Consider the following 57671-nt stretch of genomic DNA (forward strand, 5'->3'; position numbering starts at 1 on the left):
CCACTTCTTTTGTTGATGGCAAAACAGGTAAGTTTTGACGACTTAGTACTAAGATCGTCGGTGTATCTGTTGATTCCATAGCTACTTTCCATGCGGCACGTGTTTCGTTGCCGTCTGCTGGACGTAGGACATGAACCCCTGGCATACTTCGAACAGAAGCCAATTGTTCTACTGGCTCATGCGTTGGACCATCTTCACCGACCGCTACCGAGTCATGGGTCAACACATAAATGACTGGTGTATTTTGGATCGCTGCTAAACGGACAGCTGGTCGCAAGTAATCGACAAAGACAAAGAATGTCCCGCCATAGATGCGTGTACCGCCATGTAATTGAATTCCATTCATCGCAGATGCCATTGCGAACTCACGAACACCAAACCAAATGTTGCGGCCTTCATAATGTTCAGGAGTGAAGTCTTTATCCGCTGTCACCATGGTATTATTTGAGCCGGATAAATCAGCTGAACCACCCCAGAAACTTGGGATCGCTTTTGATAATTCTTGGATGACTTCTTTACTAGACACACGACTTGCTTGGCTTTCGCCTTCTTCGTATGTTGGCAGTTCTGCATCCCAATTTTCAGGTAATTTGCCTGCAAACGCATCTTCAAATTGTTGCGCTAATTCTGGATAAGCTTCTTTGTACGCAGCGAACATGTCATGCCAAGCATTTTCAGCTTTTTCGCCTTCTTCGACCATTGTTTGATGGAAACGTTCCGCTACTTCTTCTGGTACGGCAAAGTCTGGATATTCCCAGCCGTAGATTTCTTTGGCTTTTTGAATCCCTTCTATACCGATCGGCGCGCCGTGGACCGCAGAAGTTCCTTGGTTAGGTGCGCCAAAGCCGATCACTGTTTTCACTTCGATCAATGTCGGTTTGTCTGTTTCTGCTTTCGCTTCTTCGATCGCTTTTGAGATCGCTTCTAGGTCTGTCCCATCTTTGACTAAAAGATGTTGCCAGCCATATGCTTCATAACGTGCGCCAACATTTTCAGTGAACGCTTTTGAGGTTGGTCCGTCTAAAGAAATATCATTTGAATCGTACAACACGATCAATTTGCCAAGTTTCATATGGCCAGCCATTGAACTTGCTTCTTGAGAAACGCCTTCCATCAAGTCGCCATCGCCACATAACGCATACGTGTAATGATTCACGACATCAAAGTTGTCCTTATTGTACGTCGCTGCCAAATGTGCTTCTGCCATCGCCATACCAACTGCCATTGCGATTCCTTGACCGAGTGGGCCAGTTGTCGCTTCCACACCGTCTGTATGGTTGACTTCAGGGTGTCCTGGTGTTTTTGATTCCCATTGACGGAATTGTTTCAAGTCATCGATCGTCACTTGGTACCCTGCTAAGTGTAACAAGCTGTAGAGCATCGCTGAACCGTGTCCTGCAGACAAGACAAAGCGGTCGCGGTCGACCCAATTTTTAGATGTTTTAGGATTTACTTTCAAATGTTTCGTCCACAGTGCATAAGCCATTGGTGCGGCACCCATTGGCAACCCCGGATGTCCTGAATTTGCTTTTTGTACTGCGTCGATACTCAATGTACGGATCGTATTCACACCGAGTTGATCTACTTTATCAAACAAAATAATTCCTCCTTGTTCGTTCATATAAAATAATGTTTGTTTCGCAATTTGAAAATAAGACAAGAGAATCAAAAATGAAGCGAGCATTTTCGATTTTCCTGTCTTATTACTTGGAACTGACCGCTCCTCTCACAACCTCTGATAAACGGTGTTCAAGGAGCAACCTCTTTTTACCCGATCGTTTTCCCAGTCATTTCTTCGTAATCGGTTTTCATGATCTCCCATGATTTCTCGATTTTTTCGTCTAAGCCGAACAGGCCACTGCGGCCGACGATGTAGATGTCTGGTCCTGCTGCATCAATTCGTTTGAATGATTTGCGATTGGAAGAGCCGTCCATTTCAATGACGTAGTGATAGCCTTTTTCTTCACGTAGTTCGCGTAAAGCAACGATTTTATCAAGTGTGCTTTCAATAAACCGTTGTCCAGCAAAGCCTGGATCAATCGTCATGATCGTGATTTTATCGACCAATTCGATGTATGGGAAGATCGCTTCGATCGGTGTTTCTGGATTCAATACGACGCCTGCTTTTAACCCTGCATCATGGATTTGATCGATCAAGCGAAAGGCTAGACCGTCTAATAATTCAGCGTGCATACAGATCCATTCACACTTTTGTTCGATTAATTGATTCACCCAAAAGCTTTGATCTTTGACCATTAAGTGAGCAGACATCGGCAAGTTACTGATTTTACGTACCTCGTCAATGAACCATGGAGATAACGTGATATTTGGTACGTAATGACCGTCCATGATGTCGATATGGTAAGAATCGACATGCTCATTTAAAAATTCGATTTGTTCTTTGAACTTATCCAAGTCCATTGTCATCAATGAAGGTGAAAATTCAACTTTTCCCATTATTTGTTCCCTCCTTGAAAGCTTTCCCAGTCTGCCATGAATTGAGCAATCCCTTTATCTGTCAATGGATGACTCCACAATGTTTGGTACAATGACGGCGGTACAGTGGCGATGTGTGCGCCGACTAAACTCGCTTTTTCCACGTGTTCCGAATTGCGAACACTTGCTGCGATGATTTCTGTAGAAAATCCGTAAGTATCAAGTACTTCCCGAAGTTTTGCGACAAGTTCGATCCCGCTCGTGCCTGTATCGTCTAAGCGACCTAAAAATGGTGAAATAAACGTCGCACCTGCTTTTGCCGCTAGCAATCCTTGCGCCACAGAGAAAATCAATGTGACATTGGTTTTGATCCCCAATTTTGATAACTCATTCGTCGCTTTCAATCCTTCTTCTGTCATCGGGATCTTGATCACGATATTTTCCGCCCATTGTACGATCTCTTTCGCTTCAGCGACCATCCCATCTGCTTCCAAGCTAGTCACTTCTGCTGAAACAGGTCCGTCAACGATCGAACAGATTTCTTTGATGACTTCCTCAAATACGCGTCCTTCTTTTGCAATGATCGTCGGATTGGTTGTCACCCCATCGACTAAGCCTAATGCATTGATTTTTTTGATTGCTGTTACATCTGCTGTATCTAGAAAAAATTTCATCGATTTTGCCCCTCTTGTTTACTCACTTATTTTAAAAAATTTGGATATCTTCTAAACTGATATCTTCTTCCTCTTTTTCAACTACTAAGTCCATCTCTTCTTCTGGCACGTTCTTTTTGATCACAGCTAAAACAACTGCTGTTACTAGCACGTTGACTAAGATCGCGATCACACCTGCCCATGGTCGAGACATCGTTGGGATCATCAAGACACCACCGAAAGGAACTGTTGCATCTGCACCTAAGATCATCGTTGTCGCTCCACCAGCAAAGCCTCCGATTGCTGTTGCTACTACGCCACGTACGATATCATTCATCACTAAAGGAATGACACCTTCAACGATATTGATGACACCCATTGGCACTGCTGATTTCAATGTTTCTACTTCCACTTTAGTATAGATATTCTTGCGGAACATTTTTGCGATAAAATAAGCTAAGCCAAAGCCGATCGGTGTTGCTGTATTGACTAATTGCAATGCGGTGATTGGGCCGTTCAACCCTTCCGCTTGCATCGTCAACACAAAAGCAAATACAGTTTTGTTGATTGGTCCACCGTAGTCGATCCCACTTAACAAACCGATCACACCACCAAAGATCAATAAAGAAGAATTGCCTAATCCATCTAAGAAATTCGTTAATAATAGCGTTAATGCTGCAATTGGTGCGCCAATGATATACACCATGATCAAGCCACCAACGATTGATGCGATAAACGGAATAATCAATGTCGGCATCAATCCTTTTGCCCATTTTGGAACTTTGACATGTTTTAAAATACCTAAAACAAGATACCCGGCTAAATAACCACCTAAAATCCCACCAATAAATCCAGCGCCAATAGCATTCGCTGTTAAACCAATGATAAAACCTGGTGCGATCCCTGGTTTAGCTGCAATAGAATAAGAAATCCCCGTAGCGATCACAACTGGCAATAAGCCTAGTCCTGCGCCACCCATCGTTGCTAGTGCATCCCAAATCGAAAACTCGCCTTGTACAAGCGTTCCTTGGCTCGTTCCACCAAAGGCCATACCGATCGCAATCAAGAATCCGGCACCACATACGATTGGAATCAAATATGAAATCGCTGTCAATAAATGTCCTTTTAAATTTAACCTTTTAATTGCCTCCATTTTTTGTCTCCCCCATTCTGGTAATTATTGTTGCACGACTACTTCTTCCACTTTTTCAATCAGTTTGCTCGGTGATTTCACAGCAACTTCAGTCGGTACTTGAACGATACGTTTTCCTTCAAAACGTTCACGCCCACTGATTTTGACATCTACTGCTAAAATCACAACATCTGCTTGACTGATTTGTTCTGCCGTCAATTCATTTTCGATCCCGATCGTTCCTTGTGTTTCCACATGAATCTCATGACCTGCTTTTTTTGCGGCATTTTCCAACTTTTCTTGCGCAATGTACGTATGCGCGATTCCCACCGTACATGCTGCTACTCCAACGATTTTCATTTTTTCTTCCTCCTTACTTTTTATCCAAATGCAGCGACAACTTCATCGATTTCTTTTGCAGCAATCAATCGTTCAACGACTTCATCATTTCCCAGCTTACGTGCAAACAAGGACAACAGTTTCAAGTGTTTTTGCGCACCTTCCGTATCATCTCCGACTGCAAATAAGATAATTCCTTTAACACCTTTGCCGTCTAATGTTTCCCAAGGGATCTCGGTTTCCGTCACTCCGATCGCCACACCGACTTTTTTCACATATGCGCTTTTTCCATGAGGGATAGCGATATAATTACCGATGCCTGTTTGCCCTTGTGCTTCTCGTAAGTAAATGTCTTTTACAAATGCTTCAACATTTGTAATGTATTCTTGTTCATATAAGCGATTAGCTAATTCATACAAGACCGCATCTTTCGTTTTTCCATCTAAGTTCGTTTTGATAATTGTTGGATCAATGATTTCTTTGATCTCCATTTTCCTCACTCCTCGTTAGTTACTGACAACTTCCATTGCTTTTTCAATTAATTTATTTGGTGATTTGACCGCGATCTCAGTTGGGACTTGGATGATTTTCTTTCCTTCAAAACGTTCACGTCCACTGATTTTGACATCCACTGCGAGAATCACGAGATCCGCTTGGTCGATCGCTTCTTGCGACAATTCATTCTCGATCCCAATCGTTCCTTGCGTTTCTACATGGATCTCATGTCCCGCTTTTTTTGCGGCATTCTCTAATTTTTCTTGTGCAATATACGTATGCGCAATACCCACGGTACACGCTGCTACTCCAACGATTTTCATTTTTTGTTCCTCCAATTTTTAGTCGTATTTTTATGGTTCTGCGAAATTCCCTGCTTTCAAATCATCTAGATAATCCGGATCAGCAAGTTTTCGCATAAAATCAGCAAGTCGTCGTTTGACTGCCAATGTTTCATTTTCTGCTAGTAAGACAACAATGATCAATTCTACTTGTGCGATTCGTTCCGACCATTCAGTGATTGGTTCTTCCGGACGAATCAGCCAAATCTGTGTTTTGGTTAACGCTGAATGTTCAAGATGAGGGAGAATCACACCTTCCTCAATTTGAATATCGCCTGCCGCTTCACGTTCAAGTAATGCTTGGTAAATCATTTGCGCCGCTTCCTTTGACGTAGGAAAAGCTTGTTCACTGATCCATTCATACGTCGCTACTTTAGAAGTAAGTGCGATCTCATCGAATATTTCCGCAAAATTATCTGTCATGATAAATGTCCTCGATTTTCTTTTGGATTCTTGACTGATCGTCAGCAGTTAACATCGCACTAACGATCAAAGATTGGACAGGAAATGCTTCTTTCAAGCCAACTGTCGTTAAAATCAATTCGATCCCTGGTGTCTTTTCTAACACCGACTGATAATTTTTCGTGCTGATCACATCGACGATCTCTAATTCAGGGAATTTTTTGGCTAATTTCACCTTCAATAATTCAGAAGTCCCAACGCCGGTCGTACACATGATCAGCGTTTGGATCGGAAATTGATGCGTCTCGATCATTCGGGCAAAATACAATGTAATGAACCCGATCTCATCGGGAGTGATCGTTGGTAATTGAAAGGTTTGACTCACCTGTTCTGATACTTCCGCTACAGTATTGAAAATCGTTTCATACGTTAACTGGATTTGATCCAACAAACTATTTTTGACCCTGATTTGATGACGCAAGCGATTGATCAATGGTTTGATATGATTGGCAAGATCTGTAAAAATCAGCTCATTTGCCACGTTGAGATTTAGCTTTTCACCGACTTGATGCAAATAATAAGAGGTAATCTCAATCACTTCTTCCGTGAACGTTTGTGTTTTCGATTGGTTATTATCTGTTCTAGAAGAAAGTAGATATTGATAGAGATAATAGATCTCGCTGACTGGTAATTTAGTTTTCAAGTACACTTCTACTTGGCGGATCACTTCGATCGCAATATCACGAATCACAGATTCTTTATCTAAAAATTGCAATTGTTCCATCGTTAATTTTTCACCAGCCGCTTGGTAATTCGTCTTCCTTGCTCGACGTACAGCAATGTATAGATGGGAGAAAATATTGATATTGTAAGGATAAGGAATCGTTCCATTCAATTTCTTTTCAATCAGCTTGATCTGTTCGATGACAAAATTCGCATCATAACGATTGAAGTCGAATTCATCAGATAAAGCGATTTCATCAATATCGAAAATATTCAATCGCTGAATCAATTCAGTGATTGCTCGGCGGATATTCTCTTCTTTCCCTTCGATGGCTAATGTCCGATTTTTGCGGATCAACTGTAGATCATACGTTGCGATCCGTTCGGCAATGATTTTTTCATCATTTGCAATGGCTGAGTCACCGACATAATACGTTTGATACAAATCAATGACTTTCAGTGCTTTAGGAGAGGATAATAATAATTCTTCCATTACATTATTTTGTCGTTCTGACGGTAGGACTTCCACAGAAGGCACAATCGTTTGGTTCGTCTGTGCAATATATTTCTCATAATCAAGTTTGTATCCTCGACCCTTTTCAGACAAAATCAGCGGGCCATTCGGAAACTCATCATTGATTTTTTTAACTAAGCGGTAGACGGTCTTGGTAGAGGTACTCATTAACTCTGCCAACACTTCAGAAGTAACATAATCTCGTTGTTTTGATAAAAGAAGCGTTAATTTATTCCCTCGATCCATTTGACTAGTCATAGCTCTATCCCCCCTGTATCTTTATCATAAGCGATTTTTTTGATCCTGCTTCACTACACAATGTCCATTGCAGCGGACAAAATGTATTCGGTTACACAAGGTTGTGAGAAAGCCGGTCAGCTCCGAATAGTAAGGCGGAACGTGGGAAAATAGTTTTCCATATTTTTTCACGTTTCGACTTACTATTGAAGGAGCTGGCTTTCGAACACCGTTTATTAGATTGTGAAAGAAGCGCTCAGCACTGAGTAATAAGACAGAAAAATCGAAAATGGCTTTTTCATTTTTGATTTTTTTGGCTTATTATTGAAGTGCTGCTTCTTGAACACCGTTTATCATAGGTTGTGAGAAAAGCGCTTTGACCTGAGCAGTAAGATGGAAAATCAGAAAATAGCTTTTCATATTTTTTGATTTTTCAGCTTAATGTTGAAGGTCAGCTTTTCGAACACCGTTTATCATAGGTTGTGAGAAAGCCGGTCAGCTCCGAATAGTAAGGCGGAACGTGGGAAAATAGTTTTCCATATTTTTTCACGTTTCGACTTACTATTGAAGGAGCTGGCTTTCGAACACCGTTTATTAGGTTGTGAAAGAAGCGTTCAGCACTGAGTAATAAGACAGAAAAATCGAAAATGGCTTTTTCATTTTTGATTTTTTTGGCTTATTATTGAAGTGCTGCTTCTTGAACACCGTTTATCAGGTTGTGAGAAAAGCGTTCATCTCCAAACACCTAAGAATCTGCCCCTCATTCCCAGCTTCTTCACAACCATATAGTTACATTATTTAAACTAAAGATAACTATATGAAAACATAACACTTTGGTCATAAATTTTAAAGCGAACATCATAAATAACCTTTTGAAATATTTTTTAATTTAAGATTTTATTCTCTCAACCAGCTTGATTGATTCGTAATGCCAACATGGATTCTTTGAACAGCCTCACAGCTTTAAAATAACTTTCGGTATTAATTGAAATAACTTTGTTTGCCCTAAAATAAGTACAGCAAGTGAACCTACAAATTACACAATATCTCTAACATAGAATACACAACCCATCACAGAGAGAAATTTTCTGCATAAATAAGGCGACATCCACAAAAATACAAAGAATTTTCATGGATGTCGCCTTGTTTGTTGAGGTTAAAAACTCACGTCCTACCTCAATTTTTCAATCAAATAAGTGTTCAAATGACTTTGCTTCCATTAGCAATATTCCTCATCAATTAGCTGGTACATCACTTAATGACCAATTGATCGTCGCTTGGTAAGGCTTCCCTACCGCAACCTGATCGCCATCGACATTCAACTGGACATTTTTATAACTTAATTCCCAGGCACCTTGACCCGTACCAGCAGTGGCATCCATGACAGAAACAGCCGCACCGTCTTCTTGTAAGGTAAAGTCAAGCGCTTGAGGTTCTTTTGCAGTATTTCCTGTCGCTGTGCTTAGATTGCCTGCATGAAAACTGATACTTGCGCCTTTTAAGAAGGTGCCAAACGGTGCTGTACCCAAATCAGCTGTTGGATCGCTCGTAAATTGTTGCGTCATTGATGCTGTCACATGCCAGCCTTTGTTTGTATAGGATTCATCGGTGACTTTTAATCCTGTTTGCGCCTCACTGTCATATGCGTGAGTACCTGATTTCAATGCCTGTGTCCCAAATTCCACGGTTGGTACTTCATCAAGTGTTGGCAAAGCCGGTGGCGCTGTGACATTCAGAGTAAAAGCCACAGTGCCTGCGTGGTAATACTTATTTGCATCAACGGCTAAAGCCTCGCTCAGACTGCCATACGTATTGCCATCAGGCGCTGTCACATCTTTGATTATGGCACCAGCGGGAAGTTCAGGTAAATGATCACTCGGATCTTTGATGACTCCACCGGTTACACCTGTTTCAGTCGGAATCACAGGCAGATCAGGAACATTGGGTCTCGTACCCTCTACATATTTATAGGAAAAACTAGCCGAAGCTGCATCGGTCGCTAAGTAAATCGTAAAATAATTCGCCCAAGGATTGTTGGCTAAATCATCAAATTTTGAATTGGCAGTAACCGCTGAAGCAATATCCGGATATGTTTTCCCACCTTGACCGTCAGGAGCCACAACGTGATCTAATTTATATCCTGTTGGTACGCTTAATTTAGGTACTGTTGGGAAGGTTGCCCCATATTTACCAGTAAACGACGGTGGACTAGCCAATGGTAATGCTGGCGCCGATCCTGCTGTGAACGAGAGGGTCGAGGCTGGATGACCACCCATCAATCCTGTGATTGGATCTGTTACGACCCCAGTTCCTGGCGTATCTTTTAGGTAATATGTTCTGAAATCCACTTTCTCGTCAATAGGCGTATAATAAACATTGATCGCGTTAGGATTTGCTTTGACATATTCATCATAGTTAGCCACAGAGATTGATTCCCCACTTAAAAAAGTATATCCGGTAAGCGCTGGTGCACGATAAGTGAAATTGTCTGAGGCATTCGCTGCACCGTCTGTTACACCGATCTTGTCACCCACATTCGCAGTGATCGTAGCTGCTTCTACTTTTTTGATGGGTTCATTCGTCGTCGCATCGATAAAGTTCACTGGGAAAGTTACCGTACCACGAGTCGCCATAAATGAAGCATTTTTAGAAGCATTCCCACTTTCGATCACGCCAGTGTTGTTCCCTGTAATTGCCAAGCTACCAAAAGAAATATTTTTTCTAATGGTGATCGTTCTTGAAATTGTTTTTGGACCGTATGCGCCATTATTGTTATAGCCAGTGTCTGGCGTAGAAGTAAGTGATAGTTTGCCAGTGTAAGTACCATTTTTATTATCTACAATATCCGACCAAGCCAATGTTTGTGTTTCAGAGCTCCAACGAGTTGTTCCAGACCCTTGAAACTGCAACGGCGCTGACGCTTCTACCCATGGAACAGTAGCGGTACTTGATTGTTCGATAGCCCCAGTTGAATCTGTCTTTCGAATTTCGATTTTATCCTGACCTTTATTGGTGCCAGTTGGGCCATCAAATGCACTGTTGTACCAAATGTCACGCCCTACAAAGAAACTGTCTTTTAAGCCAGCGATCCCTAACTTCTGTCCCGTTGCATTCGGTGCATTTTGTTTGATCGTCTCGTTATTTGCCGGAGTTAAAAAGAATCCCGCAGCATCCCCCATTTTCCAAACATCTGCTTTATCATACCAATAGGGCGTTTTGATCGTTAAAGGTTTAGAAAAATCAAGTGTTGCGATAGTAGATTGATAGACCCATGAATTTTTAACTGAATTGGCTAACCAGAGATAATTGTTTCCCGAAGGATCCCATTTCCACCACTTGCTATCCCCTGTTAATATACTCCAGTTATTGGGATTTTGTTGAAAGGTGCTATCCAAAGTATGGTTGCCAGTATCTGAATTTTTCCCAGGCTCTAATGTACCAGAAATAGCCGTAGCCGCTTCAACTTGATCTCCAAAATTGGGACTCAAAAAGGGCGATAGAGCAAGGATACTGAACCCGATAGTAATTTTTGATATGATTGTTTTCTTTTTATTCATCCATTTTCTCTTCTTTCTTTTGAGATGGTTGCGCACTTATAAGACACAAAGTATGCGGTATCTTGCTGAAGACAGCACTTCTATTTTTCACGGTCTATACATAATAAGTATTATTTATCGATTAAAACAAATCATAAAAACGTATGACAGTTGTCTACATTTTTTTAATCATTTCATTTATTTAGTAGGTTTTCTCATGAGATATCTATATAATATTGAATAAGAAACGTGCCATTTTAATTTGATCCAAGCACAGTGGAGGTGAAGTCATGAGAGAATATTTTTTTAATTATAAAGAAAATGAAATTATCCAGTTCTTCCAATACTGTTATATAAATAAAAAAGATTATTATCCAAAGAAAAGTATCCAAGAAGCACTAAATATTTCAGAGTATCGTTATAAAGCAATCGGCAACAGAGTGGAAGAAATAAAAGAACAGTATCCAACTTTTGACTTCAGCTATGATAAACATGGCTTATCTATCTGTTTTTCAAAAGAATTTTTGTTACTTAAAGTCTACATTCTCCTATTTAAAGAAACTGTTGGATTTAAATTCGTCCTTTCTATTTATAAAGAAGAATTTCAAAACTTATCCTCTTTTTCTGAGTCTGTCCATATGCACCAACAAAGTGTGTTACCTAAGCTGAAACCTGTACGAGTGCTGCTTGGGGAACACTCCCTTGAGTATTTGTTATTCAAGAAAAAAATCAGTGGTGAAGAATACCGTATCCGTCATTTTTTCTTTGAACTTTTCTGGCATTTACATGATGAGAGGGAACCGATCATCCCTGAATATCCTGAGAGTTTCCAAGCACTCGCGGCAATGATCCACGAATATTTGCCGATGCATTCTCGCGAAGATATCCGTAAGCTCTATTTATTTATGAAGATCACACAACACAGAATAAATCATGGTCATCCGATCACTAGCTTACCTGCCACGATTGCAGAAGTTAGAAATCCTTTGATCACTTATGACGTTTTCAAACAACAAATACAATCAAAAGAAATCGCTAGTCGCTTTTTCAAAAAAATATTAACTGAAACAGAAATCAATTATCTTTACTACGTGTTCACTGTCGTGCCTACTTATACTTATCATGAAAAGGAGGAATTACCACCTTGTCGTGACTTTTATACGGAGGAGTACAAACAGCTTGAACAATCGATTTTAGAACAACTATTTCAACAAACGGAGCGACGATTGACCTTGCAACAGGAACGTTTTCTCTCCCTCAACATGATCTATCGAGTAACCTATTTTCTCAGTTATGGAAGTGACAGCTACGTGCCGCCTTACTCTGATTTAGAGCATTTCTATTATGGCGATCCAACAAAGGACCATTATTTTAAAATCGTAGACAAGATTATTTCTCAAATTCCACTAAAAGAAGAAAAATGGCAACGGATCTTCAATAGTCAGTCTTTTCGTTTCTCGTTGTTCCAACTATTGTCATGGGTCCTTGAAGAACAGCTAGATTCAGTGAAAGTAGCCATACTGACTAAATATGGAAAACTCCATAAAACAGAGCTCGTCCGCTACTTAGAAAAACTAAATCCTAGACCCATCGAAGTGGTGGAATATGATAAATGGCCTGAGATCATCTTTTGTGACTTTCCCTTAAAAGAAGGACAGGAAATCAATCCAAAGGCAGAAATCTATTTTATCGGTGTCAAACCAACTCCGTTACAATGGCTCGAGATCGTGAATTTCATTGATACCTTACGTACGAAAAAGCAATTTGGCCATTTAGAATGAGCGAATAAGCAGCAAAAAAACAAAAATACGAGAAGCTCTTTTCGGTTTTTACTGCTCATTTACCGGAGCTGTGCGCTTCTGTCACAACCTCCTACTCTATCTAAACTCTTGATTTTCAAGAATGACGGTCAATCAAACGTCTATCAAACGAAAGGGCAGTAACGTTGATATTTTTGAGCGTTCCCCGTTAAGTACGCCAGACGAAAATCAAGAAGAAAATAGTAGCAATAGTAATAATCAGAAGCGGTAGGATAAACTTGAAAAGATATTGTTTATCCTTCGCTTTTTTGACGACGACTGCCTCTTGTTCAAATGTTGCGGCAGGTGTTATTTCTCCATGCACCTTTTTCGCTTCCACGAGTATGCGGTAAGGTGTTTGCTCTTCTTGACTACATGTAACTAGAAAAAGAATCTCTGCGCCTCTATCAGCAAATTTATCGACTTCTTTTTCTCTGATCAGCGAGGACTTTTCCACTTTGTATTGATAATAATCATTTAGATAGTGAATATAAATCGAATCACCTTTTTTCAGTTCTTCGATTCGAGCAAAAAGCAGATCGTAAGCTCCAGCGTGATGACCAATCAACGTCATTGATCCCAACTCTGGTTCACGCTGAGGAAACAAACTAACTACTCCATCAATCAGATGCTCTGTTGTCAAACCAAGAAATATCGGTTGTGAAATCGCTACGTTAGGTATAACGATCTGACCAATCGCATCGTCACTGGTTTGGCGCGCCGCCTCAAAGACATCTTGAACATTCAATGCTTTGACAGCTTCAGATGGTGGCACATTTTCTGGCACTTCGTTTCGAATCGTTGTACGCTCAAATTGCGAGTGGGTCGCTATCAGAAAATACTTCGAAAAAGGCACAGCCATTAGACTCACAGCAAATAATACTAAGACACTGATCAATAGCTTCAATCTATTTTGACTGTTTGATCGGCCTCTCCTTTTCCTCCAGTTAGCCATCGTAGCTACCTTGATCAATCGAATCGTTGACCCATTCAAGATTTTCCTGTGTCAATTGCCTACTTTGTAACGCATCTTTTGTCAGCCAATATAAGTCTGCCATTCCTTTAACGCAACTTGTTTTAAAATAAACTTGTCTCATCAAACATCATCCCTGTTTTTATCGATTCATTCTGACTAGTAGTGTCTGACCGCTCTTTTCTGACGTAGCTTTCCCCGTCTAACCGTCCCATACCAAAGAGCATTTTTCCAGACAATGCTGCTAGCATTACCCCTGTATCTGTTTTTCCCACTCTTGCATCTTCACCCATTCCAGCGCTCGATTTACTTCTTTTATTTAGTACCAAATGCTCCCCAGGGTGAAAGAAATCCTCTTTTTTCACCACTTTTTTCTTACTCTCATGTTTCTTTGGCGGTTCCCCTTGAGTCTGTGATGCTTGCTTTTCTGCTTTCTCTTCTTTAGAAGAAGGTGTTGTTTCTTCAGCTGGCAACGGCATGCGTTCCGGGTTTTTAGGCGCGACAGATTCTGAAGGATTTAGCGGATTGAGAATTTCTTCATCTGCAGCAGTAATCGTATGGTCTCCCTGAACAATAAGGGCAAAAAATATACTGGCATAAAGATAGCTTTTACTAAATTTAGGAAGAGATATTTTCGTGATTTTTCTCATGATTCTTCCCACACTTCTGTATTTTTACATTTACGATCAGATCGCCTAACTTTTCCCAATCGGATGCTGTTGGAGGAGATAGCCAAATCACTTGATGTTGCTTACTTTGCCACTTCAACATATCTGAAATACAAATATCCGCGGTTTCTCCTGATTCTCCTACAAAAGACTCAATATTCAACTTACCAAAAGCATCCACCTGTTCTTGAATGTAGCGGCTGTAACTTTCGCCAAAAGAAAAATCAATGGCGATCCTTACTTTTGGTGAAAGAAGCTCAATCGGTAAACTTGCCAAAAAGAGAAAAATATATTCTTTTGCCAACTCATGGTAATTCGCTCGAACTGTTTCTGTACACCATTCTAAATCCAATAATTCTTGCACGATACGATAAGCAAGTGCTTCCGCCAACTGGTAATTTTCTTTAATAAACGAAAACTGTTGGATCGTTGAATTTTCGAAATTTGTGCGTTTCTGAAACACCAATTTGTTATGGATCAGTGAAAGCTCATCGATGACCTCACGTGTTTCACCCCATGAAACTACATCGTGAAATTCTGCAACGACGCTACTGATCACTTTTTCATTGAGAGAGGTAATCACTTCTGTTTCGATCAGACGACAATATGGCGATAAATTCTCACTGCTGATGAAGTACAAAAGCTCGTAAATCTCTGCTTCTTGCAAATTTTGAAAGTATGGACTTAAAACCGCCATTATCTTTTGTACCAACCCTTCCTCCTGCACAGTAGATATGATCGGTTCGCCTTGATGCCCAAAGTAGTTACGGACCTTTAAAACAAATAAGCGATACAACAGCTTTACCTGTTGTGAATTTGAAAGCTCGTGTTCAAGGAAATGAGTGATTCGGCGAAGTTGATCGATGATTTCACTTAATTCTTCTTTCATACTTTCAGTAAAAGGATAGGCATTTACTCCGTACAGCGTGTAATAATACCCATACAAAAACGATTGAATATCTCTTTCTTTTCCAATGAACTGACAACCGCTAGAAATCTCGATTTCAAAAAGTTTTAACAGCTCATTTGCCTTTGACATGATTTTATAAACGGTTGCTCTTGAAGCGTATAATACATCTTCTAAATCAAAGGTATTTTCGACTTGTTCCATAAGCACAGCCTTTATCAAGGGAGTCAAAGTACTTTGACTCGCATAACAGCTGATCAAGCAAGAGATATTTGCAAATGTTTTCCGCGTATATTTCACAGTCTTCGGTTTTACCCCAGTTTCTATGACGAACTGATCCGTCAAATCAAACTCCTTCAAATCCTCTTGGACATCTTTTATACAGCTCTCGAGTTCGTATCGATTCATCTTCAGCTCCTCCATCACACTTGCTTGTAACAGAGGAACAGAAGCATTGGCATCTAAATAAAAGAGTAATTTCAGTCTGCCTATTGATTTTTTATCTAGGAATTCCAACATCATTTTGTATCACCATTTTCTAATTGACAGCATCGCTTTACGGCAATGAGATTTTATCTTCTTCGTCTTCTTCATTTTTTTTGCGTCGTTTCCACAAAATAAAGAATAAGATGAAAGCAAGCAATGCTAAAACGATAGCTCCAATCAAGAAGTAGATCCAAGTATTATTCTTTTCGATCGTTACATCTTTCGCATTTAATTCTTTTGCTTTCTCCGCAGAGATAGTGAAATCTTTTTCAAAATGCCATTTGTACACATAATGAACATCCGTATCTTTACCCTCTGAATCTTTTTCTGTTTGGATATATTCTCCCTTAGGATCTTTTTGACCATACACATCCATGGCTAAATGATACGTTCCAGCTTTCATCGGTTGGGATGGATTACCACTATCCAACATCCCTTGATTACTGATAGCGATCGGGTAATCGAAATTCGTATTTGGTGCCATCTGCATCATTTCTCTGACTGAAGTGAACGTCATACTTGGATCATCGACGTTGGTTACTGTTGCGTCCACTTTCATTTGATTCAAATAACCCATTTCTGAATTTTGAAGATTCGCATTGATGACATTACGCGCATTGACTTGAGAAGGAGCAACATCATTCAAAGTTAGTGAGGGCGCAACTTTTGTTTTTGTTTGTTGCAGCAATAGGGCTTCTACATAACTAAATTCGTTCTTTAAAGACACACCTTTCGCCTCTTTGGAAGAAGTGTCCGTTTCAGAAGATTTTTGCTTGAACGTCAATCCACCTGCAATTACACCATCAAATTTTTCAGATGGCATCGTTACCTCGATAGCTACGTCTGTTTGAGAGTTTGGTTGCAAAGCTACTTCATTCGGCATCTTCACATAATCCGCTAGATCAAACTTTAGTGTTTTATCTTGTTTGTTTTCACTTGGACTGTATTCCACCACACCATTGATATTCGTCGTTGCACTTGCTACATTTGCTTCAACTGTCACAACTTTATCGGTTGAATTATCCAGTAATACGTGGATCGTCTGTTTCTGCCCAGGTGTCATCAATAAATCAAAATAAGAGACCTCTTCTGCTTGGTTTTCCGGTAAGACTGGTGTCATTGAAAATTGAAACTCATTTGCCTGGACGACATTGCCGCCCACCACCATCGTCATGACCATTACGAACATCATTAAATAAAATTTTGCCCTTTTCACTATTGCTGCTCTCTCCTTAATTTCTATAAATAGAAAAGCTGTGTCAAAAGCTTTCCCAACTTTCGGATAGCCTTTGACACATTCTCTTCTTTTTAAAGCTGAATTTTTCCAACAATGCCTTGTTCAAAAAGTGAGCGAGGTCAACGAAAAAAGTGGGGGGATTCTCGGGTTCCTCTTTTACTTTCTGAATTCGAACATTTCTGGTTTTGATAAATGTTTTAAAAATTTCTTAGTTAGCTGGTGTATCACTTAATGACCAAGTCATTGTTGCTTTATAGTCACTTGCTAATTTTGTTGAAGCACCTGGAACTTCTAGTTTTACAGATGAATCTTTTGTTGTATCTGAACCAAAATCGACTAAACTTGTTCCAGCTCCATTGCCATCAGTTGCACCCATGACCACGTCTGATTGAACATTTGGATCTAACATTGTAATTGCTTTTACTTTATCCGCAGGTGTTTTAGATGCTGAAACAATCGTTGCATTAGTCAAATAAACTTTTGCACCATCTAAGTTTTCACCTGGTTTACCAGCATTATCAGCATCTGTTGAAGCAAAATCACTAACTTTGACTGTTAAGCCCCAACCAGCTAATGAACCACGGTTATCTGTTACTTGAACGTAGTTTGGACCAGTTTTAGCATTACCAGCTGCATCTTTGTATTTTTGTGCTGCCGCATTGTAAACTTTGTCTACAGATGTGATCTCTTGTGTACCAAAATCAAAAGATGAAGCAAAGTCAATCGACAATGGACCTGGTGTTCCAGGAACAACTGGGATCGTTGGATCAGGGTTTTCCGGAACGATCGGCTGTGTTGGATTCAATGGATCGATCGGATCAGTTACACTAGCAGATGGGATATATTTGATTGAACCATATGCCCCATATGACGCTACTTCATCTGCTGATACGGTTGTAGCTACTCCTGCTGCGATCATTGATACTAGTAAAGCTGTGGTATATAACGTTACTTTTTTCATGTGAATTTCTCCTTTACAATGACGACATTGTTATTTGTTTGTTGGCAGATCTGAAAGAATCCAGACCAAATTAGTTTGATAGCTCACTGGATCTTTAGGTGTTGATCCAGGAACAAACAATTGAATCGCAGAAGTAAAAGTTGTGTTTACTTCTTCTCCTTCAATTAGTTCCTTTTTTTCGTATAAATCTGACATATCTCCCCAGCGTGTAATCCATGTTCCAGCACCTTGGTCAACCGCCGCACTAGTGATCATGCTCTCTTGATTCGGAACCATTCCTAGTACTTCATAAGTGGTAGGTTGCGGGGAGTTGCTATTACTTACCATCTTTGGTTTCAAGAAAAACAAAGTCGCCCCTGTTAATTCTTCGTATTGAGTCGGCTCTTCGGCACGAAACTGGTGGGTTTCTTTCACCTTTAATGTCCAGCCAGCCAATGTCCCACGATTATCTGTCACTTGAACAAAGTTCGGAGTGATCAAATGAGGATCATTGAAGTATCTTTGCGCCTGTGCAGCATAATACTCATCTTTATTGGAAATCTTATTCATCCCAAAATCCAAACTACTAGCAAAATCAATCGATAACGCGCCGCCTGTACCAGGCTCTGGTCTCGAACCATCAGGATTCATCGGATCAACTGGAATCTCCGGATTGGTAGGATCTACAGGAAGTGTCGGTTCTTTTGATGATCGGAATTTTACCGCATCATACCCTCCTACATCATCATGAGGCGCTGCAAAAACCATTTGACTGGCTAGAGCACCAAGCAATGTCGAAAGCACGCTTGCTAATAAAAACTTCTTCATCTAATCCTCCTTCCTAGGAAAATATCTGAATTTATTTAGTTTGCTGGAATGTCGGATAGCGTCCAATTTAGATTGGTCGTATAAATCCCCGCTTTTTTCACCGTTGCACCCGGCACACATAATGTAATCGGTGATTTTGTCGCAACTGCATCTCCAGTTGTCGCCGTCGAATCATAATCCGTTGGTTTACCTAAACCATAGATCCACGTACCCATCCCTTGATTTTTATCCGCAGAGACAATAACTGTTGCCGCAGGAGATACCGTATACATCTCTGTTTTTACTTCTTCAGGATAAATCGATGGATCCGTTCCTTTTTCTGTATTCACATGACCACCACTAAAAGCTAATTGCGCCCCTGTTAAGTAATCACCCACTTCCGCACTACTTTCATCAGTCACTGATGGATCGACCGTGTCTAAGTGAAACTGTGAATCCGTCGCAACTGATAACGTCCAGCCCGCAAAGTTCCCACGAGTATCAGTTACCTGTACATAGTTCTCAGCAGTTTTTCCACTAGCAAATGCTTGAGGATGTGCATAATAAGTTTCTTCTTTTGACGAAATCGACTGTTTACCAAACGCCAAAGATGATGCAAAGTCAATCGATAATGGGCCACCCGTACCAGGCCCCGGAGGATTTGTCGGATCAGTTGGATCGATCGGTACTACCGGAATACTTGTATCTGGATCTTCTGGATCAACCGGCGGTGTAACGGTCGTCCCTTGTTTGAATTCAACCGAAGATTTTGAATCATACTGTCCAGCAGTAGCTGCACTGACAAACGTGGTGCCGTATGTAGAAATTATCCCAACGCCGGCAATAATTGCTAAAGAATATTTTTTTATATTTCTCATTTTTAAGACCTATGTTCCTTTCTTTTTCGCTTAAACGATTGTTTTATTTAAGCTCAGTTTCCAGTACAAAATGATGCTTGCTACTATTGTGATCAAAGATAAAAGATACAATCCCTCATTTGAAGCATCACCGGCAGCCGGTATTTTTATTTGTTCATCTGGAGAAGTGGAAAGAATATGTTTCTCATCTTCTGTTAAATCGTCCGAATCAGGAAAAGTCGTCTTTTCATACTTACCATAAAAACCCGTCTCACCATAACTTCCATAGTTTTCTGTATCTGCCTTACCAATCGTTGCGTTACTAGTCAGCAACAGCAAAATCAAAACCAAAGAAGCGATTCCTTTTCGTCTCCCTATAAACAGCTTTCCCTACCTCCCTCTTAGAACTGCGTTTATCATACCTTCCCCTATTTTTCACTTCATCTTATTTTTATTTCAGTTCCTGAAAAAAAATTAAACAACAAAACACACGCGTAAAAATCCTTGGAAAAATATACAACATTTTATCGATCCACTCTTATATAAATTTTGAAAAAAAATATAAAATAACCATTTTAGTTGTATAATCAAGTGGATAACTATAGTTTTTTTATAAATTAAATAATTTTAAACTGCTTAAAAACTAAGTTTAATTGGTATTGTCCAATTTCATATTATTAAAACAGTTGTGCGTATCGATTAGAAAAAATAATGAAAATAATGAAAAAAAGAATGGAAAAATTAATTTTTACCAACAGGATAGATAACTGTAGGTAGAAAAAAATTCTTCCATTAAATGATGTTTTTTGTGGGGATTGGTGGAGATTTGTGATTGGGTGGTTTTTGTTTATACGTCTTGAAAAATAAAAATATAGGTACGGTATTTGTTTGTTGTGATATTCTAAAGAAGGAAATATCTTCAATTTCGAGAGTTCTCAGTTTTTGTTTTTATTGTAAGCTATACCATTGTTTTACTCATTAAAAATACTAATCGTTATATTAACTATAAAAATATTATTCACACATTAGTATCTAATTTGATGCCTGTAATCTATACATGTAACCGCTATCCAACGAACGATCAAGTGAAAATATTTATAACAATTGGGAGGAAAGAATATTGTTAGATAAGGATTTTCTTTTTGAAAAATATAAAGAAAAAATACATTGTGTGAAAACGAGAAACGAACCTTTCGCTACACTCAAAGGAATAGTAGATATAAAAGAAGCCCCTATTTCGACTATTTATAACGAACACCTTGAAATGTTAAAAATCAATGTCGTACACTCAATCTATTCTCGACAAGAAAAAGCGATAGAATTTCGTCTATTTTATGTAGAAGACAATTCCAAAAGCAAGATCTATTATCAGTCATATGCAAAAAATCCAATTACACTCCCTGGATTAAAGAAAGAGACAATTTACATTATCTTCGAAGAGTCTCTTGGGATTATAGAAACAAATTGTGATTTATTAGCTATCGACTTTAGAATACGACAAGGAATCGAACAAGAACATTTAGATGATAGAGATATTTATTTTTTACACTATGTTTCAAACTTTGAGAATCGATCTTTTTTTGAATGATTTAAAGAATAAAAATCCAGAGCATTGCTAGTAAGGTGAGTATGCTCTGGTTAATAACGAAAGAAGCAAGGTGGCTTTTTACGTCCAATTCATTTTTAGTTTATGGTGGCTGTTAGTTCATGCTTTGTAACTCTTAGCTGAGTAATTATAAAGGTTCATTTGTAACGTTAAAATATTACTCGAGTTTAATCATAGCTGACATAGACCCGTTTCAGAATATCCCGATCATGAGACTTAACTTTTTCTGACATGATTTGCTTTAAGCGTCTATTCGTTGTCGTGGTATACAATTTCCTGCTTTCCTTTATATTCAAGAATCTCAGTTAGGATATTCAGCAGATCATTACTAAAATAAAGTCTTTTCAACTCACGATAATAGAATTCTTTCACCGCCATTTCAGCTCATTTGGCGGTGAAAAACAAATGATGGCGGAGTAATCCGCTAAATATAACTTACTTTCTTTAACTTGACTAATTCTCTTTTGCAGTCGCTTCTTTTTCTTCGATTGATTCTGGATGAAATTCTTTCAATTTGAACTCACCAATTTTACTTATATAAAAATCAAAAAAAGACGCTTCACAAAATGAATTGCGAAACGTCTTGAAATGTTGATATAAAGATATATTAACGTTTTGAGAACTGTGAAGCTTTACGAGCTTTCTTAAGACCTGGTTTTTTACGTTCAACCATACGTGCGTCACGTGTAAGTAACCCAGCACGTTTAAGCGCTAAACGGAAGTCAGGATCAACTTCTAGCAATGCACGAGCGATTCCGTGACGGATAGCTCCTGATTGTCCAGCGTAGCCTCCACCGTTTACGTTAACAAATACGTCATATGCGCCTTTTGTTTCAGTAACGCCGAAAGGTTGATTGATAACTTCACGCAAGTCAGCATGTGGAATATATTCTTCAACATCTTTTTTGTTGATAGTAATTTTACCAGTTCCTGGTACTAAACGTACGCGGGCAACTGCATTTTTACGACGGCCTGTGCCGATATATTGAACTTGTGCCAATGAAATTCCCTCCTATTAGATTAAGTTTGTGATGTCTAAAACTTCTGGTTGTTGTGCTGCATGTGGATGTTCTGCTCCACCGTATACATTCAATTTTGTAAATTGTTTGCGGCCTAAAGTATTTTTAGGTAGCATGCCTTTTACAGAAGTTTCGATCAAACGACGAGAATTTTTAGCACGCAATTCACCAGCTGAGATTGATTTCAATCCTCCTGGGTAGTTGCTGTGACGGTAATAAATTTTATCAGTCGCTTTTTTACCTGTTAATTTCACTTTATCTGCATTGATAACAATGACGAAATCGCCAGTGTCCAAATGAGGGGTGAAAGTTGGTTTATTTTTTCCACGTAGTACAGATGCAACAACTGTTGAAAGACGTCCCAATGGAACATCAGTTGCGTCTACTACATACCATTTACGTTCTACTTCGCCTGGTTTGGCCATATATGTTGTACGCACGTTATTTTCCTCCAATTTAAGTTCTGATGTTTGACATACACTTCGAGTTTCCGGGGCTCTTTGTGGGGCAAACAATACCATTTAACATATTACCTTCAAATGCTGATAATGTCAACGTTTTTCTATGCTTCTGAAAAATTTAATTTTCCTTTCATTTTTGCTTTTTCAATGTTTTGATTTGTTTTAGCAAGAAAAACTTAATTGTATAAAAAGATGTTTGAACCCTTCATTTATGAATATTATTTTCGTTTTATTTATTTTTATGTATATTTATTTAATTTATTGATTGCTTTTTCATTTTTATGGTGTTATCATTTGAAACAACTATTTTGAAAACACTAAAAATAAAGGGGCGATTTTATGAAAGAAAAAATTATATTGGCTTACTCAGGTGGTTTAGATACCTCTGTTGCAATCAAATGGTTGGCAAAAGATTATGAGGTGATTGCTTGTTGCCTAGATATCGGTGAAGGCAAAGATACCGCTTTTATTAAAGAAAAAGCACTTCAAGTTGGCGCAATTGCGTCTTACGCTATTGATGCAAAAGAAGAATTTGCTCAAGAGTTTGCCCTGATTGCGCTACAAGGTCATACATTTTACGAGCAGTCTTATCCACTGGTTTCTGCGCTTTCTCGCCCCTTGATCGCAAAAAAATTAGTGGAATTAGCCCGAAAAACTGGCGCAACGACGATTGCTCATGGCTGTACGGGAAAAGGCAACGACCAAGTTCGTTTTGAAGTGGCTATCAATGCTTTGGCGCCTGAAATGAAAATCATTGCCCCGGTTCGTCAGTGGCAATGGTCCCGTGAAGAGGAAATCGCCTATGCGAAAGAAAATGATGTGCCGATTCCAGCAGATTTGGAGAATCCTTATTCTATCGACCAAAACTTGTGGGGACGTGCTTGTGAGTGTGGTGTGTTAGAAGACCCTTGGGCGACTCCGCCGGCGGGTGCTTACGACATCACGACAGCCTTAGAGTACACACCGGATCAGCCGGATATCATTGAACTCACTTTTGAACAAGGCGTGCCAGTTGCGTTGAATCAAGAAAGTTTACCTTTATCCGAATTGATTTTGTCCTTGAATCAATTAGCTGGCAAGCATGGAATCGGTCGGATCGATCATGTGGAGAATCGTCTAGTGGGAATCAAGTCTCGGGAAGTTTATGAATGTCCTGGAGCAATCACTTTGATGCAGGCACATAAAGAATTAGAAGATTTGACTTTCGTTCGTGAATTAGCACATTTCAAACCGATGATCGAGCAACAGTTGAGTCAAATGATCTATGATGGTCTCTGGTTCAATCCATTGACTGAGGCGTTGATTTCTTTCTTAAAAGCAACGCAAACGGCTGTCAATGGAACTGTCCGTGTCAAACTATTCAAAGGGAATGTCATCGTTGAAGGGCGTAAATCAGCCAATAGTCTATATAACGAAGAATTAGCAACGTATACTTCAGCGGATACCTTCGATCAACAAGCGGCTGTCGGATTTATCAAGCTTTGGGGGCTTCCATCGAAAGTCTATGCGGAAGTTCAAACGCAACAACAAACAGCCGTAGGATCAGAGTAGTGAGCGTATCAATCAAAATAAAAGCGAGGTAAAAGCTGAGTGCGAGCTCAAACAGGAACTTTTGCCTGCTTTTCTTCATTCAAAACATAGGAGGAATCACATGGATAAACTTTGGGGTGGACGGTTTCAAGGGAAAAGTGAACAGTGGATCGACGCATTCGGTGCTTCGATCTCCTTTGATCAAAAGTTGGCTGAACAAGATATTTTAGGGAGTCTCGCGCATGTGAAAATGTTGGCACATACTGGGATTTTGACCGAGGAAGAAGCACAACAAATCATCACTGGTTTGGAAAAACTGCAAACACGTTTAACGAATGGCTCCTTACATTTTTCGGTGGAAAACGAAGACATCCACTTGAATATCGAAAAATGCCTACATGAAGAAATCGGACCTGTTGCTGGGAAACTACATACGGCTCGTAGTCGCAATGACCAAGTCGCAACAGACATGCACTTGTATCTGAAAGAAACGGTCCTTGAACTGATTGAAAAGCTTCATTCGCTACGTCAAACGTTCGTGGAAAAAGCAGCGGAGCATATCGCTACGATCATGCCGGGATACACCCATCTGCAACATGCCCAACCGATTTCCTTTGGCCATCATCTCTTAGCATACTATCAGATGTTTACACGTGATTATGAACGCTTCACAGAAAGTTTGAAACGAATCGATATTTCCCCTTTAGGAAGTGCCGCATTGGCAGGTACGACGTTTCCGATTGATCGTTCCTTCGCTGCAAATGAATTGGGCTTTTCTGCTGTTTATGCAAACAGTCTTGATGCTGTCAGTGACCGTGATTTTATTCTTGAATTTTTAAGTAACGCTTCTTTATTGATGATGCACTTGTCACGTTTTTGCGAAGAAATCATTTTTTGGTGTAGTTACGAATGCCAATACATTGAACTTTCGGACACTTTTTCAACAGGCAGTTCGATCATGCCCCAAAAGAAAAATCCTGACATGGCGGAATTGATTCGGGGAAAAACTGGTCGGGTATATGGTAATTTATTTGGTTTACTCACGTTGATGAAGGGTTTGCCTTTAGCTTATAACAAAGATTTCCAAGAAGATAAAGAAGGAATGTTCGACACGAGTGAAACGATTTTAGCCAGCCTCTCGATCATGGAAGGCATGGTAAAAACCATGGCAGTAAATAAAGCTCGAATGTATGCCGCCACGCAAAAAGATTTCTCCAATGCGACTGAGTTAGCCGATTACTTGGCTGCGAAGGGTTTACCTTTCCGTCAAGCACATGAAATCGTCGGCAAACTCGTCTTACAATGTACGCAACAAGGTTGTTATCTCCAAGATGTATCTTTTGCAGAATATCAACAAATCAGTCCACTGATCGAAATGGATATCTATGATGCTTTACGCCCAGAAACAGCAGTAAAACGTCGGAATTCATTAGGTGGTACCGGATTTGATCAAGTCCAACAGCAGATCGATCAAGCACGCCAACAATTACAAACAGAGAAATAAAACAAGACCCCTCACCTATCCTTATGTTTAAGTGAGGGGTCTATCAATCCAATTTATGCGTCGATTCCTGGTGCTTTGCCTAGATGTGCTTGTAACATCCAGATGCGTTTTTCTGTTGCTGCTTTAAAATCAATAAAGATATCTTGTGTTGGATCGTCGCCTTCTTCACCAGCAGCGTCAATTCCTTTTTGGAAAAGATCTGCTAAGTAGCGGTAACCAGCTACTAATGTTTCTAGACGTTCTTCCATCGTACGATCCCAACGGCCAACTTCATCAGGGATTTTTGTGTTGTCTGCAAATTCACGTAATGTTGAATAAGGTGAACCATCTAATGTAATCAAACGTTCTGAGATCTCATCTAATTGTTCGTTCAAGTCGTCCATGAATTTGTCCATCATTGGATGCAATGTCAGAAATCCAGGACCTCTCATATACCAATGTGTTTGGTGAACGATCACCGACATTTGGCTTAAATCTGCTACTAATTGATTCAATACTTCTTTTGTTTGTTGAAATTTCATGTAATTCTGCCTCCTCGCATTTACCTATACTAAAATCATAGTAAACTTTGAAGGAAAAGTACACTAAAATCCTTTAGATGAGAACGATTTTCATCCCCAGTACGACGCTTTTTTTAAATGGCGAAAAATCCGTCAGATAAACAAAAAATATAACGAATGTCATTATTTAAAATTCGCCTTCTTCATTGCTCATCTCCATGGATAGATCCTCTCGTAGTTCGGCAAATAATTGCGAATAGCGGCTTAATTCTTGCTGTGTGGAGACAAACAAAGGATATATTTTGTTATACATACGATTGGCTTTTTTCTGAACGGCTATTTGTTGCGTTAGCTCAATATATGTGGAAGCTTCGGCTAACGAATTGATTCTTCCTTGGCTCTGCCAACCTAAAATAACTGCGCCTAAAGCTGAAGCTTCTTTGACTTTTGGAAAACGGATGGGTTGTCCCAAAACGTCCGCCATGATTTGTCGAAATAAAACCGATTGAGCAAAGCCGCCTGTTGCTCGTAATTCAATGACTTGCTCAGGTGGGCAAATCCCTAGTAAAATTCGCTTGAGATTGAAACAAACCCCTTCAAGGACCGCACGCATCATGTCTTTTTCCGTATGCCATCGTTGCAGACCAATAAAACTGCCAAATGCTTCTGCATCCCATAAAGGTGCTCGTTCACCAAGCAAATACGGTTGAAAAATCAGCCCATTGGCACCAGGTGGGACAAAACTGATTTCAGAAAGAACGGCTTGATAAGGATCTTCTCCTTGTTCCTTGGCTCTTTGAACGACATCTTGCATCAATGTATGGACTGCCCAATCAAAGATTCCTGCACCATTACTCGTCGCGCCTCCAATAACCCAGTGTGTTTGATCCAAAACATAACAGAAAGTTTCCATTTGTAGATGGAGCTGCGGACGATTTGAAATAAAGCGTAATGCTCCGCTTGTACCAACAGTCAGTGCCGCTGTCGTTTCGCCGAATGCTCCTAAGCCTAAATTTGATAATGGACCATCCGCTCCTCCTAAAATAAACGGGATTTCTTGATCAAAATGAAACTTAGTACGAGCCTTTTCTGTTAGTTGCGTGAATTGGGCAGTCGCAGGTGCCACTCTTGGCAGCTGCGCTTCTTGTATTCCTAACTCTTCAAGAATAGGTTCTGACCATTGGAATCGGCGGATATCGAAGTAACCTGTACCAGAAGCAGTGCTGTAATCACTGACTAGCTCAGCAAATAGTTCATAAAAAAGATAATCTTTGATTCCTACAAAATAAGCCGCTTGATCAAATAAATCAGGAAAATTGTTTTTCAACCATTTGAGTTTGATCAACGGCGTCATTGGATGGATCGGTGTACCAGTCAGTTCATAGATTATCCGCCCTTTTTCAGTCACTTTTAGTTTTTCTGCTTCATTGACCGCACGGGTGTCTGCCCAAGTGAACATACGCGTCAAAGGCTTTTTGTTTTTATCTAATAAAATCAAGCTGTGCATAGCTGTTGAAAACGAGATAAATTCGATGGGCTGTGCGGGTAATTGTTGGATCACCTCATTGATGACAGCATACACTGCTTGGACGATCAATTCCTGATCTTGTTCAGCCATTCCTTGGATTTCTTGGATCAACGGATAATGAAAGTAGGCTGTAGCTACTTCTTCTGCTTGTTCATTGAATGCAACTGCTTTCGTTTGCGTAGTACCGATGTCAACACCGATTGCAATCATTGTTTTTCATCCTCTCTTCTCCTTTTTGCGTATCTTAATCAAAAGGAGGTGGTCTGATGTTTCTTTATTTTATCATTGGTTGTTGTTTTGGTTCTTTTTTGTGCCTAGTCGCACAACGTGTTCCTCAAGACCTTTCTATTATTTCCCCTCGTTCTCATTGTGTCAACTGTCAGCAAACATTACGATGGTATGAATTGATTCCTTTATTTTCAATCGTCATTCAACGGTTCCGCTGTCGCTCTTGTCAGGCACGACTTTCGACCATTTATCTCTTAGCTGAGTTGACCAGCGGTGCGCTATTTATGTATGCAGGCGCTTATTTGACAGATACAGTTCATTTGATTTGGCTAGCCATTGCTTTTTTATTTTCCCTGATGGATATTTTTCATCTTGCGATCGACACTCGCATTTTCTACTTCTCCTGGACGTTTTTATGGGTCTACTGGTTGTTGACCGCTCAGTTTCAAGTCGGTACGAGTTTCGTGTTCAGCTTGATCACTTTCGGTTTACTGCGTTATGGTCAAGCCTATTTAGGGGCAGGCGACACGTTACTCTTACTTAGTTGGAGTGGCGGACTCACTTCTTCACAACTCATTATGCTTTTATTTATCGCCAGTTGCCTTGGTATCAGCTATTTTGGTCTCACTGCTTTACTTCATAAGAAAAGAAAACAGCTACCCTTCATTCCTTTTCTAAGTATTGCGTTATGGCTGATTCTTCATTTCCGATAGCACAAAAAAGAAGAAGTACACGGAAAAAATATCCGTCCTTCCTCTTTTCTTACGTCTATCATACGTGACTACTTCTGTTTAAAAGACTAATCTTTCCAGTTTTTTCTAAGGAAACCTGCCCGGCCAGAGCCTTCACGATACAACTGGTAATGGATCTTATTTTTCTTGTAGTAATCTTGGTGATACTCTTCTGCGGGATAAAAGGTCGTACGAGGTTCGATCTTCGTGACGATCGGTTTATCAAAACGGCCACTTTCTTGTAGTTGTTGTTTTGATTTTTCCGCGGCTTCACGCTCTGCTTCATCACTATAGTAAATGACCGGACGATACGAGTCGCCACGATCAGCAAACTGACCTAAAGCATCTGTCGGATCGGTTTGTTGCCAATAGATTTCAACTAATTGCGCATAAGTGATGATTTCAGGATCGTATTCGATCTCTACTGCTTCCGTATGTCCTGTTGTTCCAGTCGTCACTTGTTCGTAGGTTGGATTTGGTACATGTCCACCTGTATAACCCGAAGTAACAGAAAGGATACCCGGCTGCGTTTCAAACGGTTTGACCATACACCAAAAGCAACCACCTGCAAATACAGCTTTCTTCACTGCCATCTCTTATCAGCTCCTTTGGTTTTATCATACTCGTTTTCTTTTAAATAAACATAAATATGCTCATTGTACCCCCTACCGGTATTTTAGCGTTAATTTTGAGTTTTCCTTTCCATATTTACCCATTCGCTTTTCTTTTTGTGGATATCTTTTATTTTTATAACATCTTATCCACACCTATAAATCGAAAGGGATCCTGATCAATACTGAAGTAAAAGTTATGCACATACCAGCACCCATTTTGTGCTATGAGAAAATCACTCAAAGAAGAGTTGTGGATAGTTAAAGAAAACAAATAGACTACGAGATAGCAAATAATTTAAACAGATAGAAACATTATGTAACAGGTCCAGTAAGAATCAGCTAAAATAACTCTATCTTATTCTAACTCTATGACGTAAGTCACATTTGCATATGCTGAATAGATTCTAAAACTTCCAACATTATTTTTGGCAGGCAACACAGTGTAAAGATAGCCCCACCCTACTCCTAAAATATCCTTTTGTTCACCAAAAATTTGCATTTCATTTTTTATTCGATCGCCATTGTATTCAGTACCGATATATTTTTTTAACTGCTCTAAAATTATTTCACTTTTTCCTGCGGGCATACCATGTTCTGACTCAATTTTTACATTCATGATTTTTTTGTCCATTATTTATCCTCCATCCACCATGTTCAAAACTGAATCATGAGTTTTTTATATACTTTCTATCAATAGATTCTCTTGTGCTTCTATTTATTGTAGCATTCGTATATGAAGATGATTTATATTTATACTATTCTTTTAGTGAATTAATCTGAACTCTACCTGAATTTTTAAAGATAATAATGATATAGCTTTATTCACAAGCAAAATAATGCTATTCTGTTTAGTAAAAGAACGAACAGAGTAGTAAATTAGAGAGGAGTAATTTATGGTGCAAATTTTGGTAATTGATAATGATGAAATATATGTTGACATTCTAAAAAAATTATTTGAAAAAGATGGACATTTGCTAACTGTATGTCGATGCTTATCAGAAGCTCATGAATTATTTTCTACAGAAATTCAATTAATCATCACTGAGGCTAAGTTACCTGATGGAGACAGCCTTAATTTTTTAAGAAGTATTAGAAAATATAGTACTGTCCCTTTTATTGTATTATCTACTTGTCTAGATGAATTTACTCAAATTAGCTTTTTCAGTTTCAAAGCAGATGCTTACATCAGCAAAGCTTTTTCTCCTTCCGTGATCAGCTACTATATCAACGCACTTGCCAATCGATTCTATCCACTCCAACAACCTGTAAAGATAAATGGTTACATATTTGATTTAGATAATTATTCCCTTAAATGTGAAAAAAATATACCTATCCCCTTAACAGCCACAGAAATGCAAATAATTAAAATATTATATGACCGAAAGGGTACTACTGTTTCAAGAGAACATTTACTTGAAACTATTTGGGGAAATGAATATAGAGATGACTATAGGCGATTAGATCCACATATAAAAAATATTAGAAAAAAATTAGACTACTCTTTTGTCACTACAATTATTGGTATTGGTTACAAATTAACGATATAAATATAGCTACCTAAATAAAAAGAATAGAAAAAAATCCACAAAAAAAGGTCAAGCTCCTAAAACAGGAACTTGACCTTCTTTATATGAAATCACAAATTATCGTGTTTGTTCATTCATTGCATCTTCTGCAGCCATTTGTGCTTCGATGTCAGAAATGCTATACACGTTTTCACTTGCAACGCCAACTTCTTTTGGTTCCATGTTACGGTAACGTGGCATACCAGTACCAGCTGGGATGATCTTACCGATGATAACATTTTCTTTCAAACCAAGAAGTGGATCTTTTTTGCCTCGGATCGCAGCATCAGTCAAGACACGAGTTGTTTCTTGGAAGGATGCAGCTGACAAGAAGCTGTTTGTTTCTAATGAGGCTTTTGTGATACCTAGCAAGACTGGACGAGATGTCGCAGGAACGCCACCAGCAACTAACGTGTTGTAGTTTTGGTCTTTGAAATCTGCGATATCTAACAGTGTACCTGGTAAGATATCTGTATCGCCTGGGTCCATGACGCGAACTTTACGAAGCATTTGGCGAACCATTACTTCGATATGTTTGTCGCCGATCTCTACCCCTTGCATACGGTAAACGCGTTGTACTTCGCGTAATAGATAGTTTTCAACAGATAGAACGTCACGTACTTGCAACAATTGTTTCGGATCGATTGAACCTTCAGTCAATGGTGCACCACGATGGATCATATCGCCTTCAGCGACTTTCATACGTGCAGTGTAAGGAACTGTATACGTACGTGTATCTGTTTTCCCTTTGATCGTTACTTCTTTTGTACGTGTCGCAGGATCTTCAGAGATATCGATGACATCCCCTGTTACTTCAGTGATCACTGCTTGCCCTTTCGGATTACGTGCTTCAAAGATTTCTTGGACACGAGGAAGACCTTGAGTGATATCATCTCCGGCAACCCCACCCGTATGGAACGTACGCATTGTCAACTGAGTACCTGGTTCACCGATTGATTGAGCGGCGATCGTACCAACTGCTTCCCCAACTTCAACGTCAGAGCCAGTTGCCAAGTTACGTCCGTAACAATGTTTGCAGACACCATGTTTTGTGTTACATGTGAAGACAGAACGGATCGTTACTGTTTCAACACCTGCATCAACGATTTGTTTTGCAACATCTTCAGAAATCAATTCATTTCCGGCGATGATCATTTCGTTAGTTTCAGGATGACGAACTTCTTTACGAGTGTAACGTCCAATCAAACGATCTTCAAGAGATTCGATGATTTCATTTCCTTCACGGATTGCTTGGATCTCAAGACCACGGTCAGTGCCACAATCTTCTTCACGGATGATGACATCTTGGGCAACGTCAACTAAACGACGTGTCAAATAACCGGAATCGGCTGTCTTCAAGGCTGTATCGGTCATTCCTTTACGAGCCCCGTGAGTTGAGATAAACATTTCCAAGACAGAAAGTCCTTCACGGAAGTTCGAAATGATCGGCAATTCCATGATACGTCCGTTCGGTGCGGCCATCAATCCACGCATACCAGCAAGCTGAGTAAAGTTGGAGATGTTACCACGGGCACCAGAATCTGACATCATGAAGATTGGGTTTTTCGCTTCCAAACCTTCCATCAGTTTTTGTTGGATGCGGTCTTTCGCAGAGTTCCAGACAGCAATTACTCGTTCATAACGCTCGTCGTCAGTGATCAAACCACGACGGAATTGTTTTGTAATTGACTCTACTTGTTTATGCGCTTCGTCAATGATTACTTGTTTTTCATTCAAGACACTGATGTCGGCGATCCCTACAGTGATACCTGCATGTGTCGAATGTTTGTAACCTAAGTCTTTCATACGGTCAAGCATCTTAGAAGTTTCAGTTACTTTGAAACGTTTGAAGACTTCGGCGATGATGTTTCCTAAGTTTTTCTTCTTGAATGGTAAAACTAACTCTTGTTCTTTGATGTGAGCAGGAATATCTGTTCCAGCTTCAACAAAGTATTTGTCTGGTGTTTGGACAGTCAAGTTGAAGTCAGTTGGTTCATTCAAGTAAGGGAATTCTGGTGGCATGATCTCATTGAAGATGATTTTACCAACAGTTGTGATCATCGTACGTTCTTTTTGCCAATCAGTAAATGGTTTGTCCCCTAATGACATTGGGTTCACACCGATACGTGAATGTAAATGAACGTAGCCATTACGCCATGCGATGACTGCTTCGTTTTGGTCTCTAAAGACCATTCCTTCGCCTTCACGACCTTCTTCTTCCATTGTTAGGTAGTAGTTTCCTAATACCATATCCTGAGAAGGTGTAACGACTGGTTTACCATCTTTTGGATTCAAGATGTTTTGAGCAGCTAGCATCAGCATACGTGCTTCTGCTTGTGCTTCTTCGTTCAACGGTACGTGAACGGCCATTTGGTCTCCATCGAAATCGGCATTGTAGGCTTCACATACCAATGGATGCAAACGGATCGCACGACCTTGGACAAGAACGGGTTCAAATGCTTGGATACCTAATCTGTGAAGCGTAGGTGCCCGGTTCAATAGAACTGGATGTTCTTTGATGACGTCTTCTAAGACATCCCAAACTTCATCTTCTTGACGTTCGATCTTGCGTTTTGCATTTTTGATGTTTGAAGCAAGTTCACGTTGAACTAATTCACGCATCACGAATGGTTTGAACAATTCGATCGCCATTTCTTTTGGTAGTCCACATTGGTACATTTTTAAGAAAGGACCTACGACGATAACTGAACGACCAGAATAGTCGACACGTTTACCAAGTAAGTTTTGACGGAAACGACCTTGTTTCCCTTTCAACATATGAGAAAGAGATTTCAATGGACGGTTACCTGGTCCTGTGACAGGACGGCCACGACGACCGTTATCGATCAACGCATCTACCGCTTCTTGCAACATACGTTTTTCGTTTTGAACGATGATTCCTGGTGCATTCAAGTCTAACAAACGTTTCAAACGGTTGTTACGGTTGATCACACGACGATATAGATCATTCAAATCACTTGTTGCAAAACGTCCACCTTCTAATTGGACCATTGGGCGTAGATCTGGTGGGATGACAGGGATAACATCCATGACCATCCAGCTTGGTTCATTGCCAGAAGCACGGAATGCTTCTAAAATGTCCAAACGACGGATCGCACGTGTACGTTTTTGTCCTTGTGCAGATTTCAATTCTTCTTTCAATTCAGCCGCTTCAGCATCCAAATCAACGTTATCAAGTAATTGTTTGATTGCTTCTGCTCCCATTGCTGCTTGGAATTCTTGGCCATATTGTTCACGTTTTTCGCGGTATTCGCGTTCAGTCAACAATTGTTTTTTCTCTAAGCTTGTGTTTCCTGGTTCAATAACAACATATGAGGCAAAGTAAATGATTTCTTCTAGTGCGCGTGGGCTCATGTCTAATACAAGACCCATACGTGAAGGAATACCTTTGAAGTACCAGATATGTGAAACAGGTGCTGCTAATTCGATATGACCCATACGTTCACGACGAACTTTTGAACGAGTCACTTCCACACCACAGCGATCACAAACGATTCCTTTGTAACGGATACGTTTATATTTTCCGCAGGCACATTCCCAGTCTTTTGTAGGACCAAAAATCCGCTCACAGAACAACCCTTCGCGCTCAGGTTTTAAGGTACGATAGTTAATCGTCTCAGGTTTTTTTACTTCACCGTAAGACCAGCTTCTGATTTTTTCGGGAGAAGCCAAACCTATTTGCATACTTTCGAATTTATTTACATCGATCAAAAGGGGTTCCCTCCATTTCATTTAATGGCAAAACCGCAAGGCGGCTGATCATCGACCGCCTTACAGTATCTCAGACCGGATTAGTCTAAATTATCTTCTGCGGTTTCAAAGTTTTGGATGATGTCTTGTCTTTCATCTTCGACTTGTTCAGCAGCTTGTTTTTCTAGTTCTTTTGCTGTTTGTTGTTCAGCGAATTTTGTCAAAGCATCGACTGTGATCAAGTCATCGTCTTCGTCATCCATGTCGCGAAGTTCGATCTCGCTGTCTTGGATGTCTAGGACACGCATGTCTAATCCTAGTGATTGTAACTCTTTGACTAATACGCGGAAGGATTCAGGTACACCTGGTTTTGGAATTGGCTCGCCTTTGACGATCGCTTCGTATGTTTTCACACGTCCGACTACGTCATCTGATTTGTATGTCAAGATTTCTTGTAAGGTATATGCCGCACCGTATGCTTCCAGTGCCCAAACTTCCATTTCCCCAAAACGTTGTCCACCAAATTGCGCTTTACCACCTAATGGTTGTTGCGTAACTAGTGAGTAAGGTCCAATTGAACGTGCATGTAGCTTGTCATCAACCATGTGAGCAAGTTTGATCATGTACATCACTCCGACAGACACACGTCCGTCAAATGGTTCACCTGTACGTCCGTCATAAAGAACAGTTTTCGCATCGCTAGCCATGCCAGCTTCACGAACAGTTTCCCATACGTCTTCATCACTTGCACCATCAAATACTGGTGTTGCTACGTGGATGCCTAATTGACGCGCAGCCATCCCTAAGTGTAATTCCAATACTTGTCCGATGTTCATCCGTGATGGTACCCCTAATGGGTTCAACATGATGTCGATTGGTGTTCCATCAGGTAAGAATGGCATATCTTCTTCCGGCATAATACGGGAAACAACCCCTTTATTACCGTGACGTCCGGCCATTTTATCCCCTTCATGGATTTTACGTTTTTGAACGATATACACACGAACTAACATGTTGACACCTGGTGATAATTCATCGCCAGCTTCACGAGTAAAGATTTTCACATCGTGAACGATCCCGCCACCACCGTGTGGTACACGTAGAGAAGTATCACGTACTTCACGTGCTTTTTCACCGAAGATTGCATGTAATAAGCGTTCTTCTGCTGAAAGCTCAGTTACCCCTTTTGGTGTTACTTTACCGACTAATAAGTCACCGTCTTGGACTTCTGCCCCAATACGGATGATTCCCATTTCGTCTAAGTCTTTCAATGCGTCTTCACCAACGTTCGGGATTTCGCGAGTGATTTCTTCAGGTCCTAATTTTGTATCACGAGCTTCAGATTCATATTCTTCAATATGGATCGATGTATACACATCATCTTTTACTAGACGACGGCTCATGATGATCGCATCTTCATAGTTGTAACCTTCCCAAGTCATGAAACCAACTAAGACGTTTTGTCCTAGAGCCATTTCACCTTGCTCCATTGATGGTCCGTCTGCCAAGGTATCTCCTTTTTCGACTTTCTCACCTAAATGAACGATTGGACGTTGGTTGTAACTTGTTCCAGAGTTTGAACGGCGGAATTTTGTGACTGAATATTTGTCTAATGCGCCATTGTCACGACGTACGCGAATCTCAGATGCATCTACAAATTCAACCACACCGTCATGTTTACATAGTAACGCAGCTCCTGAGTCATGAGCTGATTTGTATTCCATACCAGTACCGACCCATGGTGCTTGAGGGTTGATCAATGGCACGGCTTGACGCTGCATGTTGGCACCCATCAAGGCACGGTTGGAGTCATCGTTTTCCAAGAAAGGAATACATGCTGTCGCTACTGCAACTACTTGCTTCGGTGAAACGTCCATGTAATCGACTTTATCGATCGATACTTCTAAGTTTTCACTTTGAGCACGAGCCATAACGATGTCTTCAGCAAATGTTCCGTCATCATTCAACTTACTATTTGCTTGGGCAACGATATAATGGTCCTCGATGTCTGCGGTCAAGTAATCGATTTGTTCTGTTACACGTCCTGTTTCACGATCAACACGACGATAAGGTGTTTCGATAAAACCAAATTTATTTACTTTCGCATAACTTGACAAACTATTGATCAATCCGATGTTTGGTCCCTCAGGCGTTTCGATCGGACACATACGGCCATAGTGAGAGTAGTGAACGTCACGTACTTCATAACCGGCACGGTCACGAGTCAAACCACCAGGTCCTAAGGCTGAAAGACGACGTTTGTGTGTCAATTCGCCTAATGGATTTGTTTGGTCCATGAACTGAGACAATTGAGAAGAACCAAAGAATTCTTTGATACTTGCAACAACTGGACGGATGTTGATCAATTGTTGTGGTGTCAATGTTTCTGTATCTTGGATCGACATTCTTTCACGTACGACACGTTCCATACGTGCTAAACCAATACGGAATTGGTTTTGTAAAAGTTCTCCGACCGAACGGATACGACGATTTCCTAAGTGGTCGATATCATCCACGCTGCCGATACCTTCCATCAAGTTCAAGAAATAGCTCATTGAAGCAACGATATCCGCTGGACGAACAGTTTTCACTGTTGTGTCTGGGTAGCCGTTACCGATCACATTCACTTCACGTTCTGGATCTTTTGGTGAAAAGACTTTGATCACTTGGACAGTCATTGGGTCAGTCACTACGCCATCTTCAGTTGGGTAGTAAGTCACTGAGTTCAAGCCATTGTCGATGAACGGTGCCAATGTTTCCATCACTTGATGTGTTAAGGCTGTTCCTTTTTCAACAATGATCTCGCCTGTTTCAGGATCAACCAATGTTTCTGCTAAGGTTAAGTTCAATAGACGTGTTTTCAAGTCTAATTTTTTGTTTACTTTGTAACGACCTACATTTGCCAAGTCGTAACGTTTTGGATCAAAGAAGCGGGCATTCAGCAAGTTACGTGAACTATCTGCTGTTTTTGGTTCGCCTGGGCGAAGACGCTCGTAGATATCTTTTAATCCTTCTTCTGTTCTAGAATCACTTGCATTTTTGTGTAGATCTTTTTCGATCGTGTTACGTAATGTTTCACTATCGCCAAAGATTTCAAAAATCGTGTCATCTGAACCAAAACCTAATGCACGGACTAACACAGTCAATGGAATCTTACGTGTGCGGTCGATACGTACATAAGAGATGTCTTTTGCATCAGTTTCCATTTCTAACCATGCGCCACGGTTAGGGATCACTGTTGAACCGAATCCTTCTTTACCATTTTTGTCTACTTTCCCATGGAAATAAACACCTGGTGAACGGACTAATTGGGATACGATAACACGTTCAGCACCGTTGATGATGAATGTCCCTTGCTCTGTCATCAATGGGAAATCACCAAAGAATACTTCTTGCGCTTTGATTTCACCTGTCTCACGGTTTGTTAAACGTAAAGTTACATGTAATGGTGCAGAATAGTTTGCGTCATGTGCGCGTGCTTCTGCTACTGTATACTTTGGTTCTTTCAATTCATAATCTACAAATTCCAAAGAAAGATTGCCATTGAAGTCATCGATTGGCAAAATATCTTCAAACATTTCTCTTAGTCCTTCATCCAAGAACCATTGGTACGAGTCTGTTTGAATTTCGATCAAATTTGGTAATTCCAACACTTCACTGATTCGTGCGAAACTTCTACGTTCGCGATGTTTTCCGTATTTTACTACGTGTCCAGCCAAGCTCTTCACCCCTCTAAAATGTCATTCAAAAAGACTACCCGATCAATTGTTACAATAATATTAAAAATATTATATTTAGGTAACAACAGACATTTTTTGCGGCTTTTAGGCAAAAAAAAACCAAAAATAGAACGTTCTCTTGAATACATACCTTCCTGAGCTTCTACTTTTGTTTCCTTATATTAAAGCCGAAACGGACAATATTTCGTTTCTGCCTTCACTTCATCAGATAGTTTTTGCAACTTCATATAATACACTGTTTCAACGTAAAAGTCAACACTTCCTGGCGTTTCCTGTAAATTTTCGTAATTGTTTCTTAATCTTTCTTTTTTGTTCCATTTCATTTACTCCTAACTCCCAAATCATTCTATAAAGGTACCTTTTCTCTTTCGTTTTTACGAGTCGGAAAATTTTTGGCTCTCTACCAAATAAACGCTTCTGGCATCTCCTCAAATCTGATAGTATGATACATAGAAAGGAGTTTGTTCAATGACGACAAAAGCCAAGGTGTTACACCTTTTAAAAAACAACTCGACATTTCTGTCTGGTGAAAAGATTGCGCAACAGCTGAATGTTTCCCGGACAAGCATTTGGAAGGCCATCAAAGAATTAGAAAAAGAAGGCTTTCGGTTTGAGCATCAAGCAAAAGGATACCGTTATCTTCCATCCGATGTATTAGATCCTGTAGAGATTTCACATGAATTATCCCTTTTTGATACGCAAGTGACTGTTTTAGCGCAATCTGAATCAACGATGAAAGATGCGAAGTTAGCTTCTACTATGGATACGATGAAACCTAGCTTATTTATCGCTGATACACAAGAGCAAGCGCATGGTCGTTTTGGGCGTTCATTTTTTGCACAACCCGGGCAAGGGATCTACATGAGCCTTTTGTTGCATCCACAAAAGCATTTTGAAGAGTTGCCACAATATACGTTGATCGCTGCCAGTGCTTGTGTCAAAGCAATCGAAGAAATGACAGGAAAGCACGCAATGATCAAATGGGTCAACGATATCTATCTTGACGGAAGAAAAGTTTGCGGTATTTTATCGGAAGCAGTAAGCGATATGGAAACTGGCGAAATTCGTTCAGTGATCATTGGTGTGGGATTGAACTTTTCGATTCCCCAAACCCAATTTCCTGATGACATCCAGCAAAAAGCGACTTCCTTATTTCCAGACGGCGAAGCAATGATTACTAGAAACCAATTGATTTGTTCGATTTGGAAACATTTCTTTACGTATTTAGCAGACCCCACGAAAGCCTATTTTGACCTTTACAAAGAACGATCCTTCGTCTTAGGAAAGTCTGTCAGCTTTAGCCAAAAAGGGACGACCTATCACGGCATCGCTCAATCGATCGGCCCTAAAGGAGAATTGATCGTGGACACACCCGAGCAACGTTTCCAGCTCCTATCTGGCGAGGTCAGTTTAACAGAAATCGATGGCTTACCATCAGCAAAAAGAGGCTAGGAAACTAGCCTCTTTTTTATCAATGGTGGGTTTGTTATGCTCGCTTTAGATTGTTGTAAGCTTGATGTCGCGAGAAAACATGAAAGCTTCGATGTACAATGTGTTCGTTTTATCTATTGGTTCTATGTGCTTATCTCTATGTTCGAATATGTGCTTCACTAGTTATTGCTTTATGTGTTTGTTCTATGTTCGAATTCAACATTCATCTATGGTGGAACTATGTGCTATTGTGAGTCACAGTAGCCTACTCAAACTACCGTCCCTCAATATTCGTCACCTGATAACATTTGCTTACGCTTTCTAAATGCGGTAGCGCGATTAGTGATGCACGTCGTCAAGCAAGTGAGACCGTTCAACTATTTTTCCCCGAAATAGTTGATGGTAATCAAGTGATGTTCTATGTGTGTTTATTATGTTTAGTTATGCCTATTTATTACTTCTTATTTATTGCCACGCGTATCTCCTGAAGTTCAACGCTAGCTTCCTCATCTTCTCCCTATACAGAATCTTATTCCATTTAACGCCTCCTCTTTTGCTGTCGTTCTGTTTGTATCATAACCGATAGGAAACCAAATAAATTCTTTTGTATAGAATTACAACATTTTTTATTTTTATACTAAACTTGAGCAACGCTCACTGGACGTACCACGCACGACTTCCTCAAATTTTACAAAATTGTAATTGGTTCGCCTTTGAAGAAGAAAAATATTCGATTTTCAAATTGAATTTTTTGACAATCAAACAGCGAATCAAAAATTTATCCGCAGCAGTCAAAGGCTGTTGGTATTCTTCTTCAATGTCGCGAAACGAGAAATTCTTTTTCTCTTCACTTAATTTTGTTACGATCTCGATCACCGTTAACTTCGTCAATTCTGATGTATATTGTTTTCTCACAAGGACTCTCCTTTATTCATAGCATTCTTTAATCCAGAATATAGCATGGAATTTTTATTTGTCGGGACAATTTTTTTCCAAAAACAAAAAAAGTTTGTTCGAATCTGTAAAGAACTCTTTCTCTGGTTTTTTGGCAACGAAAGCGTACATAACACAATACACGCCCCCATACGCGTGTTGGCTCACCCGAAATAACATTTTTGCATTAGATTGTCTATAGCAATAATTGTTATGGCAGAGAAATTATCAATAAAAGAAAAACACATAAAAATGTTATTTTTGTTATGTAGCTAGAAAGATACATAAGGAGAAACCTATGGCACAACTAACAAATAAAGAAGTCATAAAATTTTTAAACGCAGCAATTAAAAATGGATTTTTGGATCAAAAAGCAATTGGTCCAGAAAATCTAGCTCTTTTAAAGGTAAATATCATCATCAAAGACCGCACATTGAACTTACGATCAACAGACCCTAACCTTTCTGAAAGCACCCGTGTTCACGCGCAGGATCAATTAGCGATCGTGAAAAAATTTTCACAACAAACCGCAACGATCCAACCAGAGAGACTCGAAATGTCTGTCACAGAAATCAACGAGGATATTGCTCGACTAAACACACAAAGAAATAGGCTAATTGAACAAATCAAAGACATCCAGGTTGAAGTCACGAAACATTCTGGTCCTCGTGGAGAGCCAGATGCGTATAATAAGGCAACTGATATGCTTAGTGTCGCAAAAAGTGAGCTAAGAAGCACCCTATTTAATATCCACACACAGCAAGCACTTAAACAAGTGATGAAAGAACAAGCACTTGAAAAAACAAACGATATTCGACGAGAGTCAGTTGACCAGTCGACCAGACGTCGTTCCATGTCGCCACAGGACGCCCCTCGTCGGGAATCAGTGGACCAACAGAAGTCCCGTCGTCGATCATCGGCGCAGGAAAAATCGACTCCTAGACGTTCAATGACCGATCAGAATTCAGCTCGCCGACGATCATCCGCGCGTCCTCGGCAGTCAGTGTCACAGCAACCAAAAGGCCCTACGAAAGAAGTAAAATCATTAGTCAGTAAAATCACCAATCTGGAAAATATCATACAAGCACTCGCAGAAAAAAGAGATAAACTTGTTAGTCATGATTTAGTAAAAAAAGAGTTTGCCTTATATACTGATAGTATCAAAGACCAACGTTCTCGGGCGAATATCCTTTACAAGAAGCTTGGCACCCTCGATCCAAAAATGGCTGAAAGAGTAAAAGCAACATTTGCTGATTCCCCCTATGGTAAAGTTCCTTGTCCGTTAACGCCTAGCGAAATCAAGGTGAATAAAGCCAATGCAAAATTCGATAAAGCTTATCATGACGTACCTTCTGTAGAAAAAGCGGACACAAAACTAAAAATAAATACGGATATGCTTTCCCCTGAAACAGTCAGATTAAACGAGAAGAAAAAGGTAAGAAACGCGATAAAAAAAGAGTTAGGTGCCACACAGGAAAAATTAAATGTATACAAAACAAGCAAATGGAATATCGTTAAACGAATTTCAAATTTCTTTCACCGAAAAGAAATCCAAGCATTAAAAAATCAAAAAAAAGAATTGGTTGCTAAGCTTGAACCCCTTAAAAATACTACTCAAAAGAGTATTTTAAAACCAACACTGAAAGAAAAAGTAACCGCTGCTCATGATAAGCAAGAACAGAAAATGAAGGACCAAAAACCACGTGAGGATCGTGCACCATCACCTAGTTTTGTAAAATCATGAATATTTTTCATGATTTTACAGTTTCTTTACTCATTACTTATATATACTATGGTTAAAGCAATGCAGTCCCTTTCAATGGACGAGCGATTATCATTCTATTGCTCGTCATTGTATAAGGGCAATCATATAGTATCTGCCTTCCTCCAAAATCGATGTCACTAATTTTCCATACTTAGAAATTATTGGTACTAGCTCAATGGATAAAGGTGCTATGTTTGTCTATATAATCCATGAGAGAAGGAGATACATATGGCTGATCATAATGAACAGGACAAACAACTAGTAGCACAAGATAAACAGCTCACACAAAAGCAAAAGACTACAATTCTTTACCTGTCGAATCAAATCATCAATTCTGAAAATAAAATCGAAGAGCTAAAAGCAAAACGAACGAAGCTGAATGACGTTTCTAAATCTTCTAATAAATACATGGAATTAACAGAAGCCATGAGGCCTCATCGAAAAAGAATCCATGCTTTATATGTACAAATTGAAAACATTTCACGTCCCCATGCGGATAGGTTGGAGAACTATATAAATAACCATTTCGCTCAAGCAAAAGGGGACAAGATTCCTGAACATATTTATGAAACGATCCCTGAACATCCCGACAAAGTAAAACAAGAACCGATTTATGCAGAAATTCCTGGTGACAAAAAAGGGCAATCTGACAATGAAAAAGGGAGTGTCAGCAATGAGAACGATAAAGAGATTGTTGTTCCCATTGGAGAAAAAAGAGAAGGAACAGAGATTCAAGCTACTGCTGAACCTGCAAATAAGAAAAGCAAAGCATCTCATAAAGATATGTCTACAAAGTCGCGTGACAACACACTGAAAAACATAGAGATTCAAGAGACATCGGTTACCCATGAGGCGAGTAAAAAAAAGCTAAAACCATTAACGCTACGTAAAGCCAAGAAAAAGTTAAAGCGAATAGAAAGAAAACTAGCTAAATTCAAAAGAAGGCAGAAGACGGTCACCGGCAGAATCATTAATTTTCTTAGTGGGAAAAATAAGAAAAAGTTGCTCAACAAAAAAAAATTATTGGTTACTCATATTAACACTTTAAAAGGAAAAACTGGAAAATCTATTTCGAAATCTACTCTTAAATCTGACCTTAAACCACCATTAAGCGATAAGTTGTTTAACGCACAAAACAAAGTCAGAATGAACAACCAAGAAAGACCAAATCCAGCATTCAACAAACAAGAGAAAACGAGACAGACGATTTAAAATAAAACAAACGGCTACAAACCACTCAGGACATTGATCAATAATAATGGTCAATGTTCTTTTTTCTGTTCCTTAAAAATAGTCTCCTCATCGATGAACCACTCATGTTTCAAGTACAACAGCCTATACCACTAATTTCCCTTACTTAGAAATTGTCGGCGTAACACAAGATGGTTAAAATGCTATGTTTGTTTATAGAGATAAAACAAGAGATGAGGAGAGAATCATGGCTAATTCTAGAGAAAATAATCTATCAGTAGAAGAAATGAGAAAGCGATCAAGGGAACTAAGTAAACATCTATCAAAAAGTCATGCTTCAGAAATCAAGAGTCTGGAAAAAAAATTCGGGAATGCGATTACGATGATGCATACTTTAACCGAAAAAAGAGAGAAGCTGAACGACCGTTCTGGGTCTTCAAAAAAATATAAGGAATTAACCGTTGGCATCAACAATAATAAAAATAGAGCGTTGGATATACTTGAAAAAATTCAAACGCTAGATCCACAGCTGGTGGATAAACTACTAAAAAAATACACAAATCTAACTGAGCATACTTATGAAACGATTCCTGAAAATAAGAAAAGCAATGAGAAAGATGAACCTCTTCCCGACATACGTATCCGAACAGAAAAAGAAGTGGTGTCTGCTGTGGTAAAGGCTAATCGTGCGTTCAATGAGCACTATAAAGAACTTCCCCCTGCGAATCGAAAGACGAAACTAAGATTTGATGCGGTAGCACTGGCAGAAGGAAAACATAGAGAAGGCAATATCCAGGAAACACCGCACAAAGCTGACTTTTCTGAACACATCTACGAAACGATTCCTGGAGATACTAAGAAAACTGAGAAAGCTTTCGAGTCTACTCAAAAAAGCGAGCGCACAAAGAGAGAGGATCAAAAAGGGCAGCATAAATTACACACTACTGCATCACAAAAAGGGATTTTTCCTGAGTCTCGGAAAGCTACACTGCGAGATAAGATCAATAGCGCGCAGCAACAAAAAGAAAGCAACAGTCTAAAACAAGGCAACCAATTACGGAGCAATCGACCGCAGCATAGTCCAAGTTTTGGGAGATAAAACAAAAAAATAAAAAACCAGTGATTTCCTTTTCAGTTAGTACTTTAAGGCTTTCACTGGTTTTTTATTGACTCATCTATTCTTGTCGTTCAGCGACATTTCCCCCAAAATGCTAAATAAGCTGACTATCAGAATAAACAAAAATGAATGTTTTAACTACTTGTTTTGTCCATGGTTCACTCTATATTATGTATTATTTCTTATGTGCGTTGATTTCCCTCCTTTATTTTTCCTCCGTCATTTTATGTACTTACGTCCATAAATAAAACGATGTAAGCCCTCTTGTTCGATGAACGGTCCATGTCCATACTATTGCTGGCTCATGGTTTAAGAGCAACAAACTACTGATACGTGCAGTATGCCCAATTCTAAAATCAGCAACCACACGATACCTACTATTTAGCATACCTCTTTCTTTTAGAGGGTGCAAAACCTCTTTTTCTAGGCAAAGAAAAAATGAGCATTACCAAAAAGTAATACTCATTTTATCTAAACCACTAATCTACACGATTTAAAATCTGAGCGGTCAACTTCTCTAATGTCTCTTTTGTTTGCAACGAAGTGTCTGGCAGTTTTTTGATTTCTTTTAATGCTTTTTTAGTATAAGACTCCGCTAGTTTCTGTGCGTTCTCTACACCCTTCGCCTCAACGACTAGCTGTTGTACCTTTTCAGCTTCTGCTTGTGTCATTTGTTTTTCTTTTGACAAACATTCAAGCAGTTCAGCTTTTTTCTCTGTTTGTAACGCATAGATCAAAGGCAATGAGTACACCCCTTGACGAATATCTTCCAATACAGGTTTACCGATATCTTCACTTTGTTTCGTGTAGTCTAAAATGTCATCCATGATTTGAAACGCCATGCCGATCGCCAAACCGATATCTCCTGCTTTTTTCGCAAAACGCTCGCTTGTCCCACTTTCATACGCACCGACGAAACAACTCAATTGAAATAACTCAGCGGTTTTGCCAGAAATGTTCTGTAAGTATTCTTCAACAGATAATTGTGCGTTATAGCGATCATCCATTTGACCTAGTTCACCATTCAATACCTTTTCCATACTTCGTGCATTCAGCTGCATGCTTTTTAAGGAAGAGGCGTATTCTGATAGGAGTTTGAAACAACAAACAAATAAATAATCTCCTGCATACACAGCGACACTATTGCCAAAACGGCTGCGTAAGTTCGGCTGTCCTCTTCGTACGTCAGCCTCATCAACGATATCGTCATGGATCAACGTGGCAATGTGCAACATCTCAATGGATGCGGCCAACGAAATGGCTTTTTCACGATCTTGCTCCGGTCCAAATTGAGCGAACAACAATTGATAAGCCGGACGCAAGAGCTTTCCACCCGCATGGATCGTTTCTTTGATTGCTTCTTCTACTGGTTTGTTTTTCAGCCGAACAACACTTTCCATTTTCTTTAGTGTCTGGTTCAATTCCATCTGGATCGTTGGATAGTCCCTCCACATTTGATGTAACTTCATAAAAAAACTCCTTGTATAACGCTTATTTTTTCAGAAATACCGATTGCCATTGACTGTTGGTCTGCCGATCATAATCTGCTTGGAATCGCTGTAATGTTCTTACATGTTTCAATAGATAGTTTGCAGAGATGCCTATCGCAAGTCCGGAAAGTATCCCTAGAAACGACAGAATCGGTAAATAGAGCATGACTGTCCAAGATTGAGCAATAAATGAAGCAGTCAATAGCTGACCGACATTATGCATAAATCCACCAGTCGCACTGATTCCAATGATACTAACTCTTTTAGGTCCTAATTGTTTGACTAAAAGCATACCAACATAACTTAGTAATGCGCCACTCATACTATAGAGAAACGTCGATATGGTTCCGCCTAATAACGTGGTCAAAAACAAACGCAACCAAAGTAATAAGAAGCTATCTCGTTTTTTCATTGTAAAAATTGCCACAATCGTAATCAAATTTGCCAAGCCAAGTTTCGCACCTGGCGCAAAGCCAAAAGGATATGGAATCATATTTTCCAATAAGCCGATGATCACACCTTGGGCAACTAGTAAAGATATATAGATCATTTTTTGTAATTTACTCATGGCGTGAACCGTCTAATAAATCAGACTGTCTTCCCCACTCCCGTCTGTTGATCGTACTTCGATCACTAATTTATGAGGCAAACAAACGATTGTTTCCCCATTATTCGTTGCCCAGCCACGACGAACGCAAATCTGATCATCGCAGTCTGCTTCTTTGATCCGAATTCGTTCTCCATCGATTTCAATCAGGTTCTTATCCCCATGATCGTCTTCATATAAATAGGTGTAGGCTTTAGTTCCATCTACTAAAGGAAAGGATTTGATTTCTGTTCCATCTACTCGCAACACCGCTTCTTTATTGGGCGCTGCATCTACTTGTTGATAACTAAAAAGCACCACTGGCAAGAATGAGAGTAGGATTAGCAAAAGAATAATGGCAATATCCCAAGGCTTCAATAAACTTTTTTGAATAAATTCTTTCAACTACTCATACCCCTTTCTCCCTCATTTGATTGCTCCAATTTTACCATGAATCGTCAAGGTTGTGAATGAAAGGAACAACCCGTCTCCTTTGGATTTGATTGGCTCATCCCTTTTTCAAGAGTCTTTGTAAGAAAAAGACGAGCTTGGAATGTTTGCACACCCCAAGCTCCCCCATATTTCATCTCATGTCATGATTTTATATGCAAAATCATTTCGATTTTTTGAATTTAACTTTATTTATTCGCCGTAACGAGCTTTCGGTTTTCCGTACCACCAATTACCGACTGTTTTTTGTAACCAAGGAATCACCCAACGATCCAAACCGATCGCACGGCCTGAGCCATTCATCAATGCGAACGCCACAAAGATGAACCAGATGTTTACCCAGTAGAACATGCCAGAGATACAGAAAGTGATGACTAAAACAATCGTTGTCGCACTACATAACCAAGTGAATAAACCGGCAATCAATGCCAACGCCAACGCGATTTCAAAGAAGACCATGAATTTTTGGAAGAACATCGCTACGTCGTTGTTTGGCATGATGACTTGCATGATACTGTTGAACCAGTCTGGTGATTTGTCGATCACTGCCATTGGTTCTTCACCATACGCATAACTCAAACCAAAATGCGCCGCTTGTGCTGCTGCTTCACCAGTTGTCGCACCTGCGCCACTCGCAGCTGTCGTTGCATCACCTGCTGCTGAGGCACCACTTGCTACGTCTGCCACGTTGTATTCCCACGTCCAAGGGAATACGCTGTTGCCAGTAAACCATGAACCTTCGCCAAACCAAGTGCTTGGTTTTAGTACTTCACCGTTACCGATCATTTTCTTCGAGGCTTCGACTAACCAAACGAGACCGTAGAAGATTCGTAATGGTACACTCCACAAAACATTGCCATAGCGTGAAGAGTGTCCACGAGTCACATTACGATCATCTTTGATATGGAAGAATTCGTGCATCATATATTGGAACATATAATAACCTGAACGGATATCAAAGAAATATTTCAAGTTGACGATGTGTTTCATGATAATTGCTAAAAAGCCGCTTAAATGGATCTTGTTAAATAAGTTCGCAACGCCCCATTTTGCGCCAACAGAAACCATAAATCCTTGGTAATTCCCTTTAAATTTATGTTTCTCGCCACCCTTGATCGAAGCAACGATGTTCGCTGCAGCCGTATGACCTGTTTGCTCTGCCGCTTGAACGATTTGTGGTGTTGGTGTATTCGGGAATTCTTCGTAGTAGACTAAGTCCCCAATGATATAGATATTTTGTTCTTCATATCCTTTTGCCTGCATGTACTCGTTCGCTACTAAACGTTGACCGCGTGCAGTTTCCAATCCGAAGTCAGCAGCATCTGTTGTTCCTTTGACACCTGCTGTCCAAATCAATGTATGTGTTGGTACTTCACGACCATCTTTTAATTTGATATGGTCAGGAGCGACTTCAACGATTGGCGCATTCAACAATAGTTCAACATTCTTTTTATTTAAATAACGTTCTGCTTTCGCTGCATCATTACGATCCAACATATTCAAAATCGTTGGCATTGCTTCAACGACCATTAGTGTAATCTCTTTTGGATCTAGTTTGTAGTCTTTTGCTAAACGATCTTTCCAATCAATCAACTCACCGATCATTTCGATCCCAGTAAAGCCAGAACCACAAACCACAAATGTCAACATTGCCTTACGCAATTTTTCATCTGGTTCTAGTGCAGCTTTTTCCACTGTTTTCTCAATGTGTTTACGGATCTTGACAGAATCTTCAAATGACCAAAGAGTGAAGCCATTTTCTTTTACGCCTGGTGTACCGAAGTCATTTGGTTCGCCACCCATCCCTAAAATCAATTGATCGAATGGATAAGCACCTAATTTTGTCTTGACGATTTTTTTCTCTTTATCGATCCCGATAACTGTGTCAGTGACTAAATCCACGTTTTTCTGTCTTGCAAATAATCGTTGTAAATCGTACTGGATCGCCTCTGGTTCAACACGTCCGCCTGCCACTTCGTGAAGTTCTGTCATCATCGTGTGGTACGAATGACGGTCAATCAATGTGATTGTTACGTCTTCTTTTTTCAGTTTCTTTGCCAAGTGTTTTGTAGCTGAAACACCCGCATAACCAGCACCCACAACGACAATATTTTGCTTTGTCATTGAATATCCGCTCCTTATTTTCTTCTATATAAAATTATTCATAGTTGATCGTTTTTTCAATTTGATAATGATTACACAATCTTTATATATTATATAGATGTTTTGTATATTTGTCTAACACCTTTTTATGTTTTTTTTATTACAAAAAAAACGCCTGTTTTTCACGAAATTTCCAGAAAGAAAACGCTACATTAAATTACTGTGGTTATTTTTGTAAAACGGTTGACTTATTGATGATATCTATTAGAATGTATAATGAATCACAAAGATTTTGTGGACAAAAAATGAAATGGCGGGGTTATAAAATGAAGAAAAATCGGTTTGTTACGGGGTTTGCGGTATTAGCATTCTCAACATTGATGCTAGGAGCTTGTGGATCAGATAACAATGATAGTTCAAGTAGTACGTCTGAAACTTCTACTGCACAATCTTCTACAACAGAAACTAGTACAACAGAAACATCTAAAGAAATCGTTGCTGGTGGAGAATTACAAGACGGTACATATAAATTAGAAGAGAAAAACTATTCTAATGGTTACCGCTCAGTTTTTGAAATCGTTGTAAAAGACGGCAAGATCACGGAATCAAATTTTGATTACATCGATGCAGATGGCAAATCAAAACAAGATGACACTGAATACAACGAAAACATGGAAGCAAAATCTGGTACAAAACCAGAAACATTCATTCCTGAATTGAACGATCAATTAGTCAGCGCACAAAGCGCAAGCGATGTTGAAGTTGTCACTGGTGCGACACACTCATCAGAAAGCTTCCAAAACTATGCACAACAATTGATCCAAGCAGCACAAGCAGGCAACACAGAAACAATCGAAATCGACAATGGCGCTGAATTACAAGACGGCACATACAAATTAGAAGAGAAAAACTATTCTAACGGCTACCGTGTACAATTTGAATTAACTGTTGCAGATGGTAAAGTCACTGAATCAAACTTTGATTACATCGATGCAGATGGCAAATCAAAACAAGATGACACTGAATACAACGAAAACATGAAAGCAAAATCTGGTACTGACCCTCAAACTTACATCCCAGAACTAAATGATGAACTTGTTTCAGCAATGGGTGAAGAAGATGGTTCTCCAGCAGATGTTGAAGTAATCACTGGTGCAACACACAGTGCCCATTCATTCATCATGTATGCACAACAATTAGTGAATGCCGCTGAAAAAGGCAATACACAAACAATCGAAGTCGATAACATTGTGACAAAATAAACATTGTCCAGTAAAGGGTTAATCTGACTTTAAGAAAAACAATTTTGGAGATGTGGCAACTGTCACATCTCTTTTTCCATTCTGTTTGTACCAACCCCCGCCCGAAAAAAAGATGTTCATTCTCGCCAGATTATATTAGAATACAAAGCATGAGCTTACTTTTGATTTCGCTTAAAGAATTTCTATATGCGGAACACGAAATAGATAAAATGAAATGAGGAATAGATGTTGAAGAAACGATTACTTCCTTTCGTCTTGCTTTTGTGCCTACTGACCGTCGCTGGTTGCAGCACAGACTCAACGACCGAAAGTAAACAAGAAAACAATACTTCACTGCTTTCTGACCCTTACACTGATGAACAATTTTTACTTGGCACTTATGTACGTATCCGTATCTATGATGAAGGGAAAGAGGACGTATTGAAGCCTGCTTTTGACCGTGTCAAAGAGTTAGGCGATAAGATCACGATCAACCAAGAGGGCTCTGAAGTCGATGAGATCAATCAACAAGCAGGGATCAAACCTGTCAAAGTATCTGATGATGTCTATCGCTTATTGAAACGTGCATATGAGTATAGCGAAGACTCTCATGGCGGTTTTGATATGGCAATCGGTCCAATCACACAGTTATGGCGTATCGGCTTTGATGATGCACGGAAACCATCACAAGCAGAAATCGATGAAGCATTGAAACTGGTAGATTATCATAAAGTCCAATTCAATGATGAAGAAAAGACCGTTTACTTGCAAGAAAAAGGGATGATCCTTGATCTAGGCGCCATTGCGAAAGGGTTCATCACTGATGAAGTCGTCAAAGTCTTGAAAGAAAATGATGTAACGACGGCAATCGTCGATCTAGGTGGGAATGTTTATGTTCTTGGTCATAGCCCTAGAGGTGAAGATCAAGATTGGACAGTCGGTATCCAAGATCCAAATCTTGCCCGTGGATCGATCCTTGGATCAATCAAAGAACGAAATAAAACATTAGTCACATCCGGCATCTATGAGCGCTATTTGGAAGTTGATGGCGTGAAGTATCATCACTTGTTCGATCCAAAAACCGGTTATCCTTTTGACAATGATATCGCTGGCGTCACGATCATCACAGATCAATCGATCGATGGTGACGGCTTATCTACCGCGGTCTTTGCGATGGGCGTGAAAGATGGCTTAGCTTACATTGAAGATAAGCTGAATGACGGAACTGAGGCGATTTTTGTCACAAAAGACGATAAAGTTTACGTGACTGATCCAATCAAGGACACCTTTAAACTCGCTGAAGATTCAAAATATACAATGGGCGATCGTTCTGAATTAAACTAAGGAGTAACTGATATGACACTAAAAATCTTTTTAGAAGTAGTTGAGCTACGAACAAAAGTCGCTAGTGTATTTCCTTTTGCGATAGGGGTTTTATTCTCTATCGCTTTTTTTCACGAAATACAGTGGTTGAACACCTTGCTGTTTTTTATTGGTATGCTTGTCTTTGACTTAGCAACCACCGCCATCAACAATTATATGGATTATGAAAAAGCACATTCGGAAATTTATAAATACGAGGAAAATGTTATTGGACGGACAGGTATCTCACCAAAACTCATACGAAACATGATTCTTGGGATGATCGCATTTGTTTTGATCATCGGCGTGTTACTGACGTTGAGAACTGGCTGGTTACTGTTACTGATGGGCGTCGTATGTTGCTTCATCGGTATTTTCTATACTTTTGGACCAATCCCTTTATCTCGCATGCCGCTAGGAGAGATTTTCAGCGGTTTTACCATGGGTCTAGGAATCTTTGCGATGGTCATCTATATCAATACCCATCGCAGCGATTTATTCGATTTGACTATCTCTTTAACAACCGGCACCTTCAACCTGTCAGGCAATATCTGGGCTGTATCTGCGATCATCTTAGCAGCATTACCGCTTGTTTTTACCATCGCAAATATCATGTTAGCGAATAATCTACGTGACTTAGAACGAGATATAGAAAATCATCGCTATACGTTGGTCTTCTATATCGGCCGTCCAATTGGGATCATGCTTTTCCAACTTTTGATGTATGCGTGTTACCTGATCCTTCTTGTAGGACTGATCAGCGGCATTTTTCAATGGCCGATCCTTCTGGCTTTCTTGTCGTTACCAAAAATCTATCTTAATCTCCAACAGTTTAAAGATAGCTTACCGCAGCCAATCAGTTTTAGCTATTCGATCAAAAATATGATTTTATTCAACAGTAGCTATGCCCTTGGTTTACTTGCGACGATTCTTATCAATCAATTGTAGACACAAAAAAAACAGGTGGGAAATCTCCACCTGTTTTTTTGTATATATGGATCTACGTACGTGCTATCGTTGGCGAACCTTTTGTTAATGAATTCCTTGCAAGGCCTTGACCTCTTATTAATTCATTGCGTTCTCTTGCTAGCGTACTCGCTCTATTCGTCACTGCTGATAGCCTTGGCTTGCCATCTGGAGTTCCGCCTCTTTCAGCTGAATTACTTCTATTCAGCAAGGACTTCTCACCAGAATTTCGACCATGAGAGGTTGAGGCAACTCCTTGCTCTCTTGTCAGATGATCTCTACTGATCACAAGTTTTCGCTTTACAAAGTTCCAAGCTTTGGATAAAGTACCTTTTGCTTTTGGATCTTTCTCGATTAGTCGTTCTCTGTCTTCTGCACGACTTCGTTGTAACCCTCTGAATTTTTGTCTTAAAAAATTCAAGGCTCTAGCTAAGATCCCTTTTGATCGTGAATCTTTATTCAGCAGTCTTTCTCGTCTATGGGCACGGTTTCGCTGAAATGATCTGAATTTCTGCTTAAAGAAATTCCGAACTCTAGCTAAAATCCCTTTTTCTTTTAAATCTTTTTCTTTGGAATTTTTCTTTTCCGGATTTTCTTTTGCTTCTTTTCGATGTTTCCGATAGGCTTGGACTTTTCGGTACACTTTAAACACTACTTGAATGGCTTTTTTTGCGAATTTGTAAAGCCAGACTGGTCCTTTTTGAAACAACCTTTTAAAGACATTCTCGAGCTTATCTATTTCTACATCTTTATCCGAATTATTATGCATCTTAGTTCACATCTCTTTCTGTTATGATGACGGTATTTCCATCTTCATCAGTAGTTTCCTGTGTCCTTGATGTATCTGAACGACTAGTTCCATCTTGTGTCATTTGCACAGTTTCATACGGTTTTTCAAAATGAGCGATCCATTGGAAGCTTCCTTCATTACCCATTAACCTATATTGATTTGCTTCTTCTGTGATTCTAAAGGTGATCGTTTTTTGGGTATCCCTACTATCTGTCCGCATAACAACAAAATTAGCACCTTCATGATCAGTGTCAAATGACATAATGCGATACTTAAACGTTGCTTCTTCATCCGCTCTGCCTTCTTCCACTTTTTTCTGAGTAAACGTATCTTCTGTAAACTCTAACGTGAAAGAACGACTATTGTTAGTATTTTCCCAAGTCCCTTGCATCAAAATATCTAGCCACATTTGGGAAACAGCTCGTTGCGCTGCTTCGATCTGCTCAGACATTTCTGCCTCCAACTGTGCTTTCACTTCTTCCGTTGGATAAAGATAAAGATCTTCTCCATCTTCTTTTCGATGCAAGATCGTATTCCCCATCCTAGTCTGCAAGGCGAATTCTTTCGTTCGGTTGTTATCACTTTCCAAAACGACCTCACCACGTGTATTTAAATAGTAAATACCCGATTCAAACCAATCACTTGAAACTTTATAGGTTCCATCAGTAGCCAACTCGATTTCTGTGTCATCTGGCAAATTAGTATACCATGTCCCACTGTAGATAGTGGCATTAAAACGATCTCTTGAGTCTCTCGTTTCTTGTACTGCTGCTGACGTGTCTGTAGCTTCTTTGGTACTTGATTGGGTATTGATCAATGAATACCCCACTAGACCAGCGATCACAACAACAAGCAAGCCAAGACCAATAATGATTTTTTTACCTGATTCCGTTTCTAAAAAATTCTTTAGCATAGTTCCTCCTTTCTAGATATCCTTTAAACCATTCGTTAACTACTTTCGGTTCTACCTCCCCTTTAAGGAAGACCATACCCCGAAATAACGTTACTGCCAATGGCATAAGTTCTTCTTCGCACTAAGTTGTCAGAATTACCCTCAATCACTTGAATAATGTTCCCGCCAGAATATTCAACGATTCCTACATGATCTTTTCCTGTTCTGCCACCAGCCCAATCAAAAAATACAAGATCGCCAGATTGCGGAACATAGCCTTCATCATGCGCTTTGAATTTGTCATTTTCTTCAAACCATTCTTTCATATCTAAAACACTCGATGTATTTGGGACTCGTCCTTGTTCTAAATAACCAGCTTCATTCGCTACCCAGGAAACGAATACTGAAGACCATTCGACTCGATGGGTGAAGCCTGCCCAACTCCAATACTTCTCACCATTTGGATTGCCAAGCTCTCTTCTGGCAAGTTCGGCTAATCGACCGGTATCTGCCATAATATTTCTTGTCACCATAGCGGTGTAAAACATGTTACCAAATACATAGCGCCAGTTATAGCCTAATCCCTGTGCGACGATATGATTAAAAGGTATCGTTTGGTTGTTACTTTTCATTTGTGCATACAGTCGGGCATCCTCAAAGGAATAAGGAGCATTCCTTCGAATCAAATCATCTAGATATTCTTCACCATAGTTATATGCTTGGACAGCTGCCAGCCCATTAAGATTATTAGTCTGTGCCTTTTTGATGAGGTGAGCAAAATATTCGACCCCTTTTTCAATCGATTCCTCTGGCGTAGTGATCCTATCGGGAGACCCTAATGCCAGTTGCGCATTCATGATATCTGGTTGAATCGTTTCATTCCCACCAGATTCTACCCAAATCATCGATAAAATCGCATTAGTATAGACTTCAATACGATGCTTACGCGTCTGTTCCTCCACTCTGTTTTGCCACTTGGTCACTGAGGCGGGAGGATTGATCAAGTTGCCCCGCAGACCACCACCATTGCGCATATACGCTAGATTGGTGTCATTACCAAAAACTAGCTTATCAATATAAATCGCTGGATAAATATCAGGATCTCGATGCCAGAAGCGATATTCTTTCATTGCAACCAATAAATTGCCATCAAATTGATTTCTTGTGTAACCAATTAAATCCCCCGCTTCTAATCTTCTCCCTCGTCTTACCACCGGATCAATATTGACATAGTAGGCATAATATAGACCTGTATATGTTTCTAATGCTGTGGTTACCGCTGCAGAACCATCTGTATGTCCAGCTTGATAAGTATAATCAATACTTTGCACAGTCTCAAAGGTCGTCGCATAAACCGGTGTTCCAGGCTCTGCATCTAGAGCAATTTCAAAGTGACCAGAATCCGGATTTCGTCTGCGATAGCCAAAATTATCCACAACCGTGGCATAGTTCATCTTGCCAAATGGATTGGCCATAAAGATTTTATCTTCAAAGCGGTCTTTCTCCATAATAGGGTAATATTTGTCGATCTCATCTTCATCAAAAGCAATGACTCGCCCATAACTTTCAGTGTTGCTCGAAATAATTCCATGTGAAAAGACCTCGACTTCAGGATTTGAATCAAACATCTCACCAATTGTTTGCACATTGATTTTAACAGTAGCAACATCTTTTCTCTCACGTCGTACTTCGGTATGTTCTTCTCCTGTTTCTTTATCTACTGTAACCACAACAGTTTCAACTTCTTTATCTTTTTCAATGACCGTCGTATAGTTGTAGACCATATCATGTAACGCATGGATTTCATCTCTTACTCTATAGACTTTGATTGGCTCTGGTGTGATTGGATGAGGCGCATCTTGAAAGACGGCATATGTCCGATAGCGAAAAGACCATGGAATCCAAACTCCAGTTTTTTCTGCGACCCTTCTGCGATACGTAGCAATAGCGATATTATCGATATCATAATCTTCAAATTTTGCATTCAGATAATAGATGTAGTTATCCCCATTAGATACATACATAAACTGCTCTGGATCAGACTGTATCCCGTTCACTTCAAAATAGACTTCATCATGCTCGGGGTTATCAACTAGCCGGTTGTAGGTTTGATAAACCTCTCGATTCTTATAAGTATCCAACCATGTCACGTAATGATACGCTTCAGTGATCATCATCGACTCTGTTTTTACGACAAATAAACTTAAAATCGTCGTCCAAAAAGAAAGGAAGATTGCGATGATCGAGATGATGACTGCCACGATCAGGATAACAACGATCAATTTCAATAGGATGGGCAATTGTAGAATAATCAGCATGGTGATGATAATTCCGACTAAGTTTAAGTTCCCTTCCTCATCTCGACCGATCTTATCAATGATCAAGTCTTTGATTTTATTTTTAAAAGGATTTTTAGGCGAAATTTGATTTTTTAACATGTTGTCTAATTTCGCCCGCATATTCCTCTTACCAGCAACCTTCTTTTTTCCTTCTTTTCGCTTAGTATTTCTCTTCTTTTTTTCCAACTGCTCATTTTTAGAAAGATGTAATGCTTTTTTGTCATTTTTATGACGAATCTTTGATGTGGTAGAGTTGACTTTCTCTTGTTGACTTTGTTTTTTTTCTAGATTTACTTTACTGTCGTATCCTTTGTATTCACTATCTTTCTTTTGTTTCTTACGAATTTTCTCATGACGCTTTTTTTTATTGAAACGTACTTGTGTGTTCTTTTTTTCTTTATTTTGTTCTTCGTTGTTGTTCGTCACAGGAGCAGGAACGCTTGTTGTATTGACTTTAGCAGGGGGTAACATTGACTCGTGTTGTTGCTGCTTTAATTGATCTCTTCGACTCTCTTGTACTCTTTTTCGACGATTGGCGCTCTGACTATTGACAGGTGTGTTCTCGTCAATGTTATTAGAAAATTCTTGCTCTAAATCATTTTTATCGTTTTTGTCTTTTTTACGCTGTTTGCTCTGAAAACTTGCTTGCTGTGATTTTTTTTTGATCCGGAGATTGTTCCCCTTCATCAACTTCATGAATTTTCGTTTTCGAGCGCTACTTATCGACTTATATCTTTTAGAACTTATTTTACTACCATGTACGACCATTTTTCTGTTTTTACTACTACTAGTCGTC

General features: G+C 39.6%; 49 protein-coding genes (1 of these 49 running past the window's edge). 13 read left to right on the forward strand and 36 right to left on the reverse strand.

Annotation, left to right across the window (positions count from 1 at the left end; translation table 11 throughout):
- The 10 genes from tkt to JZO83_RS10905 all read right to left on the reverse strand — a co-directional run.
- Window positions 1-1597, reverse strand: a 1597-nt coding sequence (gene tkt, locus JZO83_RS10860) for a transketolase (RefSeq protein ID WP_207115758.1), incomplete at its 3' end; no start/stop codon positions are given.
- A 170-nt stretch (window positions 1598-1767) separates the two neighbouring features.
- Complete coding sequence (gene alsE / locus JZO83_RS10865; protein ID WP_207115759.1) at window positions 1768-2457, reverse strand: D-allulose 6-phosphate 3-epimerase; 690 nt, start codon at window positions 2455-2457, stop codon at window positions 1768-1770.
- Window positions 2457-3110, reverse strand: a complete 654-nt coding sequence (fsa, locus tag JZO83_RS10870; RefSeq protein WP_074800904.1) for a fructose-6-phosphate aldolase — start codon at window positions 3108-3110, stop codon at window positions 2457-2459. Before fsa ends, alsE begins: the two co-directional genes overlap by 1 nt.
- A gap of 31 nt (window positions 3111-3141) precedes the next feature.
- The gene (locus JZO83_RS10875) at window positions 3142-4242 is read right to left on the reverse strand and encodes a PTS fructose transporter subunit IIC (RefSeq protein WP_206859212.1); all 1101 of its coding nucleotides are present in this window, start codon (window positions 4240-4242) and stop codon (window positions 3142-3144) included.
- A gap of 24 nt (window positions 4243-4266) precedes the next feature.
- Complete coding sequence (locus JZO83_RS10880) at window positions 4267-4581, reverse strand: PTS fructose transporter subunit IIB (RefSeq protein ID WP_010734014.1); 315 nt, start codon at window positions 4579-4581, stop codon at window positions 4267-4269.
- 20 nt (window positions 4582-4601) lie between these two features.
- Entirely contained in the window at window positions 4602-5051 is a 450-nt protein-coding gene (locus tag JZO83_RS10885) for a fructose PTS transporter subunit IIA (RefSeq protein ID WP_207115760.1), read from the reverse strand.
- Between the two features lie 15 nt (window positions 5052-5066).
- Entirely contained in the window at window positions 5067-5378 is a 312-nt protein-coding gene (locus JZO83_RS10890) for a PTS fructose transporter subunit IIB (RefSeq protein WP_206859215.1), read from the reverse strand.
- A gap of 30 nt (window positions 5379-5408) precedes the next feature.
- The gene (locus tag JZO83_RS10895; RefSeq protein WP_207115761.1) at window positions 5409-5819 is read right to left on the reverse strand and encodes a PTS sugar transporter subunit IIA; all 411 of its coding nucleotides are present in this window, start codon (window positions 5817-5819) and stop codon (window positions 5409-5411) included.
- Window positions 5809-7293 carry a PRD domain-containing protein gene (locus JZO83_RS10900; RefSeq protein WP_207115762.1) on the reverse strand — a complete coding sequence of 495 codons (1485 nt, stop codon included), beginning with the start codon at window positions 7291-7293 and terminating at the stop codon, window positions 5809-5811. Before JZO83_RS10900 ends, JZO83_RS10895 begins: the two co-directional genes overlap by 11 nt.
- Window positions 7294-8507: 1214 nt before the next feature.
- Window positions 8508-10829, reverse strand: a complete 2322-nt coding sequence (locus JZO83_RS10905; RefSeq protein ID WP_207115763.1) for a WxL domain-containing protein — start codon at window positions 10827-10829, stop codon at window positions 8508-8510.
- Between the two features lie 269 nt (window positions 10830-11098).
- Between JZO83_RS10905 and JZO83_RS10910 the strand changes: the two genes are divergently transcribed.
- The gene (locus tag JZO83_RS10910) at window positions 11099-12589 is read left to right on the forward strand and encodes a helix-turn-helix domain-containing protein (RefSeq protein ID WP_207115764.1); all 1491 of its coding nucleotides are present in this window, start codon (window positions 11099-11101) and stop codon (window positions 12587-12589) included.
- A gap of 187 nt (window positions 12590-12776) precedes the next feature.
- Here the strand turns inward: JZO83_RS10910 and JZO83_RS10915 are convergent, their stop codons facing one another.
- The 9 genes from JZO83_RS10915 to JZO83_RS10955 form a co-directional block, all read right to left on the reverse strand.
- Complete coding sequence (locus JZO83_RS10915) at window positions 12777-13562, reverse strand: class A sortase (RefSeq protein ID WP_207115765.1); 786 nt, start codon at window positions 13560-13562, stop codon at window positions 12777-12779.
- The gene (locus JZO83_RS10920) at window positions 13555-13704 is read right to left on the reverse strand and encodes a hypothetical protein (RefSeq protein ID WP_207115766.1); all 150 of its coding nucleotides are present in this window, start codon (window positions 13702-13704) and stop codon (window positions 13555-13557) included. The genes JZO83_RS10915 and JZO83_RS10920 overlap by 8 nt, the downstream gene beginning before the upstream one ends.
- Window positions 13685-14230 carry a hypothetical protein gene (locus tag JZO83_RS10925; protein WP_207115767.1) on the reverse strand — a complete coding sequence of 182 codons (546 nt, stop codon included), beginning with the start codon at window positions 14228-14230 and terminating at the stop codon, window positions 13685-13687. Before JZO83_RS10925 ends, JZO83_RS10920 begins: the two co-directional genes overlap by 20 nt.
- Window positions 14199-15677, reverse strand: a complete 1479-nt coding sequence (locus JZO83_RS10930) for a helix-turn-helix domain-containing protein (protein ID WP_207115768.1) — start codon at window positions 15675-15677, stop codon at window positions 14199-14201. Before JZO83_RS10930 ends, JZO83_RS10925 begins: the two co-directional genes overlap by 32 nt.
- Window positions 15678-15711: 34 nt before the next feature.
- Complete coding sequence (locus JZO83_RS10935; RefSeq protein WP_207115769.1) at window positions 15712-16857, reverse strand: DUF916 and DUF3324 domain-containing protein; 1146 nt, start codon at window positions 16855-16857, stop codon at window positions 15712-15714.
- 229 nt (window positions 16858-17086) lie between these two features.
- Window positions 17087-17839, reverse strand: a complete 753-nt coding sequence (locus JZO83_RS10940) for a WxL domain-containing protein (RefSeq protein ID WP_207115770.1) — start codon at window positions 17837-17839, stop codon at window positions 17087-17089.
- Between the two features lie 30 nt (window positions 17840-17869).
- Window positions 17870-18646 (reverse strand): WxL domain-containing protein, encoded by a 777-nt coding sequence (locus tag JZO83_RS10945; protein ID WP_207115771.1) that lies wholly within the window; start codon window positions 18644-18646, stop codon window positions 17870-17872.
- A gap of 35 nt (window positions 18647-18681) precedes the next feature.
- A complete protein-coding gene (locus JZO83_RS10950) occupies window positions 18682-19503 on the reverse strand; it encodes a WxL domain-containing protein (RefSeq protein WP_206859237.1) in 822 nt (273 codons plus the stop codon).
- Window positions 19504-19533: 30 nt separating this feature from the next.
- Complete coding sequence (locus JZO83_RS10955; RefSeq protein WP_207115772.1) at window positions 19534-19833, reverse strand: hypothetical protein; 300 nt, start codon at window positions 19831-19833, stop codon at window positions 19534-19536.
- Between the two features lie 769 nt (window positions 19834-20602).
- On the opposite strand from JZO83_RS10955, the gene JZO83_RS10960 reads away from it, so the two are divergent.
- Entirely contained in the window at window positions 20603-21070 is a 468-nt protein-coding gene (locus tag JZO83_RS10960) for a hypothetical protein (protein ID WP_206859240.1), read from the forward strand.
- A 625-nt stretch (window positions 21071-21695) separates the two neighbouring features.
- Here the strand turns inward: JZO83_RS10960 and rpsI are convergent.
- A complete protein-coding gene (gene rpsI / locus JZO83_RS10965; protein ID WP_010733940.1) occupies window positions 21696-22088 on the reverse strand; it encodes a 30S ribosomal protein S9 in 393 nt (130 codons plus the stop codon).
- 15 nt (window positions 22089-22103) lie between these two features.
- Window positions 22104-22532, reverse strand: coding sequence for a 50S ribosomal protein L13 (gene rplM / locus JZO83_RS10970; protein WP_153830627.1), 429 nt, complete (start codon window positions 22530-22532; stop codon window positions 22104-22106).
- 375 nt (window positions 22533-22907) lie between these two features.
- Between rplM and JZO83_RS10975 the strand changes: the two genes are divergently transcribed.
- Together JZO83_RS10975 and argH are read left to right on the forward strand one after the other, a co-directional pair.
- The gene (locus tag JZO83_RS10975; RefSeq protein ID WP_207115773.1) at window positions 22908-24119 is read left to right on the forward strand and encodes an argininosuccinate synthase; all 1212 of its coding nucleotides are present in this window, start codon (window positions 22908-22910) and stop codon (window positions 24117-24119) included.
- Window positions 24120-24219: 100 nt separating this feature from the next.
- Window positions 24220-25602 carry an argininosuccinate lyase gene (argH, locus tag JZO83_RS10980; protein WP_207115774.1) on the forward strand — a complete coding sequence of 461 codons (1383 nt, stop codon included), beginning with the start codon at window positions 24220-24222 and terminating at the stop codon, window positions 25600-25602.
- Between the two features lie 53 nt (window positions 25603-25655).
- Here argH and JZO83_RS10985 read toward each other — a convergent pair whose 3' ends face one another.
- Together JZO83_RS10985 and JZO83_RS10990 are read right to left on the reverse strand one after the other, a co-directional pair.
- A complete protein-coding gene (locus JZO83_RS10985; RefSeq protein WP_206857618.1) occupies window positions 25656-26123 on the reverse strand; it encodes a Dps family protein in 468 nt (155 codons plus the stop codon).
- A gap of 166 nt (window positions 26124-26289) precedes the next feature.
- On the reverse strand, window positions 26290-27840 hold the full coding sequence (locus JZO83_RS10990; protein ID WP_207115775.1) for a gluconokinase: 1551 nt from the start codon (window positions 27838-27840) through the stop codon (window positions 26290-26292).
- Between the two features lie 56 nt (window positions 27841-27896).
- On the opposite strand from JZO83_RS10990, the gene JZO83_RS10995 reads away from it, so the two are divergent.
- Window positions 27897-28571, forward strand: coding sequence for an A24 family peptidase (locus tag JZO83_RS10995; protein ID WP_207115776.1), 675 nt, complete (start codon window positions 27897-27899; stop codon window positions 28569-28571).
- 86 nt (window positions 28572-28657) lie between these two features.
- Here JZO83_RS10995 and msrA read toward each other — a convergent pair whose 3' ends face one another.
- Both msrA and JZO83_RS11005 read right to left on the reverse strand, forming a co-directional pair.
- Window positions 28658-29182, reverse strand: a complete 525-nt coding sequence (msrA, locus tag JZO83_RS11000) for a peptide-methionine (S)-S-oxide reductase MsrA (RefSeq protein ID WP_206857632.1) — start codon at window positions 29180-29182, stop codon at window positions 28658-28660.
- A gap of 376 nt (window positions 29183-29558) precedes the next feature.
- On the reverse strand, window positions 29559-29834 hold the full coding sequence (locus JZO83_RS11005) for a hypothetical protein (RefSeq protein ID WP_207115777.1): 276 nt from the start codon (window positions 29832-29834) through the stop codon (window positions 29559-29561).
- Window positions 29835-30096: 262 nt separating this feature from the next.
- Between JZO83_RS11005 and JZO83_RS11010 the strand changes: the two genes are divergently transcribed.
- On the forward strand, window positions 30097-30750 hold the full coding sequence (locus JZO83_RS11010; RefSeq protein WP_207115778.1) for a response regulator transcription factor: 654 nt from the start codon (window positions 30097-30099) through the stop codon (window positions 30748-30750).
- A gap of 96 nt (window positions 30751-30846) precedes the next feature.
- Here the strand turns inward: JZO83_RS11010 and rpoC are convergent, their stop codons facing one another.
- The 3 genes from rpoC to JZO83_RS11025 all read right to left on the reverse strand — a co-directional run bounded on the left by rpoC (window position 30847) and on the right by JZO83_RS11025 (window position 38542).
- On the reverse strand, window positions 30847-34500 hold the full coding sequence (gene rpoC, locus JZO83_RS11015; protein ID WP_277989384.1) for a DNA-directed RNA polymerase subunit beta': 3654 nt from the start codon (window positions 34498-34500) through the stop codon (window positions 30847-30849).
- An 80-nt stretch (window positions 34501-34580) separates the two neighbouring features.
- Window positions 34581-38198, reverse strand: coding sequence for a DNA-directed RNA polymerase subunit beta (gene rpoB, locus JZO83_RS11020; protein WP_207115779.1), 3618 nt, complete (start codon window positions 38196-38198; stop codon window positions 34581-34583).
- A gap of 182 nt (window positions 38199-38380) precedes the next feature.
- Window positions 38381-38542: a hypothetical protein gene (locus JZO83_RS11025; protein WP_207115780.1), complete on the reverse strand. Its 162-nt coding sequence runs from the start codon at window positions 38540-38542 to the stop codon at window positions 38381-38383.
- A 145-nt stretch (window positions 38543-38687) separates the two neighbouring features.
- Between JZO83_RS11025 and JZO83_RS11030 the strand changes: the two genes are divergently transcribed.
- Complete coding sequence (locus tag JZO83_RS11030) at window positions 38688-39671, forward strand: biotin--[acetyl-CoA-carboxylase] ligase (protein ID WP_207115781.1); 984 nt, start codon at window positions 38688-38690, stop codon at window positions 39669-39671.
- 660 nt (window positions 39672-40331) lie between these two features.
- On the opposite strand, the gene JZO83_RS11035 is transcribed toward JZO83_RS11030, so the two are convergent.
- Window positions 40332-40565 (reverse strand): hypothetical protein, encoded by a 234-nt coding sequence (locus tag JZO83_RS11035; protein ID WP_206858542.1) that lies wholly within the window; start codon window positions 40563-40565, stop codon window positions 40332-40334.
- Between the two features lie 316 nt (window positions 40566-40881).
- Between JZO83_RS11035 and JZO83_RS11040 the strand changes: the two genes are divergently transcribed.
- The 3 genes from JZO83_RS11040 (at window position 40882) to JZO83_RS11050 (ending at window position 44638) form a co-directional block, all read left to right on the forward strand.
- Window positions 40882-42327 carry a hypothetical protein gene (locus tag JZO83_RS11040; RefSeq protein ID WP_207115782.1) on the forward strand — a complete coding sequence of 482 codons (1446 nt, stop codon included), beginning with the start codon at window positions 40882-40884 and terminating at the stop codon, window positions 42325-42327.
- 249 nt (window positions 42328-42576) lie between these two features.
- A complete protein-coding gene (locus JZO83_RS11045) occupies window positions 42577-43560 on the forward strand; it encodes a hypothetical protein (protein WP_207115783.1) in 984 nt (327 codons plus the stop codon).
- A gap of 184 nt (window positions 43561-43744) precedes the next feature.
- Complete coding sequence (locus JZO83_RS11050; RefSeq protein WP_206858537.1) at window positions 43745-44638, forward strand: hypothetical protein; 894 nt, start codon at window positions 43745-43747, stop codon at window positions 44636-44638.
- A 497-nt stretch (window positions 44639-45135) separates the two neighbouring features.
- On the opposite strand, the gene JZO83_RS11055 is transcribed toward JZO83_RS11050, so the two are convergent.
- The 4 genes from JZO83_RS11055 to JZO83_RS11070 form a co-directional block, all read right to left on the reverse strand.
- The gene (locus JZO83_RS11055; RefSeq protein ID WP_206858535.1) at window positions 45136-46125 is read right to left on the reverse strand and encodes a polyprenyl synthetase family protein; all 990 of its coding nucleotides are present in this window, start codon (window positions 46123-46125) and stop codon (window positions 45136-45138) included.
- A 22-nt stretch (window positions 46126-46147) separates the two neighbouring features.
- Window positions 46148-46714, reverse strand: a complete 567-nt coding sequence (locus tag JZO83_RS11060; protein ID WP_206858534.1) for a Gx transporter family protein — start codon at window positions 46712-46714, stop codon at window positions 46148-46150.
- A 12-nt stretch (window positions 46715-46726) separates the two neighbouring features.
- The gene (locus JZO83_RS11065) at window positions 46727-47137 is read right to left on the reverse strand and encodes a NusG domain II-containing protein (RefSeq protein WP_206858532.1); all 411 of its coding nucleotides are present in this window, start codon (window positions 47135-47137) and stop codon (window positions 46727-46729) included.
- A 237-nt stretch (window positions 47138-47374) separates the two neighbouring features.
- On the reverse strand, window positions 47375-49306 hold the full coding sequence (locus JZO83_RS11070) for an NAD(P)/FAD-dependent oxidoreductase (RefSeq protein WP_207115784.1): 1932 nt from the start codon (window positions 49304-49306) through the stop codon (window positions 47375-47377).
- 305 nt (window positions 49307-49611) lie between these two features.
- Here JZO83_RS11070 and pplA point away from each other — a divergent pair, with 305 nt between their 5' ends.
- From pplA to menA, 3 genes are all read left to right on the forward strand, one after another.
- Window positions 49612-50547, forward strand: coding sequence for an extracellular electron transfer flavoprotein PplA (gene pplA, locus JZO83_RS11075; protein WP_339093084.1), 936 nt, complete (start codon window positions 49612-49614; stop codon window positions 50545-50547).
- A 228-nt stretch (window positions 50548-50775) separates the two neighbouring features.
- The gene (locus tag JZO83_RS11080; protein ID WP_339093303.1) at window positions 50776-51870 is read left to right on the forward strand and encodes an FAD:protein FMN transferase; all 1095 of its coding nucleotides are present in this window, start codon (window positions 50776-50778) and stop codon (window positions 51868-51870) included.
- Window positions 51871-51882: 12 nt separating this feature from the next.
- Window positions 51883-52836 (forward strand): 1,4-dihydroxy-2-naphthoate polyprenyltransferase, encoded by a 954-nt coding sequence (gene menA, locus JZO83_RS11085; RefSeq protein ID WP_206858516.1) that lies wholly within the window; start codon window positions 51883-51885, stop codon window positions 52834-52836.
- Window positions 52837-52888: 52 nt separating this feature from the next.
- On the opposite strand, the gene JZO83_RS11090 is transcribed toward menA, so the two are convergent.
- From JZO83_RS11090 to JZO83_RS14530, 3 genes are all read right to left on the reverse strand, one after another.
- A complete protein-coding gene (locus tag JZO83_RS11090; RefSeq protein ID WP_206858515.1) occupies window positions 52889-53497 on the reverse strand; it encodes a hypothetical protein in 609 nt (202 codons plus the stop codon).
- 127 nt (window positions 53498-53624) lie between these two features.
- Window positions 53625-54557, reverse strand: a complete 933-nt coding sequence (locus tag JZO83_RS11095) for a hypothetical protein (RefSeq protein ID WP_206858514.1) — start codon at window positions 54555-54557, stop codon at window positions 53625-53627.
- A 62-nt stretch (window positions 54558-54619) separates the two neighbouring features.
- Window positions 54620-57671 carry the 3' portion of a lysozyme family protein gene (locus JZO83_RS14530; RefSeq protein ID WP_347401518.1) on the reverse strand. Its footprint extends 47 nt past the window's final position, so 3052 of the gene's 3099 nt are visible here — the last part of the coding sequence; the start codon falls outside the window, past its right edge; it ends in the stop codon at window positions 54620-54622.

Source organism: Enterococcus sp. DIV1298c, assembly GCF_017316315.1.
GTDB lineage: Bacteria > Bacillota > Bacilli > Lactobacillales > Enterococcaceae > Enterococcus_B > Enterococcus_B mangumiae.

Coding starts and splice junctions, on each gene's coding strand:
- alsE (WP_207115759.1), bottom strand. CDS start 2,457: ATGGGAAAAGTTGAATTTTCACCTTCATTGATGACAATGGACTTGGAT.
- fsa (WP_074800904.1), bottom strand. CDS start 3,110: ATGAAATTTTTTCTAGATACAGCAGATGTAACAGCAATCAAAAAAATC.
- JZO83_RS10875 (WP_206859212.1), bottom strand. CDS start 4,242: ATGGAGGCAATTAAAAGGTTAAATTTAAAAGGACATTTATTGACAGCG.
- JZO83_RS10880 (WP_010734014.1), bottom strand. CDS start 4,581: ATGAAAATCGTTGGAGTAGCAGCATGTACGGTGGGAATCGCGCATACG.
- JZO83_RS10885 (WP_207115760.1), bottom strand. CDS start 5,051: ATGGAGATCAAAGAAATCATTGATCCAACAATTATCAAAACGAACTTA.
- JZO83_RS10890 (WP_206859215.1), bottom strand. CDS start 5,378: ATGAAAATCGTTGGAGTAGCAGCGTGTACCGTGGGTATTGCGCATACG.
- JZO83_RS10895 (WP_207115761.1), bottom strand. CDS start 5,819: ATGACAGATAATTTTGCGGAAATATTCGATGAGATCGCACTTACTTCT.
- JZO83_RS10900 (WP_207115762.1), bottom strand. CDS start 7,293: ATGACTAGTCAAATGGATCGAGGGAATAAATTAACGCTTCTTTTATCA.
- JZO83_RS10905 (WP_207115763.1), bottom strand. CDS start 10,829: ATGAATAAAAAGAAAACAATCATATCAAAAATTACTATCGGGTTCAGT.
- JZO83_RS10910 (WP_207115764.1), top strand. CDS start 11,099: ATGAGAGAATATTTTTTTAATTATAAAGAAAATGAAATTATCCAGTTC.
- JZO83_RS10915 (WP_207115765.1), bottom strand. CDS start 13,562: ATGGCTAACTGGAGGAAAAGGAGAGGCCGATCAAACAGTCAAAATAGA.
- JZO83_RS10920 (WP_207115766.1), bottom strand. CDS start 13,704: ATGAGACAAGTTTATTTTAAAACAAGTTGCGTTAAAGGAATGGCAGAC.
- JZO83_RS10925 (WP_207115767.1), bottom strand. CDS start 14,230: ATGAGAAAAATCACGAAAATATCTCTTCCTAAATTTAGTAAAAGCTAT.
- JZO83_RS10930 (WP_207115768.1), bottom strand. CDS start 15,677: ATGATGTTGGAATTCCTAGATAAAAAATCAATAGGCAGACTGAAATTA.
- JZO83_RS10940 (WP_207115770.1), bottom strand. CDS start 17,839: ATGAAAAAAGTAACGTTATATACCACAGCTTTACTAGTATCAATGATC.
- JZO83_RS10945 (WP_207115771.1), bottom strand. CDS start 18,646: ATGAAGAAGTTTTTATTAGCAAGCGTGCTTTCGACATTGCTTGGTGCT.
- JZO83_RS10950 (WP_206859237.1), bottom strand. CDS start 19,503: ATGAGAAATATAAAAAAATATTCTTTAGCAATTATTGCCGGCGTTGGG.
- rplM (WP_153830627.1), bottom strand. CDS start 22,532: ATGGCCAAACCAGGCGAAGTAGAACGTAAATGGTATGTAGTAGACGCA.
- JZO83_RS10975 (WP_207115773.1), top strand. CDS start 22,908: ATGAAAGAAAAAATTATATTGGCTTACTCAGGTGGTTTAGATACCTCT.
- argH (WP_207115774.1), top strand. CDS start 24,220: ATGGATAAACTTTGGGGTGGACGGTTTCAAGGGAAAAGTGAACAGTGG.
- JZO83_RS10985 (WP_206857618.1), bottom strand. CDS start 26,123: ATGAAATTTCAACAAACAAAAGAAGTATTGAATCAATTAGTAGCAGAT.
- JZO83_RS10990 (WP_207115775.1), bottom strand. CDS start 27,840: ATGATTGCAATCGGTGTTGACATCGGTACTACGCAAACGAAAGCAGTT.
- JZO83_RS10995 (WP_207115776.1), top strand. CDS start 27,897: ATGTTTCTTTATTTTATCATTGGTTGTTGTTTTGGTTCTTTTTTGTGC.
- msrA (WP_206857632.1), bottom strand. CDS start 29,182: ATGGCAGTGAAGAAAGCTGTATTTGCAGGTGGTTGCTTTTGGTGTATG.
- JZO83_RS11005 (WP_207115777.1), bottom strand. CDS start 29,834: ATGGACAAAAAAATCATGAATGTAAAAATTGAGTCAGAACATGGTATG.
- JZO83_RS11010 (WP_207115778.1), top strand. CDS start 30,097: ATGGTGCAAATTTTGGTAATTGATAATGATGAAATATATGTTGACATT.
- JZO83_RS11025 (WP_207115780.1), bottom strand. CDS start 38,542: ATGAAATGGAACAAAAAAGAAAGATTAAGAAACAATTACGAAAATTTA.
- JZO83_RS11030 (WP_207115781.1), top strand. CDS start 38,688: ATGACGACAAAAGCCAAGGTGTTACACCTTTTAAAAAACAACTCGACA.
- JZO83_RS11040 (WP_207115782.1), top strand. CDS start 40,882: ATGGCACAACTAACAAATAAAGAAGTCATAAAATTTTTAAACGCAGCA.
- JZO83_RS11045 (WP_207115783.1), top strand. CDS start 42,577: ATGGCTGATCATAATGAACAGGACAAACAACTAGTAGCACAAGATAAA.
- JZO83_RS11050 (WP_206858537.1), top strand. CDS start 43,745: ATGTTTGTTTATAGAGATAAAACAAGAGATGAGGAGAGAATCATGGCT.
- JZO83_RS11055 (WP_206858535.1), bottom strand. CDS start 46,125: ATGAAGTTACATCAAATGTGGAGGGACTATCCAACGATCCAGATGGAA.
- JZO83_RS11060 (WP_206858534.1), bottom strand. CDS start 46,714: ATGAGTAAATTACAAAAAATGATCTATATATCTTTACTAGTTGCCCAA.
- JZO83_RS11070 (WP_207115784.1), bottom strand. CDS start 49,306: ATGACAAAGCAAAATATTGTCGTTGTGGGTGCTGGTTATGCGGGTGTT.
- pplA (WP_339093084.1), top strand. CDS start 49,612: ATGAAGAAAAATCGGTTTGTTACGGGGTTTGCGGTATTAGCATTCTCA.
- menA (WP_206858516.1), top strand. CDS start 51,883: ATGACACTAAAAATCTTTTTAGAAGTAGTTGAGCTACGAACAAAAGTC.
- JZO83_RS11095 (WP_206858514.1), bottom strand. CDS start 54,557: ATGCTAAAGAATTTTTTAGAAACGGAATCAGGTAAAAAAATCATTATT.